The sequence below is a fragment of the Bacillus xiamenensis genome (genome assembly GCF_000300535.1).
GTDB classification, from domain to species: domain Bacteria; phylum Bacillota; class Bacilli; order Bacillales; family Bacillaceae; genus Bacillus; species Bacillus xiamenensis.
Window position 1 is genome coordinate 1 of sequence record NZ_AMSH01000007.1, and the last position, 57671, is coordinate 57671.

Consider the following 57671-nt stretch of genomic DNA (forward strand, 5'->3'; position numbering starts at 1 on the left):
AAACTTTAAGTAAAGTAGAACCAGGAGCTATTATTGAACTCCCGTTAGAAGAAGTTGGAAAATTGAGCTATGCTTTAATCATTTCAGGTGAGGGAAAAAATCAATATGATGATATTTTAATCCAATACTATGATTTGTTTGTTGATGACAGAATAGAAAAAAGTGAGTTAAAACAATTGATAAAAAAAGAGAATGGACTATTTGTTGCAAGTACAGGATTGACAGGATTTTTAAGTGGTTCATGGAAAGTCATTACAAAAATAAAGCAAGATTTTATAAAAGAAGAGGATCTTCAAAATCTGAAATTCGTGGAATACCGAGATGGAAATTATTATGTAAGCAAGGGTAAAGAAGGTCACGATGCACCTGTTAGGTCCTTAGAGGTTGCTGATCCAAAAACCGCTAAAATGATATTTAACCCGATTGGTATGTATGGCGAATACATTATTAAACGTATTCTTACTTTATATTTTAAAGGTATGTCAATGGAAGATATTATTAAATACGAAATATAGGCATCTATCATGAGGGTCAGCTGATAAAGATGATTTGTTTTAAAAGCCTTATGGAATAGTAGTATTTCAAAAAGTAAGCAATATAGCTTTCTATCGTTTAGCAAACAAACCTCCACTTTATCAGTAGGAGGTTTGTTTGCTTTAAAGATCATTTGAGTTTCTACAGTAATTGAGGTGAAAAAATTGAAGAAAGTTAAATTAAACACAATGACCAGAGAATCTATCGCAGATATCGAAAAAGAAATAACAAATATCGCACTGAATCTAGTGAAAGAAAAACAAGCAAAATTTAAAGATTTAGGTTTAACGATCAATGCTGAATTTGGACGATTCGTATATGGAAAAAAATATAGAGGGAGAGAAATTCAAGTCTCAGATTGTTTTACAGCAGGATATCATTCATCCATATATTTTTCAGTAGATTATCTAAATGGCGAAGAGTTTCATGATGGTGAAGAAGGTGGTCAAGGTTATTGTATAGACCATCTCGATATTTGGATTTGTGTATCGAATAATCTCGTGAGCAAAAAAGGATATTTAATAGCATTTGAAAATGAATCAGATTTGCGGGGAATGATTATACCATTAATTGATGAATTGTATAAAGAAGCAACAGAAATTCTTCAAATCCTACGCAGCTAGGATTTTTTCAACCGGTCTAAAAGGGAGAGAAAAGGTGCTTCGATGGGAACAAGATAAAGTAGAGCATTTGCAGTAAAGAAAGCAAGTAAAGGAAAAAGAATGAGCAAACCATTCAAAGCCATGATGAATAAAATCTTATTAGGAGGCTTATAAGCAGTGTATTTGAAAAATATACAATTAATGTCAGATGGTGATCGTGGGAACTTAGCCAGCCAATCCCTTTGTATGACTGAAATGTTTTTATACGAATTAGAAAAGAAATTTCAAACAAAAGATTGTGAGGCTATTGTTTTAATATGTGGCTCTTTTAAAGACTACAAATTAATTAGTACTTCAAAAGATGAACCAGACATCTTATTTTTAAAAAATACGTATGAGCTGGAAGTACCCTTCCGTTACAGTGAATTTGAACATGCAATAAATAAGAAAAAGATCTTAGCTGACACTTTGGAAAAAGCGATGCTCTATCTGTGTGAACTGAAAAATTGGGACAGTCAGCAAGTCAAAGCGGCATTTCAAAAAATGAAAGAAAAGGAATATAAAGCAGAGATAAAAGGAAAACAAAGAAAATTAAGTCCTGATAAAACAAAGAAAGCATATCCTCTGATTGAATTAGATTTAAAGCAGTTTACTCTTTATCTTGTAGTTGAAGACAATAAAAGAAATATCTTAAATAAAAAATTAATTGCTAAAACCGATACCTATTTAGAAGACATTTCGTATCACATGAGAGAGCTAAAGTGGCTAACTGATCATGAAGTGGCACTTTTCAAACGTGCAAATAAAACAGTTTATACAAGTATACATTTATCGTGATAAATCAAAATGAGAAAATAAAGAACCCAATATATAAGGAGGGTATTCCAAATGGGCTTTTGGGAAGAAGAACATAAGAAAAAGACCATCATGATCGGTGATGACGGATTAGATATTTTTGAAGAAGCGATCGAACAATTTTATGAAATGACTGAGGAACATTTGGAGAGAAAGCCAACGATTGATGAGATGCTTTTAACAATTATGATGGCTTTAAACAATGGAGGGAGTCACTATTTTGATGATTTAAACGACAAAGAAGTAACGGATATTAAAATAACAACTAAAAAAGTAAAAACTTTAAGTAAAGTAGAACCAGGAGCTATATTTGAACTCCCATTAAAAGAAGTTGGGAAATTGAGCTATGCTTTGATCATTGCGGGTGAGGGGAAAAATCAATATGATGATATTTTAATCCAATAACATGATTTGTTTGTTGATGATTGATCATATCAAAGTTGGGAAATTGAGCTATGCTTTGATCATTGCGGGTGAGGGGAAAAATCAATATGATGATATTTTAATCCAATACTATGATTTGTTTGTTGATGAAAGAATAGAAAAAAATGAATTAAAACAATTGATGAAAAAAGAGAATGAACTATTTGTTGCAAATACAGGTCTGACAGGCTTTTTAAATGGTTCATGGAATGTCATCACAAAAATAAATCAAGATTTTATAAAAGAAGAGAATCTTCAAAATCTGAAATTCGTGGAATACCGAGATGGAAATTATTACGTAAGCAAGGGGAAAGAAGGTCACAATGCACCTGTTATGGACTTAGAGGTTGCTGACCCAAAAACGGCTAAAATGATATTTAACCCGATTGGTATGCTTGGCGAATACACTATTATAAGCATTCTTTCATTATATTTTAAAGGTATGTCAATGGAGGATATTATTAAATATGAAATATAGGCAGTTTACAGCGCAAAATAAGTTTTGAAAAAGGAATGGTGTAATAAATGGCTGAACCAAAAATGCTAGACTGTTTAAATAAAATACGAAATGTCTTAAAGGGGACGATCACAAGAGAACAAGTGTCTGATTGGGCTGAAATTTACGTTTCTGCAGACGATCCAAAAATAGACGATGATCAAGTTTGGGATATGCTGATTCTTTTAAGTGGAATTGATTTGAAAGATTCACCTAATTCTTACTTACATCCTGTAGAGGATTTGAATGACTGGTTAGAAGAATACAAATAGTTCCTATATACGAGCTTGCTAAATTCTTATGGTTAAGCCCATTTATAAATAAAAGGAGTGACGCAATATCCATGCATCCGAAAGAATTAGAAACCACCGTCCAATTACCTGCGAAAAAGCGTTATGACTATTTCATCAAAAAGATTGTTGATTTTGAAGAGGTTTGGTCATTAAGAAACGAGAAGGGGTGGGTGATGTCAGAGGATGAACATCGTGTACCGCAGCTTCATTTTTGGCCGACAGAGGAACATGCCGCTTATTGTGCGATCGACCAATGGGGAAAAACAGTGCCAGAAATGATTGATTTAGACGATTTCATAGAAGAGTGGCTGCCGGGAATGATAGCAGATGGAATCAATCCGTCCATTTTCTATAATCGAAATAATTCGGTGTCAATTGAAATTCAAACATTAAAAGAAGATATAGAGGAAGAATTAAAAAACTACTAGTTCGACAAGAGTGGAGGTAGTTGTTTGAAACGGCTTGAAGACTTATTTATTCGTTCAGAAAAAGAATTCAAATTCTATCAGAATTTAGTAGACCATGTGTTTGACACAAATAAAGAGCTGCCACAACAAGTCTTCCGAAAGACATTTGAGTGTTGTTTGTTTCAAGAGTTTGATTGGGCATTGAGTAATGATATTTTACCAACCATTAAAGAGTTATCAACTGTTACACAAGATAGAGAATTTTTAACTGCAGTACTTCAACCAGATCCAACTCAATATTATTTAAAGGAATTTGGTTATTTTAATTGGGTCAAAGCGAGTGTGAACATTTCAAGTGAGGATTATGTAAACGCACTATGGATGCACCCAAAAGGTTCCATAGCGGATAATATAATCACGAATTCGAATATAGTTGTCTGGTTAGCTCATTCTTTGCAGTGGGCGATTTGGGCAGATAGGGATATGGGAATTTGTGTAATAGGGATGATATCAACAAAAGATTCTGTGAAAAATAGGTTATTAAAAGAAGGGTGGAAACGAATGGATCACCCTGTTTTAGCAAATTGGTTTGAAGGATTATTGAAGGATCAAAAAACATTCAATGACTATTACACTCAAATGCTTTCTCATTATGCGTCATGTTACAAGCGGTGAGATGGAGTATCAACGACTAATGATAGACTTACCCGAAGATATGAAAGGAGCATAAAGTGAAACATTTGTTTATATCCGATCCAAAAGAACTTGAACATGTTCTATCGTTTGTTCATTCGCTCATTCACAGTACGAAGACATTCCCTGATCAAGTGTTGAAAACGAAAACCCCTCATTATTTATTCGAAGAATTCCATTGGTTGTTATCAGATGATGGTTGGGAAATATTAAAAGGTTTAGCTTTGAATCATCATGATGACTATATACTCATGGCTGTATTAGATGAGCAGAAGAGCATGGATGATTATTATCATGATTTTGGTTATTATCCTTGGGTGAAAGTATCGTTAAACCTCACACCAAGTGATTACCTCGATCTTTTAACGGATTATCCGATAGAGAGTGTAAATGATAGCATAATGGATATTGCTTCACGTGTGATATGGGTTTCCCCTTCTGCGAAATGGATCATTTATGGCGACAGAGGTTATGAGATAGGAGTACTAGCGATTCTTCAATTAGAACAAATGAATAAACAATTGTTAAAAACGTGGAGAATTTTAGATGAGATTGTATTAGGCTGGATTTCAGTTGTATTTCCGAATCAAAAACTTCCTGATGATTTTAAAAAAGAACTGATTCGAAATTATACAAACGTAGAATGAAATAACTTCATAAGGAGGAAGACATGAATCAAATAGACAATGTGTTATCTATACTAGATGAGTCTTTTCTAAATAAAGAGTTTCCATTATTAGATAATGTAAACTTTGATTTTGCCAAAGGGAAGCTTTCTCTATTTACTAGAGAGGAAAATTGGCTGATCACGATTCAATTATTCGGTTTATCGAAGGTAGGACCGTCTATTGATTTTTATGCGATTGGTCATGATTTGAAGAATGGATCAATCAATTTTCTACTGGATGAGCTTTTTGATTTCGTGGATCATCATCATGAAATAATAGATGATGATGAGATAGAACATGGGTTCACAAAGCATCCTTTACGAATTAGATTAAATGGAGACTATTTTCATGTTCAAATACCAGAGTCATGCCAAGCTGATGTAACAGAGGAAAATGAATGGATTACTTTGTTAAGAGAAATGGCCAAACATCGAGATTTGCTGGATAGTTTATGGATGACAGATCAAGAACAATTTGACATCGTTCAGCATGTATATGCTAAACCGCTCTATACAACTGAATCATGGTTTCATCCAGAAACGCATAGCCAACTCCCTAGTCAATCTCCTTTTTTTCAATCGGTTGCGAAGAGTTTGATCTATCAAGATCCAACATGCATTGTAAATATAAATACGAACACTGACTGGAGATTATGGTCAGATTTTGATACTGTGGAATATTTTTAGTTTCGTCTGATGTTTTAAATCGGTGAGGTGGAGCAAGTAATGAGAATCGTATTAGCAAAAGAGAAAAATCTATTCGAAGTAAATGAATTAATAAAGAAAATCAATTTAAACTTAGAAGAGTATAACTGGGTCATAAGTGATGTGACCCTCACAATGCTTCACGATCGAAAAAATCAATCTCATTCAGAAGTCATGCCGAATTATACGGATTTTTTATTTCTAAAGGGTGAACATTTCAAAAAATTCTTACACGACTATTCTTATTCTTTTATTTTCGCTGTTTTGACCGCATTGCCTCGTCATGTAGAGCATTTGAATATCAGTTCAATACCTCAAATTGAAGAGAATGAACGATATTGGAACGTGAATTATACACCCGTTATCCCTCAAGCCGTGTTTGAAATCGGATTTTTTGATTCGACAGATGTTATTTTTACAGGAGATCAGAATATCTTAAGCGAATTTCGAAAAAAAGCGGACTTTATTTCATTTGAAGAATATTTACAAACTCCGTGACACGATAAGAATAGAGTTCATTCTGAAAAAATAGGGGAATACGTTAGGGGAGTGAATGAGATGTTTAGCAGTATAGAGAAATGGATCGATTATTTAGATGGTGTCTGTGATGTACTGGCATTCTCATTTGATTTTTTTCGTAAAGAACTAGTCATAAACATTAGTATAAGTGAAATAAATGATGCTCGGTATCATGAATTGCGATTTATGAATGTGGCGAGTCTTTATTATAATGGGGGTGAAGGTAATGATAGATTTGAAGAATTGATTCAAGAAGAGATGAATTGGCAAATTTTTGAATGTAGTTACCATCCTAATGGGATAGGGAACCTTAAAAATGTACTTCTTGAAGAATTTGATTCAAATGCAAATTTTCTATTTAACATCAATGGGATGTTACTCGCAATAGAATCGAAAAACGTATGTTTCGATTCACAAGAATTTATTTGCAGTGTATAGAAAGATCTCATTAGCGTCTAAATAAGAATTAAAAACAATGAGAGATTGGGGAAAAATCCATGAGAATCAGCCGTGATAAACAAGGTTTATTCAATGATTTAAAACAACGTTATCAATACTTATTAGATTCATCTTATCCAGATGAAATCGTCTCTTTTGAAGAGGAAACTGGTATGTGGTCCGATGATTTTTATGAATTTTTCACACTTGTGACAGGCAGCTTGAGTCTTGTGATCGATCATAAACGAATACCGAAAAAACAGTTAAACGTGCTACGTCAGTCATTTGAAGAGCAATATCCCCAAATCAAATCATGTCAACAGATCCTTGAATCGTATCCTTTATTGCATTCCTATGTTCAATACCATGAAGAAACAAGAAAACGAATCATTGCACTTATACAATAACCTCTTGGAGGCCAAACAATGACATGGTTTTTAAATGAAAAAATCCAGAAACAAATCCCTGATTTCAATATCAACCATCTAAAGCAAATCAATGAATTTCACTACTTTAAAGAGTATAATGAACATTACGACTTGATCAACTGTATTGTAATACACATCCCATATGATTCCCCGAATCTGCAAGCAGACATTCATCTGAAATTTACCAACGTCTCTTCTGTTCAAATCAAAGATTTGGAGTTAACAAACGATTCCTATCTTTTTTTGAACATTCAACTTTTGGATAGAGGCTGGGAATATTTGAATTACTTTGTCGAAGATTATGAAGAACAGTATTTTTCTTTTTACTGTCAAACGGTTCAAGTCATACAAGTCGTATCAAATGAATCGGGCTAGTCGCTCTACATATGTGCGAATCATACTTCCCCATCCCAACACAGAAAGGTGCAATGACATTGAATCGAATCATGAAAGGGCTCTTATTTGTAGCTGTCATCACAGGCTTATTGGTTAGTGCGTTTTTTGTGTTCCGTTTCAACCAGCCTAAACCGACGACAAACATCCATTACGCAGACACACAAAACAAACAGCAAACACTCGATATGTATATGCCAAAGGGAAAAGATGAAGACAAAAAGAAGAAGCATCCAGTGATGATCTATCTCCATGGCGGCGGCTGGACAGGCGGCGATAAGAATAGAGTCGCTTCAAAGGCTGATTATTTTACGGGTCAAGGGTATGTGTTTGTTTCAATGAATTACAGGCTTCACCCTGATGCCACCTATGAGCAGATGGCGGATGATACGGCGAATGCTATTAAGTGGGTCAAGGATCATGCAGATGAATATCAAATCGATCCATCAAAAATCAATGTGATGGGCCATTCGGCAGGTGGTCATTTAACGGCATTGGTTGCTACAGATTCGACCTACTTAAAACGTGTGGGGCTGTCGCCAAAAACGATCAAATCCATCGTTATTTTAGATGGACCGTTAAACATGAATCAATTTATACAAGCCATTCCATCGTATAAAAAAGTGTTTGGCCAACAGGAGAAGACCTGGACAAAGGCTTCGCCTGTCACTTATATGAACGGAGCCAACCTGCCGCCTGTTTATTTAGTTACAAGATGGGAAAATCCTGAAGGATATCGATTTGCCGAAAAGCTCAATCATGATAAAGGCTCTCGGTATGTTTTTCGGGTTCATACGCTGAGCCACAGTGACCTAAATAAATGGTTTGGATCAGACCGGGCGCCAAAAGAAGCGCAAGAGATGACAAAGGCTGTCATGGCTTTTGTGAAAAAACAAAATCAATAATGAAAACCGTATGCTCAGGTAATCCATTTTGCCGCGGTATATGATAATCTGTAAATGGTTTGAGATCAAAGGAGTGTATGTTATTGTCATCACGAATGGAAAATAAAGTGTTCAATTGCGAAAAAGAGCTGACGCTGAATATTATCGGCGGTAAGTGGAAAATGCTGATTTTATGGCACCTTGGCAGAGAAGGGACAAAACGGTTTGGTGAGTTAAAGTCGTTAATGCCTGGGATTACGCAAAGAATGCTTGTCAATCAGCTAAGAGAATTAGAGGAAGATCACATTGTGCACCGGGAGGTTTATCCCGTCGTTCCGCCAAAGGTTGAGTATTCTCTCACAGAACTGGGAGAAAGCTTAATGCCGATTTTAGAGGCGATGTATGATTGGGGCAAACAATATCTCGACAGCAATTTCTTAAAAGATGATAAATAGAAATACCTACATGAGATACTGGTCGAAAGACAGTATCTTTTTTGTGACCATATGCGAAAAAGTATAGTATGTAAAAAAAAAGTGCGTACTAGGATTGCGCCATTCCTGTTGTTATACTCGTTTCATGCAAGAAAGATTCAAGATGCATCATCCGCGGAGCTCTTGAAGATGAAATAAATGCACAGGAGTGAAAGTTGATGAAATTACAATTAGCATTAGATTTAGTGAATATACCAGAAGCAATTGAGCTGATCAAAGAAGTAGAAGAATTTATTGATGTGGTCGAGATTGGGACCCCCGTTGTGATCAACGAAGGGCTGCGTGCTGTGAAAGAAGTCAAACAGGCGTTTCCGAATTTATGTGTGCTGGCCGATCTGAAAATTATGGATGCTGCCGGTTATGAAGTGCAGCAGGCATCCGAAGCTGGAGCGGATATTGTGACCATTCTTGCGGCGGCAGAAGATATGTCCATTCAAGGAGCGGTGAAGGAAGCAAAAGCAAGAGGGAAAGAAATTTTAGTCGATATGATTGGTATTAAAGATATCGCTGGTCGTGCGAAAGAGCTGGATGAGCTTGGAGTCGATTATATTTGTGTGCACACAGGCTATGACCTGCAAGCAGTTGGTCAAAACTCATTTGCTGACCTTATGACCATTAAACAAGTGGTCAAACAGGCGAAAACAGCGATTGCAGGCGGTATTAAGCTTGATACGTTACCTGAAGTTGTGAAATTAAACCCAGATTTAATTATTGTCGGCGGCGGTATTGCGAGCCAAGACAATAAAGCAGAAGTGGCGGCGCAAATGAAGCAGTTGATCACACAATCATGAAAACAAGCGACTATGTGAAAGCCATTTTAAGTGAGCTATCTGAGCACTCCTTAGCTACTCAAGATGAACAAACAGAAAAGCTTGTCTCAAGTATTTTAAACGCAAGGAAGGTCTTTGTGGCTGGTGCAGGCAGATCTGGTTTGATGGGAAAAGCGTTTGCCATGAGGCTCACGCATATCGGCATCAAGGCTTATGTGATCGGCGAAACGAATACGCCTGCTTTTACAAAAGAGGATCTATTCATTGTCGGAAGCGGTTCTGGTCGCACAGAGACCTTGCTTGTGCTCGTGAAAAAGGCAAAGGCGATTGGTGGAAGAGTGGCAACGTTTACTCTTTCAGCTGATTCACCTATAGCTGATCTATCGGATGAAGTCATCTTACTGTCAGGTGCGCCAAAGGATCAACATGAGGGAAAGCATCATACGATTCAGCCGATGGGCTCATTATTTGAGCAATCTTTGCTCCTTATGTATGATGCGGTCGTCTTGAGATTGATGGAGATGAAAGAGCTCGACACACATAACATGTACGGTCACCATGCGAACTTAGAATAGCCATGGTTAAAACCTTTCCTTTTTTAGGGAAAGGTTTTTTTAATAAAATGGAACTCAAAAAGGAGGATCACTTGACATAAAGGATTGGATGTAACTATAATAGTTACATCTTTAAAGGAAAAAACGTAAGCCTCGGAAGGAAGATGAAGATGAAAGTACAAATCTGGTCAGATATCGCCTGTCCTTTTTGTTATATAGGAAAAAAACAGCTAGAAACAGCGCTTGATCAATTCCCTCATAAGGAACAGGTAGAAGTAGAGTTTAAAAGCTTTGAGCTTGATCCGCATGCACCTGTTGAAGTAGATTATGATGTGCATGATATGCTCGTCAAAAAATATGGCATGAGCCGCAGCAGAGCCATCGCAATGAATGAACAAGTAAAGCAGGCTGGCAAGGAGAAAGGAATCGATTTTCAATTCGATCCACTTATTTTAACAAACACCTTTGATGCCCACCAGCTCGCACAATATGCTGGAAAAATGGGAAAAGGCGATCTTGTCATGGGAGAGCTGTTTCAAGCGTATTTTACAGATGGCAAGCATGTTGGTGATCGTCAAACCCTTTTAGAAATTGCTGAAAAAGCAGGTCTTGATCAGAACGAAGTACAGAAGGTTCTAGACGGAGAAGAATTTGCAGATGAAGTGCGAAAAGATGAAAGAGAAGCTAGACAGCTCGGAATTTCTGCCGTGCCTTTTTTCTTGATCAATGACAAATATTCGGTTGCTGGTGCACAGCCAGCAGATACGTTCCTTCGTGCGCTTGAAACGGCTTGGACAGAAGAAGCAGTGCAAACGAAGAAAGCTGCTGATGCTTCATTTGAAGCAGCATGTGCAGATGGCGTATGTGCAGTGCCATCAAATAAAGAAGAAGCATAATAGATATTCTCCCTATCTTGATAAAAGATGGGGATTTTTTTATTCATGAATCATGAAGACACCTTTATGACAATATCTTAGACCCTAAAGAACAAGGCAAAGAGGTTCCCCCGTCATATGATTTGATGAGCATGCTAAAAAGATCAACAGCAAAATGAGCCACCTGTAAAGAGGGCTCATTTTTTTCGTGCATTCAGTTGTTTAATCGTTTCACCTGGAATCAGTTCGGGCTCGTAAAACGTTTGATCAGGCAGGTTCTTTTTTCCTTGAATGTTCTTAATCATCCAGTCTGTTGCATCTGGTCCCATTTGCTCCTGAGGATGTGTCAGTGTTGTCAGCTTCACAGGGGCATTTTTTTGGACAATATACGAGTTATCCTGTCCAATAATCGACAGATCATCTTGAATGGATAGCCCAGCCCCATTTCACTGCATACATTTGCCACTTCTAACCCCACCTCATCGTTATAGCAAACGAGGGCGGTCAGCTCATGCTGGTGTGCACGTGAAAATGTTTGAATATGATCCCCTAAATGCTGTTTTGATCCCTGTCTCAAAAACGGGGGTCAGTCCCGTCCCGTGGATAGATGGTTTTTTTTACTCAAGCGTCTGTTTCAGCTCATGTGGCAGTAAATCAATCAATTGATCATATGAAGACAAATCCAGTACTTCAAGAAGTGCATAATATTTTGCATAAATTTCACTGAGCTGATCAGGATGTTTCGTTTCATAACGATTCAAATGCAATTGAGTGAGTTCAAGTGCAATGTCCAATTTGTTTCGTTCCATGGTTTGTGATGTTGTGTTAAACATATCGTTCACCTCTTTTTTCAAGGTCATTGGAAAGATTATGGTGCAGTTCCGCAGCTGACCTTATATTCTTTTTCTTGTATCTTTTTTGAATAGCAGACGTAAGGTGTCATCCCCGTTTCGCTTTTCCAAGCCTGCCAATACACATCATAAAGCTGGCCATATTGAGGGTCTACATCATCTTTTTTTTGCAAAATAGCAAAATAGCTTTGGTAAGGGTAGCCTTCTTGATAAATGGCATGCCGAATGGCTCCTCTTTCAGTCGCATTTGTAAAAACCATAGGCGACAGCAGTGGGAGGGTGATGATCACAACGAGCAGGATGAACAATGAAAAGAGCTTATGTTTTGTTTTCATCAATGAATGTCCTTTCTTTCACAAAAGATCATTTGTATAATATGTTAAAATTGTCCTTTTGTAAAGAAAGAGAAAAATAGATTGCAAGCGAATTTTATCCAAAATAGACAAGCATCTAATCACAAATCGCGTCTCTTACATACGATAGAGTGTAAGTGAAAGACAACTTGAAGGGGTGTTGAGATGAGCCGGAATCGATTAGACAATTTTTTCTTTGGGCCTCGCAGGGGGAATCTTGGAGAAGTTGAAACGGTTGTATCCCCTACACGTCAAATTGTCAACACGACAACAAACGAACAAACGATCAGAAAGATTCATCCAACTCATATCACAAACGTGAATAAAAACATCAAAAGAATTGAAAACTACTATCCTGTGACGCAATCTACTCGAAACGAGTATATTGTAGAAGAGTACGATTGTGGCAGTGATATCAAGAACCCTTGCTGCCGCCGGGTGAAACGCTGTAAGTGGTAGTGTGATCGTGAGGAAAAAGAGAGGCATCCTGTGTGGGATGCCTTTTGTGTGTTTAATGTTTCTTTTCATTTAATTATCCGTGATCAAGCTGAAAAAAACGATTTCCGAGTTATGAATAGCTGATGGAAGGAATCCGTGCAAAGCGGCCAACATTCTTTAATCTCCTTTCAAGATAAAATTGGAAACTACAAGATGCCTTTTGCTACACCACAATCAATGTGGACATTTTAAGCCTTGCATTAAAATCAGCTGGTGGAGACGGTTACACTCATACAAGAAAACCTGCAAAAATGAAAGAATCGAGCACATGTGGCAGCGAATGGGCGCAGACAGGGTATAGGGAAGTCGCTAATGACAAAAGTTCTTTCGTTTGCGAAGGAAAGAAAAGACTAAACACACGTTATCCAGACATGACGGCATCACGAGAGGAGAGGTGACGGTGCTGGAGCTTGAGGAGTGGAAGGAAGAAGAGCCAAGAAAAACAAACATAATAATTGATGAAAAAATGGTGCGAACACTAGATGAACATAAATATCTAGAAGATTCGCACCATTTTTAAAAATAATACCCATAAGTTTATATTTTGCTCGCTATCCCGTTAGAAATCGAAAATTCCAAAGAAATAACATTTAAAATAATGTATAAAATGGTATAATTTACTTTCTACATGAGTGCGTGGATTGAAATGATGACATGAGAGATAGAGTGTCTATTAGTTTAGTCCCATTTTAAAGGTCAACAGGAGTTGTGAACTTTTACATATAGACAAAAGTAGAAGCCTAAAAATCAATCAAGGAGCTTAATATGAACTATATCGCACATGTGAGAAAACAAGACGGTGCTATTCAAACCGTTTCCGATCATTTATTAGAAGTGAAGGCATTATGTGAAATGTTTGGAGATAAGCTTGGCATTCGCCATATAGCTGGATTGGCAGGAGTTCTTCATGATTTGGGTAAATATTCTAAAGAGTTCCAGCATTATATTCGAGAAGCAATTGCTTCTCCTGATCAACCTCCGCAGAGAGGAAGTGTTGATCATTCAACGGCAGGGGGACGGATGCTGTATCAGATGTTTCATGGTCCTCCAAACGACCGGTATTATTCTCTTTTAGTAGAAATTGTTGCTAATGCAGTTATTTCTCATCATTCGGATTTGCAAGATTTTTTAAATCAAAAAGCAGACTCACCTTTTTTGACAAGAGTCAGAGATAAAGAAACACCAGAATTAAAAGAGTTACCTTTTATTCAAAAACGATTTTTTGAAGAGGTGATGAATGAAACTACATTTCGTTCATATGTTCAACAGGCGGTACATGAACTAAAAGAATATATTGGTTCTCCACCAAAGTCTGTATATGACCAATCCTTTTATTTAACTAAATTTGTTTTTAGTGCATTGATTGATGCGGATCGTACCAACTCTCGCCTTTTTGAAGAGAAACAGCAAACGGTTGAATCTGTTCAAGTAGACCAATTATTTAAAACGTTTCATCAACGATTGTTATCCCATTTGGATACGTTTCATTTAACAAGTCATCCCATCAATCAATTGAGAAACGATATGTCCATACAGTGCGCTCAACATGCAAAATACCCTTCAGACATTTATACACTGTCTATTCCTACTGGTGGTGGGAAGACGCTGGCTAGTCTTCGGTATGGACTGGAACATGCGCTTTACAATGATAAAAAGAAGATTATTTATGTTGTGCCATACACAACAATTATCGAACAAAATGCAGATGAGTTAAGAAAGGTGTTACAGGACGATCGCCACATTTTAGAACATCATTCTAATGTCATTGAGAGCGCAGATCATGTAGCAGAAGATCAAGAAGAGTTGGATGAATCTGCTTTTAATCGAAGCTACCAGTTGAAATTAGCGAGAGATAACTGGGATTCGCCAATTATTTTAACGACAATGGTACAGTTTTTAAATATCTTTTATGCAAAAGGTAACCGCAATACGAGAAGACTACATCAAATCGCTGAATCGATCGTGATATTTGATGAAGTACAAAAGGTACCGACCTCTTGTGTGTCTATATTTAATGAAACTGTAAATTTTCTCAAAGAAAAAGCAAGATGTAGTGTGGTTCTTTGTACAGCTACGCAGCCAGCATTGCACGTTGTGAGAAAAAAACTAGCATTGAACCAAGATGCTGAAATGATTCAGTCTATCGATGAGATAATCGAAGCCTTTCGCCGGGTGGAAATGATCGATTGTGCGACTCAAGAATCATTTCATCTTGATCAATTGCAAATGTTTGTTCAAAAACAATTCCAACGTGTAAACAGTGTGTTGGTTATTTTAAACACAAAATCAGTTGTCAAAAGCTTGTTTGAATGTTTACACCAACTGAACTTACCTGTCTATCATTTAAGTACATCGATGTGTGCTGCACATCGCCAAGATATTTTAAAAAAAGTCAATACTCACTTAAGAAACCAAGAACCAGTCATCTGCATCAGTACTCAGTTAATTGAAGCTGGTGTGGATATAAGCTTTCAATGCGTTATACGATCTTTAGCAGGTCTTGATTCCATTGCACAAGCAGCGGGGCGCTGTAATCGCCATGGAGAAAAGGAAAAAGGGCTTGTCTATATCATTGATTATCAAGAAGAAAAGCTGACGCATCTGTGTGAAATAAAGGAAGGTGGTCAAATTGTTAAGCGCATGTTAGAAGATGTAAAAAGGGATCCCTCTGCTTATGGCGGGCACCTGCTTTCTAGGGAGGCCATGAACTACTATTTTCAACATTTTTATTTGAAGTTTGAGACGAGGTTAGACTACCCAATGAAAGCTCTTGAGAAAAGCATGCTTGAATTAATCACTGGAAAAAATGGTTACCATGCTGCCTATACATTTAAACACGATCAAAAGCTGCCTCTTTGTCTATATGGCAGTTATAAAACTGCAAGTGATCATTTTAAAGTAATTGATCAATCAACGACAAGTGTCATTGTTCCATATCAGGAAAAAGGAAAAGCTATCATCGCTGAACTTAACGGTGCACATCAGGTCAACATCACTCAGTTACTAAAAGATGCCCAGCGATACTCAATTAATATCTTATCTTATCAAAAGGAAGAATTGATCAGACAGGGAGCTCTTCAAAGCTATTGGGACGGTCAAATTTTTTGTTTAACAGAAGGTGCATATGATCAGACGAATTTCGGTTTGAATTTAGAGAATGATAGTTCTATGGAAATAGCTATATTTTAAAAGTTAAAAATTTACATTAATGTGATGGTATGTTATGTTATTTTCATATAAAGGAAGCTGGGATAGGAGGTGTTGGGATGAGAAATTCAATTTCATTCCGCTTGTATGGGAATTATGCGCTATTTACTGATCCTTTGACAAAAATGGGTGGTGAGAAGTACTCATATCATATTCCTACATATCAGGCGCTAAAGGGAATTGTCGAATCAATTTATTGGAAACCTACCTTATTGATGGTTGTTGATAAAATAAGGGTCATGAAACCGATCAAAATGGAATCAAAAGGAGTACGGCCAATTGAGTATGGCAGGGACAAAAATACACTGGCATACTATACATATTTACAAGATGTAGAATATCAGGTACAAGCTCATTTTGAATTTAATTTACATCGATCTGACTTGGCGTTTGATCGTAATGAACATAAGCACCATAACATCTTGAAGCGTGCGCTCAATGTGGGTGGCAGGCGAGATATTTTTCTTGGTACAAGGGAATGCCAGGGCTACGTGGAACCGTGTGAATTTGGAGAAGGGAAGGGCTACTATGACGATTATGGTGATATTCACTTCGGTACGATGGTCCATGGACTGAACTATCCTGATGAAACAGGTGGTCAACATTTAGAGGTGAGATTATGGAATCCTGTGATGACAGATGGATATATTCAATTTATACGACCAGAAGAATGCCAGCTCGTGAGGCGGGTAAAACAAATGGGTGTCAAACAGTTCGATCGGGATCATATCGAAAGCGTAGAAGAGTTGCTTACTCATATTAAAGGGGAAATGGGCTCATGAGTTGGCTTTTGAACTTGTATAAAACGTATCAAGAGAATCTAGACAGGATTGGAAAGATAGAAGAAAGATTTTATGGAGATAAATCTAAAACGTTTACACTTCTACCAATTTCACACACAACACAAACCGCACATATTGAAGTTCTTGTAACAAAGGACGGGTCATTCCATTCTGCTAAGGTGACAGATAAGGAAGATGCAGTGACTGTTATCCCTTGCACAGAAGCCTCTTCTAGTCGTGCAGGTAGTGTTGTTGCCCCATATCCGTTGCATGATAAGCTGATGTATGTCGCAGGAGATTATGAGGCGTATGGTGGACAAAGGAAAGAGCATTTCCAACGATATATCGAAAATTTGGAATTATGGGCCAATTCATCTCATGCACATCCTAAATTGAGTCGTATTTTAGCTTATCTAAAACAAAAAACGCTGATTCGAAATTTGGTGGATGAAGGTATTCTTCACGTTGATGAAAATCAACATTTGATAGAGAAGTGGGATAAAAAATATGGTGAAAACAAGCCTGATATTTTTTCAGTCTTAGCGGGTGATCAATTTAGTGCTTTTGTAAGATTTGATGTCCATTCTTATCCTGAAGTAAGTCGTAAGGTGTGGAATGATGGAGAAATGTATGATTCATTCGTTCAGTTTTATAACACTTTATTAAATGATGAAGATATTTGCTTTGTAAAAGGAGAAGTGATTCCTCAAACTGAAAGACATGCTAATAAAATACGGCATTCAGGGGATAAGGCGAAGTTGATATCGTCAAACGATACAAGTGGATTTACTTTTAGAGGTCGTTTTGATAAAAGTCAGCAAGTTGCAAGTGTTGGCTATGAGGTATCACAAAAGGCACACAATGCGTTGAAATGGCTAATTCAATATCAAGGGAGATCAATAGATCAAAGGGTATTTCTAGTTTGGCAATATGACCAATTACAGACTCCTTCGCCTTTTGACGATCCGTATTCATTTGAAGATTTTCCTGAAAAAAAAGAAAGTTTTACTGCAAGAGAATATGCACAAGAAATCAGTAAAGCACTAGCTGGATACGAACATGATCTTCGACTGAAAAAAAGAGATATTCATATTTTAATTTTAGATGCAGCTACAACGGGCAGGCTTGCAGTACTCTACTATATTAATATGGACAAGCATTTATATTTGAACAGGTTAAATCATTGGTATGTGTCATGTTGTTGGAGGCAGCGTTATGCTGAGGGGAAAACCTCTATTGGGACACCAACACCAAAGGATATCGCCTTTGCCATGTATGGTCCTCAAGTGAAGGAACAATTGATAAAAGAGGTGGCAAGTCGTCTAGTGCCTTATATTGTTGGAAATCAAATGAATCAGAACATACCAAAGGATATTGTTAACCTTGCTTTTCAACGTGCCTCTAATCCTGTTGCAATGAAAAGCTGGGAATGGGAAAAAACATTAGGTATTGCATGTGCATTAGTGAATATAAAGGAGGGAATGGAAGTGGCTTTAGATCAGTCAAATACAGACCGAAGTTATCTATTTGGTCGATTGCTTGCCATTGCAGATGTGCTGGAGAGACGTGCTCTTGGAAGTGATGAACAAAGATCAACGAATGCGATACGTTATATGAATGCATTTTCAAGACACCCAGAACGAACATGGACAACAATATATGCAGCATTACAGCCATACCGCATAAAACTTGGAGCAAGAGGCATGTATCTAGAAAAATTGATGGATGGCATTCTTTCTTCTTTTGCAGTAGATGATTATACAAATAAACCATTATCGGGGAAATATATCTTAGGTTTTTCAAGTCAACGACATGAACTTTATCAAAAAAGAGATCAGACAAAAATGAATGGGACTGACGAAAAAGGGGAGTAAAACATGAATACTTTAAACAAAAAAATTGATTTTGCAGTTGTGCTATCTGTCCATAAAGCGAACCCAAATGGAGATCCGCTCAACGGAAACCGTCCAAGACAAACTCATGAAGGATATGGAGAAATTTCTGATGTAGCCATTAAAAGAAAAATCAGAAATCGTTTATTAGATATGGGAGAATCTATTTTTGTTCAATCTAACGATCGGAAGATAGATGGATTTGGCAGCTTAAAAGAGCGGGCAGAAGCAGATCCTGATGTTGGAAAACGTCTGAAAGATAAGAAAGCGACTATGGATGAGATTGCCAGATTGGCATGTGAAAAATGGACTGATGTACGTAGTTTTGGTCAAGTCTTTGCTTTTAAGGGGACAGGTGGAGGTGTTTCTGTAGGAGTGAGGGGACCAGTATCCATCCATGCCGCAACGAGTATTACTCCCATAGACTTGACGAGTATGCAGATCACAAAGAGTGTAAACAGTGAGCCTGGTGAGAAAAAAGGTTCTGATACGATGGGAATGAAACATCGAGTAGAACATGGGGTTTATATCTTTTATGGAAGTATCAACACGCAACTAGCTGAGAAAACAGGTTTTACAGAACAAGATGCAGAGAATATAAAAGAAGCACTTCGTACATTATTTGAAAATGATGCTTCATCTGCACGTCCCGAAGGCAGTATGGAAGTAAACAAAGTGATTTGGTGGGAGCATCAATCGAAAATGGGACAATATTCATCTGCTAAAGTTCATCGATTGTTGAATATAAAGCCATTACATGGTGAACCAAAAACGTTTGAGGAGGACTATCACTTCAGTGTATCAGAGTTAGAAGGTCTACAATATCAGGTGTTGGATGGCAAATAATAGAGAAGAAGAATACTTCATGCTGTCTGGTATTCAACATTTTCAGTTCTGTAAAAGGCAATGGGCACTCATTCATATCGAACAACAATGGGCAGAGAATGTAAAAACCATTGAAGGACAGCACCTTCATCAAAAAGCCGATAACCCATTTGTGAGAGAGAAAAGAAAAGACAAATTGGTTGTTAGGGGAATGCCAATTGTATCTCACCAGCTCAAAATAAGCGGGGTTTGTGACGTCGTTGAATTTATTTCACATAAAAAAGGAGTCTACATCCCTAGTTTAGAAGGGAATTACCTTGTTTTCCCTGTCGAGTATAAAAGAGGGAAGCCAAAAATGAATGATGCTGACATTCTTCAATTGACCGCACAAGCTGTCTGTTTAGAAGAAATGCTTCTTTGTGATATTCAGTCTGGATATATTTATTATCATGAAATCAAACAAAGGGTGGAAGTACCAATTACGACAGAAAATAGAATTAAAGCAAAAGTTGTGATGACAGAGATGCTGGATCTTTTTGAGAGGCGTCATACACCAAAAGTGAAAACAGGAACCTTTTGCAAAAATTGCTCGCTTCAACATATTTGTTTACCCAGTTTGATGAATAAAAGAACGGTCAAGCAGTATATTGAAAGGGCGATGGATGAATGAGGAAGTTATTAAATACAATATTTATTACCCAGCCTGAAGTCTATTTAGCTTTGGATGGAGAGAATATTGTTTTACTGAAGGAACAAGAAAAAGCAGGTCGTCTTCCTCTTCATAATATTGAGGGAATTGTTTCTTTTGGATATAGGGGAATGAGTCCCGCTTTAATGAGTTATTGTGCCGAAAAACATATTTCGATAGTGTTTTTATCAATGAGTGGACGCTTCTTGGCGAGAGTTTCCGGAAAAAGCAGAGGAAATGTCACTTTGAGAAAAAAACAATATCGAATGTCAGATCGTCAAGATATATCAGTTGAAGTCGCTAGGAATTTTATATTTGGCAAGATATATAACCATAAATGGATGCTTGAGCGAATGACAAGAGACTACCCATTGAGAATAAATGTAGCGTTATTTAAGCAAACGACTCAACATCTTTCAGATATTTTAGCTGATGTGAGGATCGAGTCTGATTTAGATAGGTTAAGGGGCTTAGAAGGACAAGCAGCTTCCGCATACTATCGAGTATTCGATGAAATGATTCTTCAACAAAAAGAAGCGTTCTCTTTCCATTCCCGTTCCAGAAGACCACCTCTTGATCCGATCAATGCCATGCTTTCATTTGCTTATACATTACTAGCTAATGATGTAGCAGCAGCATTAGAAGGAGTTGGACTAGACGCTTATTTAGGATTTCTTCATAGAGACCGCCCAGGGCGTATATCACTTGCTTTAGATGTGATGGAAGAACTTAGAGGGGTATATGCTGATAAATTTGTCTTAACAATGGTGAATAAGAAAATGATCTCTCCATCTGACTTTGTAAAAAAAGAAAATGGTGCAGTCATCATGACAGACAAAGGTCGAAGAACTTTTTTAACTGCATGGCAAAATCGCAAACAAGAGAAAATCAAACATCCTTTTTTAGGTGAAAAAATTGCATGGGGATTAGTACCCCACACTCAAGCACTCCTTCTCGCAAGATTTTTGCGAAATGATTTAGATGAATACCCACCATTTCTTTGGAAGTAGGGGATGTTTGATATGATGGTTGTGGTTACATATGATATCAGCACAATTGATAGAGCTGGGCAACGAAGACTTAGGAAAATATCGAAAATTTGTCAAAATTATGGCCAAAGAGTACAACATTCTGTTTTTGAATGTATTATAGATTCAACGGAGTTTGCTACAATGAAGCATCAGTTGTTGCAAGCTATCAACGAAGAAAAAGATAGCATTCGTTTTTACCAAATAGGTAACCAATATCGAAAAAAAGTAGAACAAGTTGGGGTAAAAGAAACAATTTTTGTAGAAGATCCTTTTATTTTTTAGGTGCGAATGTGGGGTGCACATAAATTCCCTGAAGCATTCGCACCTAAAAAGAAAGATTTTTCGACAAAATCTATCTCCTTATGTCTCATTAATTGATACTTTGTACAAATAGATGTGTCTTTTTTAACTGATTTACTTAAAAAGAAGCTGTTTTATTTTGTTTTTTTATTGAAAATCGCCGTCGCACTCTACATGAGTGCGCGGATTGAAATAAATAATTTAAGTAATAATTAGGAATATTTCATTGTCGAACTCTAAATCACTGCGTGGATTGAAATAAATCATTGCAGTAATCATTAGGAATATTTGCTTGTCGCACTCTACATGAGTGCGTGGATTGAAATAAATCATTTAAGTCCTCATTAGGAATATTTCCTTGTCGCACTCTACATGAGTGCGTGGATTTAAATAAATCATTTAAGTCCTCATTAGGAATAGTTCCTTGTCGCACTCTACATGAGTGCGTGGATTTAAATAAATCATTTAAGTCCTCATTAGGAATAGTTCCTTGTCGCACTCTACATGAGTGCGTGGATTGAAATATTTGAGCATCAATACCTTGTATATTGAAAACGCTTGTCGCACTCTACATGAGTGCGTGGATTGGAATAAATCATTTAAGTCCTCATTAGTAATATTTCCTTGTCGCACTCTACATGAGTGCGTGGATTGGAATAAATCATTTAAGTCCTCATTAGGAATAGTTCCTTGTCGCACTCTACATGAGTGCGTGCATTGAAATATTTGAGCATCAATCCCTTGTATATTGAAAACGCTTGTCGCACTCTACATGAGTGCGTGGATTGAAATGATTCGCCACTGAATACAATCCGTGTTTGATTTGTCGCACTCTACATGAGTGCGTGGATTGAAATTTTAGCTTTGGAGAAAGCGAAGGCAGTAGGCACTGTCGCACTCTACATGAGTGTGTGGATTGAAATACTCTCCTTTTTTGGCAAAAATAAAAAGACCCTAGTCGCACTCTACATGAGTGCGTGGATTGAAATACTCTCCTTTTTTGGCAAAAATAAAAAGACCCTAGTCGCACTCTACATGAGTGCGTGGATTGACATTAAAGCAGATTATTGCAGTCGTTAGTTCCTTTCGTCGCGCTCTACATGAGTGCGTGGAGTGAAATTTTAGCTTTGGAGCAAGCGAAGGCAGTAGGCAATGTCGCACTCTACATGAGTGCGTGGATTGAAATTTTAGCTTTGGAGAAAGCGAAGGCAGTAGGCAATGTCGCACTCTACATGAGTGCGTGGATTGAAATTAAAGCAGATTATCGCAGTCGTTAGTTCCTTTCGTCGCGCTCTACATGAGTGCGTGGAGTGAAATTTTAGCTTTGGAGCAAGCGAAGGCAGTAGGCAATGTCGCACTCTACATGAGTGCGTGGATTGAAATTAAAGCAGATTATTGCAGTCGTTAGTTCCTTTCGTCGCACTCTACATGAGTGCGTGGATTGAAATTAAAGCAGATTATTGCAGTCGTTAGTTCCTTTCGTCGCACTCTACATGAGGGCGTGGATTGAAATTGTGATGAGTATAGCCAGCAAAGAAACAGTCTTCGGTCGCACTCTACATGAGTGCGTGGATTGAAATTGTGATGAGTATAGCCAGCAAAGAAACAGTCTTCGGTCGCACTCTACATGAGTGCGTGGATTGAAATGTAAGTGCTCCTTACTTGGAGGCTGACCAAAATACGGTAGACATCTACATGAGTGCGTGGATTTAAATTGTGATGAGTATAGCCAGCAAAGAAACAGTCTTCGGTCGCACTCTACATGAGTGCGTGGATTGAAATGTAAGTCCTCCTTACTTGGAGGCTGACCAAAATACGGTCGCACTCTACATGAGTGCGTGGATTGAAATGTAAGTCCTCCTTGCTTGGAGGCTGACCAAAATACGGTCGCACTCTACATGATTGCGTGGATTGAAATTGTCATGACCACGCCTTTATATTCAAGTCTAGTCTCTTCGCACTCTACATGAGTGCGTGGATTGAAATTGTCATGACCACGCCTTTATATTCAAGGCTAGTCGCGTCGCACTCTACATGAGTGCGTGGATTGAAATCTTTTTAGTAATAGTACCTTTGACATAATCATGATGTCGCACTATAAATGAGTGCGTGGATTGAAATTGTCATGACCACGCCTTTATATTCAAGGCTAGTCGCGTCGCACTCTACATGAGTGCGTGGATTGAAATCTTTTTAGTAATAGTACCTTTGACATAATACTGATGTCGCACTCTACATGAGTGCGTGGATTGAAATCTTTTTAGTAATAGTACCTATGACATAATACTGATGTCGCACTCTACATGAGTGCGTGGATTGAAATTTTCAGCATCCACCTTTGGTGTTATGTTTGATGCGTCGCACTCTACATGAGTGTAGGATCGAAAGTCTAACTTACTATTTATGTTGAATTTTTAATTTGATGCTAAATTATCAACCTATGTAAAAAAATAGTAAGTTTGCAATGGGAAAGAAAAGAGGTAATTGAATACTTATTGAATATTTGCTGGAATAAATGTATGTAAAGGAAAGGAGTGTTTCAGTGGTATTGATGAGGTTGATCAGCCTATATATGTTGACAGCGGTTGGTTTGGGATGGGTGATAAACTATTTTCCAGGTTTGATGCTGCCCATCTATATTCTTGCGATAATTGGGCTTTTGTTCTGTCTCGGTCATATTGCGCTCCATTATATTCAGAGAATCAGCATGTTGCTTGATAAAAAATAGTTGAAATGGAAGTCATAAAGATTGTATCTCTCGAATCTAATACCCCCACTATATGAAGGAGGTTTGTTTATTTTTTGATGATCTAGGTGCTGGATGATTTTCTTATTTGATTCTTTAATTTGTCTCAAAAGGGAGACGATATTGCCCGTAAACCCTATGAGCCTGACGACCAAACGATGCCTGATGTTGTTGAATAGGTGGGGTTGAGGAATATTGATTTTCAAACAGGGTCTATAAAGCTAGAGGGGGGTTTTACGGGTGAAGCAGATGGAACGTGTAAAGGAGGAAAAAATGCATATTTTAGATGATACCATGCACGTTCATGTTGGGTATTATGAACGAGGTTTTGATGTTGAAGGGGTGTTCTTTAAGAATTTAGAAACGGGAAAATGGCTATTGTTTTTTGATCATAAAAGTTATGGGATTACATTTTTAAAGCCATATGAAACATACGTGGATTTAGGGCTATTGATAGGGGAGTATTCCATTGAAGAGGACAGAATTGAGAATGAAGGTAATAAGCTGTTTGAGCGTTTTTTAAAAGAAAATGGGATAGTCAAGTAAATAGGCTGTGCGGGCATCGACTTTAACAAAGATCGGTTTTCTTTCTATTACAGAAGAAAGAATGGACAAAATAAAAACAGACCCATATTAGATCTGTTTTTAAATACAGAAAAAAGTTATTTTGAAGTCTGTCTTCATTTCCCCTTCTCCCGCTTCCGTTTCTCCTTCTCCGCCCTGTAAAACTCATGAAACATCTTCATCAGCGCCCGTTTCTCAATTCGGGACACATAGCTTCGCGATATTCCGAGCTCTTTTGCTATTTCGCGCTGCGTTTTCTCTTTCTTTAAATCAAGACCGAACCGGCCGACGATGACTTCTTTCTCTCGGCCATCGAGAATGTCGATATACTCCTTGACTTTTTCAAGCTCCATGTTGAGCTGAATGGTATCAATCACATCTTCATTTTCTGATTTTAAAACATCAATTAATGAAATTTCATTGCCTTCTTTATCCTGACCAATAGGATCATGCAGAGAGACGTCTTTTTTTGTTTTTTTGAGTGCACGTAAATGCATGAGGATTTCGTTCTCAATACACCGCGCAGCATATGTTGCCAGCTTTGTTCCTTTTCCAGAGGAATAGCTTTCAATGGCTTTAATCAGTCCGATCGTCCCGATGGAGATGAGGTCTTCAGCGTCTTCCCCGGTATTTTCAAATTTCTTGACAATATGGGCGACGAGCCGAAGGTTATGTTCAATCAGCATGTTTCTTGCATGTTCATCGCCCTGCGCCATAAGGGCTAAGTATTTTTTTTCATCATCTCCCGAAAGGGGCTGTGGAAAGGCATTGTTTTTGACATAGGACACTAAAAACACCAATTCTTTGACCATCAATCCCATCGCTGTAAATACTCCTGCCACGATTTTCACCTCCACCATGTTTAGGCCACTGCCTATATCCTCAAATGTATGTGAAGGGAGGATTGTCTGTGTCTGTACGAGGAAAAAATCATCTTTTTCGAAAATAATGTGTTTGGGTCCGAATGTTTTTGCTGCCATTCTCATATGTTTGCGGTTTCTTTGCGGTGCTTGGCGGTTAAGAAGCGTGCTAAAATATGTAATATTAGACCGAAAAGGAAGGGGTTTTTTCGGAACATGGGGAAGGTTCTTTCTTCACATGTAGGCATGAAAATTAATGAATGGTATCGAATGATACGGCAGTTCAGTGTTCCAGATGCGGAAATCTTGAAAGCGGAAGTAGAAGCGGAAATTGAACGTATGGAAGAGGACCAGCATTTACTGATTTATTATCAGCTCATGTGTTTTCGGCACCAAATTATGCTCGACTATATACACCCTTCAAAATATAAACCTTTCTCAGTATCTAACCTTGTCGATAAAATCGAAAATTCCAATCATGAGTTATCTGATATGCTGCATTATTACCACGCATTTTTTCGTGGCATGCATGAGTTTAGTCAAAAAGAATATTTAGAGGCCGTCAAATATTATCGAATGGCAGAAAAGCAGCTGTCCATGGTATTTGATGATATTGAGCAGGCTGAGTTTCATTTTAAAGTAGCAGAAGCCTACTATATTATGAAACAAACGCATGTCTCCATGCACCATATTTTAAAAGCACTTGAAATCTACGATCAGCATGCTGCATATTCCATTCGCATTATTCAGTGCCTCTTTGTCATTTCAGGTAATTACCAAGATTTAAAACGTAAAGATCGGGCGCTGCCTCATTTGAAAAAGGCAAAACAGCTCGCATCTCAAATTGACCATCCGCGCATTTATAGCTCGGCGCTCTATAATTTAGGGAAATGTTATGGAGAGCTAGGCTATAGAGAGGAAGCAGAACGATATTTAACCCAATCGGCTGACCTCGCCCGCAAAGAGATGCTTCCTACACTTCCTCATACACTCTATACATTGGCCAAATTGCTTTTTAGACAAAATGAGCAGCCAGAGGCAATGCGCATATTAGAGGATGGGAAATTGGCCGCAAAGAAGCATGAAGACCAGCTGTTCTGTCATATGTTTGAGTATCTGGATGCTTTATATGTTCAGGGAATCAATGAAGAACAACTGCAAAAAACCATTGATTATTTGGAAAAACTTAGCCTATACTCTTATATAGAGGATATCTCACTAGAAATTGCGACAGCCTTAGAAGCCTCTCAACAGTACCAGAAGTCCAACCAGTATTATCGAAAATTACTATGGGCTCAAAATCAAATCCAAGAAGGAGAGTGTCTGTATGAATTCTAAGCAACGTTCGACAGTTGAAGAGAGAAACCAAACGTGAAACAAAAAGCGGGCCTGATGGGCCGGCTTTTTTTATGCGGAAAAGAAGCAGACATGATCATGAATCTTGAATGAATTCATCAGAAAGCGGGCAATTTAATGTGTAATCATGTTCTGTGGAGGCGGTCTGATGAAAGGGTTGCATATCTTAATGTGTGTATGCGTATTATGTGCTTTTGTTCCTAATAAAATAGAGGCGCGGACATTAAAAAGAATCGACCTAGAAAAAACAGGGCGAGCCTTTTGGGACATGAGAGAGGAACGGAAAAAGATTGCGTTAACCTTTGATGATGGCCCTCATCCGGAATACACAAATCAAATACTAGATGTGCTGAGAGAGCATGAAGTGAATGCCAGCTTTTTTGTTATAGGGAGCCGTATGCATGCATACCCACAAATAGCAGAGCGGATTGTAGGCGAAGGAAATGAGCTCGGCAATCATACGATGAACCATTCGTATTTTGACCTTTTGTCATCGAAGGAAATCAAGCAGGAACTAAAAGAATCAGCAGCTCATATCGCATCCCTCCAGCCAGGCGGCCCTTTATTATTTCGTCCTCCTGGCGGACGCTTGAGCATGAAATCATTCCGCATTCTTTCAAAGCAAGGATATGATGTGGTCATGTGGTCCTTTACGCAAGACCCAAAGGACTGGTCAAGGCCTGGTGCACACAAAATAGCCAGCCGTATTATCGAAAATATTCAGGGCGGCGATATCATCCTTTTACATGATGGCGGAGGAAATCGTAAGCAGACGGTAGAAGCGCTGAAACAGGTGGTCCCTGAATTAAAGAATAGAGGCTATGAGTTTGTGAAAGTCAGCGAACTGCTCCATCATGATAGAGCTTATGTGCCGGTTCAGTTACAATAGAAAGCATTCGTCAAAAACAGTCATTCATTGAAACCAAAAGTCTTGTCGTTTACTATATGAAGAGGGCTTTTGGAGGTGAATGTTGTGAAGAAATTTGTTTTCCTTTTCATCCTCTTATGTGTCGCTGCTGGGTGCTCAAAACCAGCGCAGGAAAGCGTCATTGCATTCGGTGACAGTAACACAAGAGGATCAAACTGGGATTTTCGAGATTATCCAACATCTGAAAAATGGGTGAATCTCATGAAAAACGTCGAGCGCGGCCAAATTCAAGTGAAGAATGCAGGCATTGGCGGGCAGACAACAGAAGATGCGAAGCTTCGCTTTGAGCAAGATATTTTAAAACAAAAACCAACTTACGTCCTCATCATGTTCGGCACAAATGATGCGGCGATTCTAGACGGGAAACACCCTCGCGTGACCAAAAAACGATTTAAAGAAAACTTAACCTACTTCATTTCTGAAAGTAGAAAAGAAGGGATTACCCCGATTCTCATGACCTGTGTGCCTGTTGTAGAAGGTGGGAAAAAGGGCTTGTATTATTACTCTCGGTATAAGTCATCTTATTTTGCTGAGAGAGGCGGGGCAAGAGCTTGGCAAAACTCATATAATGACATCACAAGAGAAGTAGCAAAAAAACAGCAAGTGCCGCTTGTCGACAATTGGAAAGCTTTCATCCGAGAAGCTGGTGAAGACAGTGACAATGCCCTGATTCAGTCAGGTCTCATTGACCCTTCTGGCAATCATATGACACCAAAAGGGGCGAGAATCATTTATAACGAAATCAAAGAGCGTGATGTCATTAAACATTTTTAAATGCAGGCCATCTGCCTAAACAAGACCATCCATCTAGCATAGTCTAACAGTATATCTTCCTAGAAGGAGGTAACTGATATGTGGGGATGTCCTTATCCTTACCCTGCGTGTTCGCCTTATCCAGCTCAAGGAGCAGGAATCGGTTACGCTTTTCTTGTTGTATTCCTTGTTGTCATTTTGGTCGTAGGCGGAGGGTTATGGTTTTGGAATGAACAGCCTTGCAAATAAGACACCTCTTCTTTGATTAGAAGGGGTGTTTTTTACGGAAAATAGTAGTAAGCATATAGCGCAAGTGATATAATATCAGTCACCTGAGTTTAAAAAGGAGAGTGCTCGGGAGGCATGGTTCCTGGTGATATGGAATTAAGAGGAAACAGAGAGCATATGCCCGAGCGAACGTCTTTTCATTTCTGTCTCAATTAATTCAATGAAGTCACGATTTAAGTTCATTTCATTTGCTTTATAATACGATTCTATAAGTAAATCATCTGACAGCTTTTTCATACTAGAAACCCATATGATGGGAAAAACACCTCCCCTGAAAAAGTTGGCATAAAACTTGAGGAAAAGACATATCATCATAGGTTGATCGAATGTCTTTGAAGTACCTTTAATCTACCATGAATGGGAAACAAGAACAATCGTTCTGTTATCCACATGGGTAAGTGGATAACTTGTGGGTAGAGTGTTTATAATTGAATGAAAGCGTGATGAAATATAGGTGGATAATGTGTGTAAAATTATCCACACCTGTTGAAGGTCCTCATCATATGTCGAAAACTTTTTCATTGTATTCGATAGACAGACAAATTATGATTTGATTCGACACGATCGCTGAAAAACCAAAGGAAGAAAGGGTGCAAACTGTGCTAAAGAAGTATTTCTTACCAGATGAATTTGTGAAAAGTATTTTCCACATTTCACCGCAAAAACTAAAAGAACGAAATGTGAAAGGCATTATTACCGATTTAGATAACACACTAGTCGAATGGGACCGCCCAAGTGCGACCCCGCGTTTAATTGAATGGTTTCAAGAGATGAAAGATCACGGGATACAAGTGACGATTGTATCGAACAATAACGAAAAAAGGGTCAAGCTTTTTTCTGAGCCGGTGCACATTCCGTTTATTTATAAAGCGAGAAAGCCTATGGGACGAGCTTTTAATAAGGCAGTTGCTGATATGCAATTGAAAAAAGAAGATGTGGTTGTCATTGGGGATCAGCTTATGACAGATGTGCTTGGCGGGAACAGACATGGCTTCCATACGATTTTGGTTGTTCCTGTTGCGGCGTCGGACGGATTTTTCACGAAGTTTAACAGGCAGATTGAACGCAGAATTTTAGGAGCCTTAAAGCGTAAGGGCCACATTCAGTGGGAGGAAGAGTAATAATGGAAAAGGTTGTTTGTATTGGCTGCGGTGTAGCCATTCAGACGGAAAATAAAGATCAATTAGGATATGCGCCGGCAGCATCTCTATTGAAAGAAGATGTGATCTGCCAGCGCTGTTTTAGGTTAAAGAACTACAATGAAATTCAGGATGTGTCATTAACCGAAGACGACTTTTTAAATATTTTACACAGCATTGGCGAGACCGATTCTTTAATTGTGAAGGTCGTTGATATTTTTGACTTTAACGGAAGCTGGATCAATGGGCTGAGCCGTATTGTCGGTGGTAATCCGATTTTGCTTGTCGGCAACAAAGTAGATATATTACCGAAATCCGTGAAAAAGGACCGTCTTGTTCAATGGATGAAGCGGGAAGCAAAAGAAAACGGATTAAACCCAATTGATGTATTCTTAATCAGTGCAAGCAGAGGACAAGGTGTGCCTGAGGTGATGGAAGCAATCGACCATTACCGCGACGGGAGAAATGTCTATGTTGTCGGCTGTACGAACGTCGGAAAATCAACATTTATTAATCGAATCATTAAAGAGGTGTCTGGGGAAGAGAATGTGATCACCACATCCCAATACCCGGGGACAACACTTGATGCCATTGAGATTCCGCTTGATGACGGGTCAGCGTTATTTGATACGCCGGGCATCATCAATCGTCATCAAATGGCGCATTATGTGGACAAAAACGATTTGAAAATTTTAACGCCGAAAAAAGAATTAAAGCCGAGAACGTTCCAGTTAAATGAAGCTCAAACGCTTTACTTTGGCGGGCTCGCTCGATTTGATTATGTAAAAGGCGGCAGAACCTCATTTGTCTGCTACATGCCAAACGAGCTCAACATTCACCGGACAAAGCTGGAGAACGCAGATGACTTATATGAAAAGCATGCAGGAGAGCTGCTTTCACCGCCGTCAAAAGAGGGAATGGAAGATTTTCCGCCGCTCGTTCCGCACACCTTTACCATTGATCAGCCGAAAACGGACATTGTCTTTTCAGGACTAGGCTGGGTGACAGCGAATGATGCAGGAAAGCAAATCAAAGTCTATGCGCCAAAAGGCGTTCATGTGTTTATGAGACGTTCGTTAATTTAAAAGTTCAAAGGGGGAGAGACCTTGAAACCTTTATACGGATTAATCGGTTACCCTGTTGGCCATTCAATGTCTCCAGATATTCATAACGCAGCATTAAAGGATGCTGGAATTGATGGGCATTATCATGGCTTTCAAGTAGAAGAACACGATCTTGCAGATGCCGTCAGCGGCATGAAAGCCTTAGGAATCAGCGGTTTTAATGTCACTGTCCCGCACAAGGTGGAGATCATGCAGTACCTTGACAAAATTGATGTAACAGCTGAACGCCTGCGTGCAGTCAATACTGTGCGTCTCGAAAAAGGTCAGCTTGTTGGATACAATACAGATGGAGAAGGCTTTCTTCATTCATTGCTTGAAGCTTTAGATCAGCCGTTATCAGAGCTGTCATTTCTTATGATCGGTGCTGGCGGAGCGGCAAGAGCGATTTATATGACAATGGCTGAATATGCTCCGAAAAGCTTTGACATCACCAACCGCACCATTGAAAAAGCTGAGTCATTAATTGAAAGTGCTGAAGGGAAAATCACATCAAGTGCTATCCCATTAAATCAAGCAGAAGAACGGCTCGGGAATTATGATGTCATCATCCACACAACCTCAATCGGGATGTACCCGAATGTTGAAGAAACCCCAATTTCTTTAACAAAAGCAAAGAAAACAGCGGTCGTTTGTGATATTGTGTATAATCCAATAGAAACAAAGCTGCTTAGTGAAGCAGCCGGGTTAGGTTTGAAAACAGTAGATGGGGTTGGTATGTTTGTCGGTCAAGCGGCAAGAGCCTTTGAACTGTGGACGGGCATCACGCCTGACGCCAGAAAAATGAAGTCAATTGTCATAGAGAAACTAGGAGGAACACCATGTTAAAAGGTAAGCAAAAACGTTTTTTACGTGCACAAGCACATCATTTATCCCCTATTTTTCAAGTGGGAAAAGGCGGGGTAAATGACAATATGGTCAAGCAAATTTCCGAGGCGCTTGAAGCAAGAGAACTTTTGAAAGTGAGCGTATTGCAAAACTGCGACGAGGACAAAACAGAGGTCGCAAAAGCACTTGTAAAAGGCGCAAAGGCTGAACTCGTTCAAACGATCGGAAATGTGATTGTCCTGTACAAAGAATCTAAGGAAAATAAACAAATTAAGCTGCCGTAAAGGTGGATATGATATGAAAAAAATAGGGTTGTTCGGCGGTACGTTTGATCCCCCGCATAACGGGCATCTGCTGATGGCAAGTGAGGTGCGTTTCCAAGTAGGTCTTGATGAAATTTGGTTTATCCCAAATCACAAGCCTCCGCATAAAACGGGCAAAAAACGAGCAGATAGTCATCATCGCGTGAAAATGGTGGAAAAAGCGATTCAGTCAAATCCACATTTTCGAATCGAGCTTATTGAAATGGAGCGAGAGGGCCCTTCTTATACAGTAGATACCGTGGAGCTGTTAAAGAAGCATCATCCTGAAGAGGAGTTCTTTTTTATGATTGGAGCGGACATGGTCGATAATTTGCCGAAATGGCACCGAATTGATGAGTTGCTTCAGATGATCACCTTCATTGGGATGAAAAGACCAGGTTATGTAGGAAGTACGACGTATCCTCTTTTGTTTGCAGATGTTCCAGCATTTGATGTATCATCGACATTGATTAGGCAGCGAATGAAGCAGGGGAAACCTGTCGATTATTTGATCCCGAAAGCTGTTGAGCGTTATATAAAGGAGCATCATTTATATGAATCGTGAAGAAGCATTAAACTGTGTCAAAGAACAGTTAACTGAGCATAGGTATACACATACACTTGGGGTCATGGATACAGCCATTTCATTAGCGGAACGATTTGGTGCAGATGTGAAAAAAGCAGAGATGGCCGCTATTTTTCATGATTATGCCAAATTCAGACCAAAGGAAGAAATGAAGGGCATCATCCAGCAGGAGCAGATGAACCCTTTATTGCTTGATTATTCCCCCGAGCTTTGGCATGCCCCCGTCGGTGCATATTTGGTCAAAAAAGAAGCTGGAATTGACGACCAGGACATCTTAACTGCGATTGAATTTCATACGTCCGGCAGACCAAACATGACATTGCTTGAAAAAGTCATTTATGTTGCTGACTATATAGAGCCAGGACGTCATTTTCCTGGTGTAGAAGAAGTAAGAGAGTTAGCAGAGCATGATTTGGATCTTGCCCTGATTCAAGCATTAAAAAACACAATCAGCTTTTTAATGAAAAAGAATCAGCCAATCTTTCCAGATACACTTGCTACTTATAACTCGCTTGTGCATAAGAACAACTAAGGAGGAATTTTGATGGATGCATCATCAATTTTAAACATCGCAGCAGGAGCATGCGATGATAAGCGGGCAGAGGACATTATTGCCCTGAATATGCAAGGAATCTCACTTGTTGCAGATTATTTTCTCATTTGTCACGGGAATTCTGACAAACAAGTCCAGGCCATTGCAAGAGAAGTAAAACATCTTGCAGAAGAAGGCGGCATCGAAGTCAAAAAGATGGAAGGCTTTGATGAGGCAAGATGGGTATTGATTGATTTAGGAGATGTCATTGCTCATGTGTTCCACAAGGAAGAAAGAGGATACTATAACCTAGAAAAGTTATGGGGAGATGCGCCGAGAGAAACGCTTTCACTTGGCATTAATTCATGATTTATCAAGGGTTTGCAGGTGTGTATGATGAGCTCATGACACATGCACCTTATGATGAATGGGTTCAGTGGATACAGCAGTATATCAAGCCGAATAGTACCATCATTGATGTAGGCTGTGGAACTGGAGAGATATCTCTGCGGTTAGCTGAAAAAGGCCACATGGTTACAGGAATTGACTTAAGCGAAGAGATGCTGGCATTTGCGCAGCAAAAAGCACAGGCTCACAAGCAGTCGATTCAATTTTTACATCAGGATATGAGAGAGCTTACGGGCTTTGAACAAGCCTTTCAAGCAGCGGTTATTTGCTGTGATTCATTGAACTACTTAAAAAACGAAAATGACGTCAAAAAAACCTTTAAAAACATGTTTCAGCTTTTAGAGGCAGGTGGGGTTTTACTCTTTGACGTTCATACCCCTTATAAAATGGAAGAGGTATTCCCTGGCTCTACCTTCGCAGATCAAGATGAAGAGATCAGCTACATTTGGCAGAGTGATAAAGGGGATGCCATGTATTCGGTCATTCATGATTTAAGTTTTTTTGTAAAGGACGGAGACGTGTATCAGCGTTATGATGAGACGCATGAACAGCGTACATTTCCATTTGAGACTTATGCAGCGTTTCTTGAGTCAGCTGGCTTTGAAAAGATTGAAGTGACTGCTGATTTTACAAATGAAGCACCTCAGGAATTCGCCGAAAGATATTTTATTTCGGCTAAGAAACCAAAAACCATCGTTTAGTGGAACGATGGTTTTTTAAAACCCTTTTTTCGTTTGTTGCAAAGGTCACTAATTTCTGCGATCATCAGTAAACACACTTGGCGGGTATTGATGCGCAACCGCTTCAAGATCTTCATCGAACTTTTCATGGGTGTTTTGAAAAAGCCGGTGAAACATATCTTGAACACCTGCTTCAAGTGCTTTAATGCCCTCACCTGTGACGCCGCCTTTCACACACACTTTGTCCTGCAGGGCCGGAAGGGTATACACTCTTTTTTCAATCAAACGGCCAAGTCCTACAAGCATGTCTTCTGATAAGGTGGTGGCTTCCTCTTTTGAAATATCCGTTTCTTCAACAGCGGCTTCAATCATTTTCTGAACAAGAAAGCTAATAAAGGCAGGACCGCAGCTGACAATATCTGAGGCTGCCCGTGTGATTGAATGATGAATTTCGATTGGTGTTGAAATGCGGCAAGCGAGTTGTCTGAGCGCTGCTTTTGTCGTGACATTGCATGATGAACCAAATGTTAAAAGTGATGCGCCTGATAACGCGCGGTTGGTGATGCTTGGGATCAGTCTGGCTGTTTGACAAGGAACAATGTCTTGAAGCTGTTCAGGATGAACCGGACTTGTAATGATGACAATGGTTTGCTGTTCTTTTAAAAGTGGGCTCAGTTCTTTTAAAAGCGGATAAATATCAAGTGGTTTGACACAAACAAAGATGAAATCTTTATCTGTTACAGCTCCTGAAAGCTGTTTCGTCACTTCGACCTCTGGGTGATTCTTTTTTATATTGAACGCTTTTTCGATGGTCCGATTTGTAATGGTGATGGATGAGGGATTGACTGCCTTCGATTCAATAAATGCCTCAGTAAGTATGGTACCCATGTTTCCTGTACCGATTAACCCGATATTCAAACGTTCTCCCTCCTTAGACGCATAGGATCTGTTATCTTCTAAACAGTATGTGAAGCAGTAGGAAAATATGATTGAAAGAAGCGTGAGCAAGTGAAAGGACTCATTCTATTGAAAAAATACAGACTCTATGTCGCAGCGGCAATTATTATCGCTGCCATCATCAGCTTTTTATTTTTAGCAGGAAAAAAAGAAAACAGCGCTGAGCCGAGTGTGTTGAAGGAAACAAAAGACATGTCAATCACATTAGAAGACAAGCAGGAGAGTGCAGAAAATGAGTCATCATCCATTGTAGTGGAGGTGAAAGGAGCTGTAAGAAAACCGGGTGTATATTCGTTTCGACCTGAGGATCGGGTTGAAGATGCGATTAAAAGAGCAGAAGGCTTTACTCGTAAGGCGGATACGTTTGACATCAATCAAGCCGCAAAATTACAGGACAGTATGATGATTTATGTACGAAAGCAGGGAGAAGAAGGCAGGCAAATGCAGCCGGCAGCAGCAGACACTTCATCAGGAAATTCATCAAAAAATGAAATGAGTCAAGTTGTGAATGTGAATCAAGCTGATGCAGCGGAGTTGCAGACCATTAATGGGATAGGTCCAGCCAAAGCAGAAGCCATCATTGCGTATAGAGAAGAACATGGAGAATTTCAACAAATTGAAGATTTGCGGAACATTTCGGGTTTTGGCGAGAAGACCATCGAACGGCTGAAAAATCAACTGACGGTCAAGTAGAATTGACGGTATAGAAGAAAGGCATGTACACTTAATACCATACATCATTCTGGAGGGATCAGCTCGTGGAGAGAATTTCATGGAATCAATATTTTATGGCGCAAAGCCATTTGCTTGCTTTGCGAAGCACCTGTGAGCGGTTAGCTGTCGGGGCCACCATCGTAAGAGATAAGCGCATCATTGCAGGAGGATACAATGGCTCCATTGCCGGTGATGTGCACTGTGCAGATGTAGGATGCTATGTGATAGATCATCACTGCGTTCGCACAATTCATGCGGAGATGAACGCCATTTTGCAATGTGCCAAATTTGGTGCACCAACGGCAGATGCTGAAATCTATGTGACGCACTTTCCTTGTTTGCAGTGCTGTAAAGCGATTATTCAAGCAGGTATTCGAACAGTGTATTATGCGAAGGATTATAAAAATCATCCTTATGCTGTCGATTTATTCGAGCAGGCCGGAGTTCAAACGGAACAGGTTGAACTAGATGAAATGATCATTGACTTAAAAAACCAAGAAAAATTAGCCTTTGTTGCGGATTTAATTGGCAAACTAAGTGAATCAGGACTTAGTGAAACAGAAATTCGACAAATGCATGAAAAGGCGAATCAATTATTTACTTCCTATGTTTAAGTATTTGCCGTTCGGGGCGATTTCAGCAGCTGCTGGAATTGCTCTGGCCGCATGTCATCTTCATGTGTATTTTTTTCTTTTTCTTCTTGTTTTTCTCCTAATCAGCTTGCTCAAAAAAACACCCCAGCTTTTTCTAATCGTTAGCTTGTGTGGAACGATTTATACACTCATGTTTATGGTTCATCAGTCTCTTGAAGCGAATCATACCGCACAAGAAAAATCATTTTCTGGTTCAGTAGTGATTGAAAGCATTCCGAAAATAGATGGCAATCGTTTTTCAGCAACTGTTTCAACAGAAGATGAGCGATTAGCCGCTTTTTATACAATTCAAACGGAGTATGAAAAAGATGCGCTAAATAGCGTGGTGCCGGGAATGAGCTGTCATATGTCAGGTGATGTTCGATTACCTAAACACGCCACCATACCTAACGGGTTTCAATATGATCAATTTCTAAAAACAAAAGGCATTGATGCTGTTTTCTTGCCAAAGTCTATTAAAAGCTGCACAAAACATGACAGCCCTTCACATGTGCTCTCGGTCTTAAGACAGAAAGGGCTAAGATTTCTTGAAAACCTTGTTCCTAACAGCTCTGTAGGAATTGTACAGGCGCTCATTTTTGGAGACCGTGAATTGATTGATCCTGACACATTAAGAGATTATCAAATGCTTGGCATCATTCACTTATTAGCCATCTCAGGACTTCATGTTCAAACGCTGCTCGCCTGCCTGTTTTGGTGTTTGCTCCGCGTTGGCGTGACAAGAGAGACAGCGCGTATTCTGTTATTATGCTTTCTTCCGGTTTATGCTTGTTTGACAGGTGCTGCGCCGTCCGTTTTGAGAGCTTGTCTCATGGCAGGGATCTATTTGGTCATCACAAGCCTGCCAAAAGAAATGAAACAGCCTTCTGCGGTGGTCTTAAGCGTGCCATTTTTGCTTTTATTGGCTATTCAGCCACTTTATTTATTTGATGTCGGTTTTCAGCTTTCATTTGTGGTGACATTTTTCATTTTATTATCCACAAGAATTTTATCAAAAGCGAAAAGTTCGGTGATGCAGTTATTCCTCATTTCCTTTATTGCACAGCTTGCCTCACTTCCTGTTCTTTTATATTACTTTCAGCAATTTTCCTTGCTGAGTGTTCCTTTGAATATGATTTTTGTGCCTTTTTATACAATCGTTGTCATGCCTCTGTCTTTACTCTTTTTCCTTTTGTCTTTGATTTATCTTCCGCTTGGTCAAACTTTGTTTCAGCTGCTTGATTCGGTGATCCGGTTTAGTCATCAGCTGTCAGCGCATATGGCTTCTTATGATGGTCTCACCCTGATCTTTATGAAATCTACTTGGTGGCACGTTCTCCTAGAGGTTTCCTCTATTATTTTTCTATTATTTGTGCTTGAATGTAAAACTTCCATCAAATCTTATGCTGTGCCGCTTCTTTTTCTCATTGGTGCACTCGGTGTACACTATTTCACTCCAAACTTTCTTCAAAAAGGAGAGGTCACGATGCTGGATGTAGGGCAAGGGGATAGTTTGTTTATTCAGCTCCCTTATCGAGCGGGGCATATATTAATAGACACAGGAGGCAGACTTTCTTTTAAAGAAGAGCCGTGGAAAAAAAGACGAAAAGTATCTACGATCGGTGATCAAACGCTTATCCCGTTCTTGCATGCAAAAGGAATAGCAAAACTTGATCTTCTCATTCTCACACATGCCGATCAAGACCATATGGGAGAAGCGATGCGGTTAATGAAGCGAAATAAAGTAAAGCGGCTTGCAGTTCCAAAAGGCTTTGCCCGAAGTCCGGAAGATGCAAAGCTGTTAGCGGAAGCGGCTGATCAAGGGATACCTGTTGATGAATTAGAGAGAGGAGATCAGCTGAGGATTGGAGGACAAGTAATGGAGGTTCTTCATCCGGCAAATGATCGGGTGACGAGTAAAAATAATGATTCACTTGTTCTCGCCCTTACTCTTGGCGGAAAGCGTTTTATATTCACGGGTGATCTTGAACAAGAAGGGGAACGAGAAATCATAAAAGCGTATCCCCAGCTGCGAGCAGATGTCTTGAAGGTTGCCCATCACGGGAGTAAAGGCTCAACAAGTGAAGAATGGCTTCAGCAATTGAAGCCGTCATTTGCACTGATTTCAGCAGGTGAACGAAATCGGTATCAGCATCCTCATCAAGAAGTCTTGAAAAAACTCAACGATCATCAAACAAAGGTGTATCGTACAGATATCGCTGGAAGTGTGACCTATGAATTTCTTGAAGAGGATGGAACATTTTACGCTCATCCTCCATATGATATCTTACAAAATCAATAAAAAAACTGCCAAAACGGCAGTCATCTTGCATTCATGTAGTTAAGATCCAACAAGGTGTATAACTGTTGCCAAAATAAACATTGAGGCGAAAAATCCGAATGTGACGATAAAACCAACAGCTGAGTCGGTCACATCATTCCGCTTGCTTTGAACATTCTTTTCAAATTCATTCATTTTCATCCCTCCTGGCTAATTTTAGTATACTTGAACTCATTTGGAATTGCTAGAAGGCAAAGTAACCGTTTTCCATTTTCATGATCATTTTGTGAATATCGTCTGACTGTGAGCTGACCCGGGAGCTTACGTGAGACGTTTACTATAAATGAGGAGGCGGCACTTTCAGCTTCCTCTTTACTAATGTCTCCACACACTTTAGGATAGAGGAGGAAGTGAAAGAGAGGGATTCGAGCGAATGGTCTTTGAGATATGGAACAATTTTAAAAAAGGGGATATCCATCCCGTTTATTGCTTATATGGAAAAGAAACATACTTATTGCAAGAGACAGCTGCTAAATTGAGACAAGCTGTGGTCGACGAAGAAACGAAGGATTTTAACTACTCGGTTTTTGATATGGAAGAGGTGCCGCTTGAGCAGGCTGTGACGGACGCCGAAACATTTCCGTTTATGGGAGAACGACGTCTTGTGGTGATCAAGAATCCTTATTTTCTGACAGCAGAAAAGAAAAAGGAAAAAATAGAGCATCAGCTTTCTGTATTAGAAGCTTATTTAGAAAAGCCAGCTCCTTACACCATTCTTGTCTTATTAGCACCTTATGAAAAACTGGATGAACGTAAGAAAATCACGAAATTACTGAAAAAGAAAGCAGCTGTGGTCGAGGCGAAAGAGTTAAATCCTAAAGAAACGACTGATTTTACCATCACATTGGTGAAAACAGAAGGAAAAACAATCACAGCCGAAGCGGCAGAACAGCTTGTGATGTTATGTGGTGGAAGTCTGTCCTCCCTTTTCCAAGAGGTCCGGAAGCTCAGTACATATATTGGAGAGCGGGAGGAAATTGAGCTGGCTGATGTCAATCAGCTCGTTGCACGAAGTCTGGAGCAGAATATTTTCGAACTGATCAACCAAATCGTGAACAGGCGCCGTTCTGAAGCTATGCAAATGTTTTATGACCTCCTAAAGCAAAATGAGGAACCCATCAAAATATTGGCACTCATTTCAAATCAATTTCGATTAATTCTGCAAACGAAGTACTTTGCTCAGCAGGGATATGGGCAAAAACAAATTGCGTCAAACCTGAAAGTCCATCCATTCCGGGTCAAACTCGCTATGGATCAAGCGAGTTTGTTTTCAGAAGAAGAGCTCAAGCGCATCGTCAAAGAGCTTTCCACGATTGATTATGAAATGAAAACGGGCAAAAAGGACAAGCAGCTGTTATTAGAATTGTTCCTGCTTCGCTTATTAGGGGCATGAGAATATAAAAAAACGACCTTCTGAAAAGAGGGTCGTTTTTGTTTAGATGTATAATTGCCAGTCTGTCCTTATGGCTAAGCCGGTCAGGACGGACGTACAGTTAAACAGGTGCCTCATGACTGAGGCGTTGCAATTATTATGCAGAAAGTCCGTTTACTTGTTTAGCAAGTCTTGATTTATAACGCGCAGCTGCGTTTTTGTGTACAAGACCAGTTTTAACGGCTTTGTCAATGCGTTTTGCAGCAGAAGAAAGAGCAGCTTTTGCTTGCTCAGCATCGTTCTTAGCGACAGAAGCTTCAACTTGTTTAATCGCAGTACGCATCGCAGACTTGATCGTTGCGTTGTGTGCACGGCGTTCGTTATTCGTTTTTGTACGTTTGATCGCTGATTTAATATTTGGCATGTGTTTCACCTCCTAAGATACAACCTAAACACAATTGTCTTAAGGTTAAATCTTCACAATAGAACAAATTGTATTCTATCAAACACACCTTTAGAATGCAATATAAATGTAAAGTATTTTTCATTGATGAAGCGCTCGAATGTTTCTTGAAAGAGATGGAAAGACTACAGTTAATGACTTGGTGGAAGGAGCTTTTTCATGAAGAAACAGAAACTCGATTTAAGCGCATATCAAATCCGGACCGATTTGGCCGTTGAAACAAAAGAGATACTAGAACAAGAGAACGATCCGAATGTCGTCAAAAAGGACGGTATTCAAGGAATTGTCGAGAAGGAAAAGGAAGAGCATGGCATCCGCATACGTACTGTGGAAATCACGAAAGAAGGAGAGGAACTGACAGGGAAAAAGGCGGGTACATACTTAACGCTTGAAGCGCAGGGAATTCGCGAGAAGGATTCTGAGATGCAAGAAAAAGTGGTCGAAGTCTTTGCCCATCATTTTGCTCAGTTTTTAAAAGACCGCGGCATTCAGGCAGATGCGAGCTGTCTTGTTGTGGGACTCGGAAACTGGAATGTCACGCCTGATGCTTTAGGGCCGCTCACAGTTGAAAACTTGCTGGTGACGCGGCATTTATTTGAATTACAGCCTGAAAATGTGCAGGAAGGCTATCGACCTGTGTCTTCTTTATCACCTGGCGTCATGGGACTGACGGGTATAGAAACAAGTGACATTATACAAGGTGTGATTGAACGATCCAAACCGGATTTTGTGATCGCCATAGATGCACTGGCTGCCCGTGCGGTGGAACGGGTGAATACGACGATTCAAATCTCTGATACAGGTATACATCCAGGATCGGGTGTAGGGAATAAGCGCAAGGAATTAAGCAAAGACACATTGGGCATTCCAGTCATTGCGATTGGTGTTCCGACCGTGGTTGATGCAGTAACGATCGCAAGTGACACGATTGATTATGTCTTAAAGCATTTTGGTAGAGAACTGAAAGATGATAGACCTTCCCGATCTTTAGTACCAGCTGGTTTGACATTTGGGAAGAAAAAAGTGCTGAATGAAGAAGACTTACCAGACGAAGAAACGCGTCAATCCTTTTTAGGCATAGTAGGAACGCTGCCTGAAGAAGAAAAAAGACAGTTGATCCATGAAGTGCTTGCACCGCTTGGACAAAATCTAATGGTCACACCGAAGGAAGTCGATACATTCATTGATGACATGGCGAACGTACTCGCCAATGGATTAAATACAGCGCTTCATCAAAAAATCTCTCAAGATAACATGGGTTCTTATAATCATTAAACGGTTCTACTTTCTCTAGCTCGCTCATAGTGTAATTACTAGAAAGCGTGCTGGAGGGAGTAAATCATGAAAAAAAGACCCCGCCGTCCTCGACAGTTGGTTGTTGCGATTAATGGAACGAAAGTAGTGAAGAGTATTTTCTTGTTTATTGCCTCTCTTGTGGTTGTGTTTGTCATGTCAGGGTCTTTGACGTCTTTAAAACCTGAGCTTAGACCTCAAGCGTCATTATATGGTGTGGCAGATGAGCTGTCAGGGGCATTCTTTGCGACCCTAATGGGCATGGAAAACCAATATTTCGCCTCAGCGGTCCCAGAAGATCAGAAAGGATTCAATTTCTCTGGGCTGTCACTCAAGCTTGCCACAAGTATCAATTTAGAAGATCCTCGCAGTTTTCTAGGAAGAGAGCTGCCGGGCTTTGAACATTTTGATACAAAAATCATTTTAGCGGGTGAAGGGACAGACTATACGAATATGCCAATGGAATCGCCGCCGCCAAGTGAAGTCATCAAAGATGAAAAAGAGGCAAATTTGGCTGAGCTGGACAAGCTTGATGAGGATGAGCCGAAAAAGCCTGCGAAAGAGCCGGACCGATCTACAGGAAAACGAAAAGCTGTGTACATTTATCACACACATAATACGGAATCATATTTACCATTTCTAAAAGGAGAGACAAATCCAAACAATGCGCGGCACTCAAAAGTGAACGTCACCCTTGTCGGCGACATGTTTGGTAAAGCGCTCGACCAGCAAGGAATCGGCAACACAGTCGATAAAACGGAAATTGAAAAAAGACTGCTGCAAAAAGGGTTAAAGTATCCGCAATCGTATAATGAATCGAGACTGGTTGTAAAAGAAGCCCTCGCTAAAAATGAGGACCTCAACTATTTAATAGATATTCACCGTGATTCAAGAAGAAAGAAAGATACCACAGTAGAGATCAAAGGCAAGAAATATGCACGGATAGCGTTTGTTGTTGGGAAGAAGAATCAAAGCTATGAGAAAAACTTAAAGCTGGCGACGGAGTTCCACCATTTGATGGAGAAAAAATATAAAGGTCTCAGCGTCGGAGTGTTTGCCAAAGGAGAAATTGGTGATAATGGAATCTATAATCAAGACTTATCTGACAAAGCCCTTCTTTTAGAATTTGGCGGTGTGGATAATAATATGGAAGAATTGAAAAATGCATCTGACGCAGCAGCTGATGTGTTCAGTGAGATTTTCTGGGACGCAGAAAAGGTAAACGGCAAAGCAAAGGATGAGAAAAAACGGTCTTAAGGTGGTGCAGGGCATGGGCTCATTTATCGGAAAAACCATTATTTTAGGGTTGGTATTGCTGTTTGGCGTCTTTTTAGGAATGCAGCAAGCCAATAATGGCATGCTTCAAATGAAGGGCTACCATGATCCACAATTAAAAGGGGCCTTCACGATTCACATGAATGACGATCAAGAAAAAGAAGCCTCTATTTTAGGAACAGCTGTGACAGAAAAGGATTTAGCAGAAAAGCAAAAGCAGCTTGAAGAAATGGAGAGCTTTAATGCCTTCTCTAAGGCAGGGAAAGCTTTATCTGATGGCATGACCCATGCAGCCCGTTCTCTTTATGATTGGGTGAATGGGAAATAAACAGTGAATTTCATAAGATTACACACCTTTTCATGAAAGCCGCTAACCGATGAGCGGCTTTTCTTGATTTCGATTGAATCTTTACAGCCCTATTGATATAATCTAACCTAGCGCAACCCGCGTTTTATAGTAGGAGTGATAGATTGTGACAGATAAAGAAAAACGATTAGAACGGCAATCAAGAATTCGGAATTTCTCCATTATCGCCCATATTGACCATGGCAAATCCACATTGGCGGACCGTATTTTGGAAAAAACAGCGGCGATTACTCAACGAGAAATGAAAGAACAATTACTTGATTCCATGGACTTAGAGCGTGAACGCGGCATTACGATTAAATTAAACTCTGTCCAGCTGAAATATCAGGCCAAGGATGGAGAAGAATATATTATGCACCTGATTGATACACCAGGGCATGTCGACTTCACCTATGAAGTATCCCGAAGCCTGGCTGCTTGTGAAGGGGCAATTCTTGTTGTGGATGCAGCACAAGGCATCGAAGCACAAACACTTGCGAACGTTTATTTAGCTCTTGATAACAACTTAGAAATTCTACCGATTATCAATAAAATTGATCTGCCGAGTGCAGAGCCTGAGCGTGTAAGACAAGAAATTGAAGATGTCATCGGCTTGGATGCATCTGAAGCAGTTCTGGCCTCTGCTAAGGCGGGGATTGGGATCGAGGATATTTTAGAACAAATCGTCGAAAAGGTGCCCGCACCAACTGGAGACCCAGAAGCACCGCTTCAAGCCCTTATTTTTGATTCCCTCTACGATGCGTATCGCGGCGTCATTGCTTACATACGAATTGTCGAAGGGACGGTAAAACCCGGCCAGAAAATCAAGATGATGGCGACAGGCAAAGAATTTGAAGTGCTTGAGGTCGGCGTATTCACACCAAAAGCAATGCCAACAGACGAACTGACTGTTGGAGATGTTGGCTATTTGACAGCTGCCATTAAAAATGTCGGTGATACACGTGTAGGGGATACGATTACAAGTGCAGAAAACCCTGCAAAAGAAGCACTGCCTGGATACAGAAAGCTAAACCCAATGGTATACTGCGGACTTTATCCAATTGACACAGCGAAATACAATGACTTGCGTGAAGCGTTAGAAAAGCTTGAATTAAATGATTCTTCCCTTCAATATGAGGCAGAGACATCCCAAGCACTTGGCTTCGGTTTCCGCTGCGGTTTCCTCGGTATGCTTCATATGGAAATCATCCAAGAACGGATTGAGCGTGAATTTAAAATTGACCTCATTACGACGGCGCCAAGTGTTATTTACGATGTGTATATGACAGATGGAGAAAAAATCGTCGTAGATAACCCGTCTAATTTGCCTGATCCGCAAAAGATTGAGCGAATTGAAGAACCGTACGTGAAAGCGACGATGATGGTGCCGAATGATTATGTAGGTTCTGTTATGGAGCTTTGCCAAGGAAAGCGCGGTCATTTCATTGATATGCAATATCTTGATGCGAACCGCGTCAGCATTGTTTATGAAATTCCTTTGGCTGAGATCGTATACGAATTCTTTGATCAGCTAAAGTCTAATACAAAAGGGTATGCGTCCTTTGATTACGAGCTAATTGGCTATCGCCCATCCACTCTCGTGAAAATGGACATCATGCTCAATGGTGAAAAGATCGATGCGCTTTCCTTTATTGTTCACCGTGATTACGCGTATGAACGAGGAAAGATCATTGTAGAAAAGCTAAAAGAACTGATTCCGCGCCAGCACTTTGAAGTACCTGTTCAGGCAGCGATTGGTCAAAAAATTGTTGCTCGATCCACTATTAAAGCAATGCGTAAAAACGTACTTGCGAAGTGTTATGGTGGAGATATTTCCCGGAAAAGAAAGCTTCTTGAGAAGCAAAAAGAAGGGAAAAAGCGCATGAAGCAAGTGGGCTCTGTAGAAGTCCCGCAAGAAGCATTTATGGCCGTGCTGAAAATGGACGACAGCACACCGAAAAAATAACCGCCTCAAGGCAACCTACTTTACAATGTCTGCCTTGACGTTTATAGTCGAAAACAAACAAAGGTGCCGCAGCGATAAACTGCGGCTCTTTACCTGTAAAGAAGGTGTCATCAAATGAAAGCAGCTTACATTCACATTCCATTTTGTGAGCATATTTGTCACTATTGTGATTTCAATAAATTTTTCATTAAAACCCAGCCGGTCGATGAATACTTAGCCGCACTTGAAAAAGAGATGCAGCACACGATCGATCAAAAAGGAGAGCAAGAACTTAAAACGATCTTTATTGGCGGAGGAACTCCGACATCACTGACAATCAGCCAGCTAGATCAGCTTATGGACAGCATTCACCGCGTATTAAAACCGACTAAAAACCTGATCGAATTTGCAGTAGAAGCAAACCCAGACGAACTATCGCTTGAGAAACTGCATGTGCTAAAATCAGCAGGTGTCAATCGGTTGAGCTTTGGTGTACAAACATTTGAAGACGATCTGCTCAAAAAAATCGGACGGGTTCATCAAAAGAAAGATGTCCTCACGTCTTTCGAACGAGCAAGAGCGGTTGGATTTGACAACATTAGTCTCGACCTCATGTTCGGTTTGCCTCATCAAGAAAAACATCATGTCATGAATTCACTTGAGACGGCTTTTTCATTAGGTGCAGAGCACTATTCTGTCTATTCACTGATTGTCGAGCCGAAGACGGTTTTTTACAATCTGATGCAAAAAGGGAAACTGCATTTACCTCCGCAAGAACGTGAGGCTGAAATGTACGAGCTGGTCATGGATGAAATGGAGCGTCACGGGCTCAAACAATATGAAATTAGCAATTACGCCAAACCGGGCTTTGAAAGTCAGCATAACCTCACCTATTGGAGCAATGATGATTACTTCGGTTTTGGTGCAGGAGCGCACGGCTATGTAGATGGCGTCCGTAATGTGAACGCTGGACCAGTGAAACATTATTTGGAACTGATTGAACAAACAGGCTTCCCATATAAAGAAACACATCAAGTCACAAAAGCAGAACAGATCGAAGAAGAAATGTTTTTAGGTTTACGGAAAATTGAAGGCGTGAAAAGCGCTCATTTCCAAGCAAAATATGGAGACACTCCAGAAACGCTCTTTTCCTCTGTTCTTGAAGAATTAGCAGAAAAAGGGCTCATTGAACAGGATGAAATGGGCATTCGTTTAACAAGAAAAGGAAAATTATTAGGAAATGAAGTTTTTCAAGCGTTTCTCGGTGAGTTATAATTGACATTTTAATTTGAGTTTGGTAATTTTGTTTATACAATTAGCACTCGTTGAAAGAGAGTGCTAACAGGGGTGATGATGATGTTAACAAATCGTCAGCTTTTGATTCTGCAAGTCATCATTAATGACTTTATTCGTTCGGCGCAGCCAGTTGGATCAAGAACGCTTTCTAAAAAGGAAGACATCACATTCAGCTCTGCGACGATTAGAAACGAAATGGCTGATTTGGAGGAACTTGGTTTTATTGAAAAGACCCATTCTTCATCAGGAAGAATTCCTTCCGAAAAAGGATATCGTTATTATGTAGATCATTTGCTCTCTCCGCGAAAGCTGTCACCTAAAGAGCTTGTGCTCATCCAGTCAGTGTTTCAGGAGAAAATTTTTGAGCTGGAAAAAACAGTTCAAAAATCGGCGGAAATTTTATCAGATCTCACAAACTACACATCGATCGTGCTTGGTCCAAAGCTAAGTGAAAATCGATTAAAGCAAATTCAGCTTGTCCCCGTCCAGCCTAACAAAGCTGTGGCGATTATGATTACAGACAGCGGACATGTTGAAAACAAAACCATTACCTTCTCTGAGCATCTTGACGTCTCAGATATCGAGAAGCTGATGAATATTTTAAACAGCCGCCTAGCAGGGGTTCCGATGGATCAGCTGAAGGACAGGATGTATAAAGAAGTGGTGATGCTGCTTCGTACGCATTTAAAAAACTATGATCATATTTTAGATGCGCTTGAAAGCACATTTACTTCAACGCAAAATGAATCAAAACTATTCTTTGGCGGGAAGATTAATATGTTGAATCAGCCAGAATTTCATGACATTGACCGCATTCGTTCACTCATGATGCTGATTGAACAGAAGAATGATGTCATGCAGCTGTTTCATCCAAATGAGCAAGGAATCACCATTAAAATCGGTTCAGAAAACAATTTGGAAGCAATGGAGAATTGCAGTTTAATCACGGCAACTTATTCAATCGATCAAAAACCACTTGGCTCCATTGCTGTCATCGGTCCTACCCGCATGGATTATGGCCGGGTCGTCAGTCTTTTGCATCATGTATCAAAAGACTTGTCAAACGCACTTTCCAATTTGTATGATGATTAGGGTGATAAAAGGCGGGGGCGCAGCCCCTTCGTATTCTTGAATCTTTTGAGGGAGGTGAACACAATGTCAGAAGAAAAACAGACACCTGAGCAAGAAGCAGAAGTTGAAGCACAAGAAGAAGCAGTTCAAGCAGATACTGAGGAAGTAAAGCATGATGAACAGTCTGCCTTCCAAGAGAAAATTGATGAATTGCAGCAGCTTCTAGATGAAAAAGAAAACAAAATTCTGCGTGTTCAAGCAGATTTCGAAAACTATAAACGCCGTACTCGAACTGAAATGGAGACCGTGCAAAAATATCGATCTCAACATGTTGTCAGTGATCTTCTCCCGGCTCTTGACAACTTTGAAAGAGCGCTTGGAATTGATCCAGACAATGAGCAAACGAAAAGTTTGTTAGAAGGGATGAAAATGGTTTACCGCCAGCTGGTAGAAGCGCTGAAAAACGAAGGCGTTGAACCAATTGAAGCTGTCGGCAAAGAGTTCGATCCAAACCTTCATCAAGCCGTCATGCAAGTTGAAGATGAAAACTACGATTCAAATATCGTTGTAGAAGAATTGCAAAAGGGCTATAAACTCAAAGACCGAGTCATTCGTCCATCAATGGTAAAAGTAAATCAATAACTACATAATGGGAGGTCATTGAATATGAGTAAAATCATTGGGATTGACTTAGGAACAACAAACTCATGTGTTGCAGTACTTGAAGGCGGCGAGCCAAAAGTGATAGCAAACGCTGAAGGAGCACGTACAACACCATCTGTTGTCGCTTTTAAAAATGGAGAGCGCCAAGTAGGTGAAGTAGCAAAACGTCAATCAATTACAAACCCGAACACGATCATGTCTATTAAAAGACATATGGGTACAGATTATAAAGTAGAAGTTGAAGGCAAGAAATATACACCGCAGGAAATCTCTGCAATCATTCTTCAACACCTTAAATCTTACGCTGAAGCCTATCTTGGCGAAGAAGTAACAAAAGCTGTTATCACAGTTCCTGCTTACTTCAACGATGCAGAACGCCAAGCAACAAAAGATGCTGGTAAAATTGCGGGTCTTGAAGTAGAACGTATCATCAACGAGCCAACAGCAGCTGCACTTGCTTATGGATTAGATAAAACAGAAGAAGATCAAACGATTCTTGTATACGACCTTGGCGGCGGTACATTTGACGTGTCAATTCTTGAGCTTGGAGACGGCGTCTTTGAAGTACGCTCAACTGCTGGGGACAACCGTCTAGGTGGAGACGATTTTGACCAAGTCATCATTGATCACCTAGTCGCTGAATTCAAAAAAGAGAATGGCATTGACCTTTCTAAAGATAAAATGGCGCTTCAGCGTCTAAAAGATGCTGCTGAAAAAGCGAAAAAAGATCTTTCAGGTGTATCATCTACACAAATTTCACTGCCATTTATCACAGCAGGAGAAGCAGGGCCTCTTCACCTTGAATTAACGTTAACTCGTGCTAAATTCGAAGAGCTTTCTTCTGAACTAGTTGAACGTACAATGACACCTGTACGTCAAGCACTTAAAGATGCTGGTCTGTCTGCTAGCGAGATTGATAAAGTCATCCTTGTTGGTGGATCAACTCGTATCCCGGCAGTACAAGAAGCGATCAAAAAAGAAACAGGCAAAGAGCCTCATAAAGGCGTAAACCCTGATGAAGTGGTTGCACTTGGTGCGGCAATTCAAGGTGGAGTCATCACAGGAGATGTCAAAGACGTTGTCCTTCTTGACGTAACACCACTTTCTCTAGGAATTGAAACAATGGGTGGCGTCTTCACGAAGCTGATTGAACGGAATACAACCATTCCAACAAGTAAATCTCAGGTGTTCTCAACTGCTGCTGACAACCAAACAGCTGTAGACATTCACGTCCTGCAAGGTGAGCGTCCAATGGCAGCTGATAACAAAACATTAGGTCGTTTCCAATTGACTGATATTCCGCCAGCACCACGCGGCGTACCACAAATCGAAGTATCATTTGATATCGACAAAAACGGTATCGTAAACGTACGTGCAAAAGATATGGGTACTGGAAAAGAACAAAACATTACCATCAAATCTTCTTCAGGTCTTTCTGATGAAGAGATCGAAAAAATGATCAAAGAAGCAGAAGAAAATGCTGAAGCAGATGCAAAGAAAAAAGAAGAAATCGAAGTGCGCAATGAAGCAGATCAATTAGTGTTTACGACAGAAAAAACATTAAAAGATCTTGAAGGCAAAATCGATGAAGAGCAAGTCAAAAAAGCAAATGATGCAAAAGATGCGCTGAAAGCTGCGATTGAAAAAGGCGAGCTAGAAGACATCAAAGCGAAGAAAGATGAGCTGCAAACAATCGTTCAAGAATTAACGACAAAGCTCTATGAAGAAGCTGCAAAACAAGCACAAGCTCAGCAAGAAGGCGCTGAAGGTGCTAAAAAAGCAGATGACAATGTAGTGGATGCAGAATACGAAGAAGTAAACGACGATCAAGAGAAAAAATAATCACCTTTACTTTTGAATAAGACTGCTGAAACGTACTCGTCAGAAAGTCAAAGTCAGGATCTCTTGGCTTTGACTTTTTTCTTTTCAACGATGAAAATGAATTGAAAAAGGTCAAATCAAAATGATACAATCGTATTTATGTGAGAAAATCGGGAGTGTGAAGAGATGAGTAAGCGTGATTACTATGAAGTGCTTGGCGTGAGTAAGAGCGCCTCAAAGGACGAAATCAAAAAGGCATACCGCAAGCTTTCAAAAAAGTATCACCCTGATATTAATAAAGAAGCTGGCTCAGATGAGAAATTCAAAGAAGTAAAAGAAGCCTATGAAACCCTTTCTGACGACCAAAAACGTGCGCAATATGACCAGTTCGGTCATACCGATCCAAACCAAGGCTTTGGAGGCGGCGGCTTTGGAGGCGGTGGAGACTTTGGCGGCTTCGGTGGTTTTGATGATATCTTCTCTAGTATTTTTGGCGGCGGAGCCAGAAGAAGAGATCCGAATGCACCGCGTCAAGGAGCGGATCTTCAATATACAATGACCCTTTCATTTGAAGAAGCGGCATTTGGAAAAGAAGCAACGATCGAAATTCCTCGTGAAGAAACGTGTGAAACCTGTCATGGATCAGGTGCAAAACATGGAACAGAGGCGAAGACATGCTCACATTGCGGCGGATCAGGTCAACTAAATGTTGAGCAATCCACTCCATTTGGTAAAGTAGTCAACCGCAGAGTATGTAACTACTGTAGCGGAACTGGAAAACAAATTGATCATAAGTGTTCAACATGCGGCGGGTCAGGGAAAGTACGTAAGCGTAAGAAGATTAACGTGACAATCCCGGCAGGTGTTGATGATGGTCAGCAGCTTAGAGTATCTGGTCAAGGTGAACCAGGTGTAAATGGAGGACCTCCAGGCGATCTATTTGTTGTGTTCCATGTACGGACGCATGAATTCTTCGAGCGTGATGGAGACGACATCTACTGCGAAATGCCGCTCACCTTTGCGCAGGCCGCACTAGGTGACGAAATTGAAGTGCCGACATTACACGGAAAAGTAAAATTAAAAGTTCCTGCTGGTACTCAAACGGGTACAAAGTTTAGACTAAAAGGAAAAGGTGTAAAAAATGTACGCGGCTATGGTCAAGGTGATCAGCATATTGTTGTACGCGTCGTTACACCGACGAATTTAACTGAAAATCAAAAAGATATCTTGAGAAAATTTGCTGAAGTGAGCGGAAATAAACCCGACGAACAAGAAATGAGCTTCTTCGATAAGGTGAAACGCGCATTTAAAGGCGAGTAAGACGGATAAGGAGTTGGTAGTATTGAAGTGGTCAGAAATTAGCGTCCATACAACAAATGAAGCGGTGGAACCAATCACCAATATTTTGCATGAAGCAGGTGCAAGTGGTGTCGTGATTGAGGACCCGCTTGATTTAGTCAAGGAACGTGAAAATGTATACGGTGAGATCTACCAGCTCGATCCGAATGATTATCCTGACGAAGGAGTCATTGTGAAAGCCTATCTTCCGATGAATAGCTTTTTGATGGAAACGGTAGATGAGATCAAAGAAGCCATCAACAATCTTCTTTTATACGATATCGACCTTGGACGAAACACGCTGTCTACTTGTGAAGTAAACGAGGAAGATTGGGCGACTGCATGGAAGAAATACTATCATCCTGTGAAAATCTCTGAAAAGTTCACCATCGTTCCAACGTGGGAAGAGTATACACCCGTTCATTCTGATGAATTGATTATTGAAATGGACCCTGGTATGGCATTTGGAACAGGTACACATCCGACAACAGTCCTTTGCATTCAGGCGCTGGAACGCTATGTAAAGGAAAACGATACCGTGATTGATGTTGGAACAGGATCGGGCATTTTAAGTGTTGCCGCAGCGATGCTTGGTGCAAAGGACATTTATGCATTTGATCTCGACACCGTTGCAGTGGAAAGTGCAAAGCAAAACATTGCATTAAATGGTGTGAGTGAGCAAGTAACGGTGAAACAAAACAACTTACTTGATGGCATTTCAGGTGAACGTGATGTGATCGTTGCCAACATTCTTGCAGAAGTCATCTTGCGCTTTACAGATCAAGCGTACGACCTATTGAAGAAAGATGGTTACTTCATTACATCAGGTATCATCGGACAAAAGAAATTACAAGTCAAGACGGCTTTAGAAGAAGCAGGTTTTGAGATTGTTGAAGTGCTGTCCATGGAAGATTGGGTCAGCATCATTGCGAAAAAATAAAGCGAGTAGGTGTCAGGACACGTATGCAACGATATTTTATCGACCTCACGAAAGAAGAAGTGATGACAAAGGGAGCCATCGTCATAAAAGGTGAAGATGTACATCACCTTGCGAACGTCATGCGGATGAAAGCAGGAGAGGACATCCTTTGTTTAACGACAGACGGCTTTGAAGCGCTCAGTAAAATTGATACAATAACAAAGGAAGAAGTCATTTGTCACCTTGAAGACTGGACGAATCAGAATAGAGAACTTCCGGTCAGGGTGACGATTGCAAGTGGTCTCCCAAAAGGAGATAAGCTTGAGCTGATTATCCAAAAAGGTACAGAGCTTGGTGCAAGTGCTTTTATTCCATTCCAAGCAGCGCGTTCGATTACAAAGCTTGATCAAAAAAAGTCGCGTAAAAAACGAGAGCGCTGGGAGAAAATTGCGAAAGAAGCAGCCGAGCAGTCCTACCGAAATCTCATTCCTCATGTTCACCCAGTATCAACGTTTAAAGAGCTGATTCAACTGGCGGGTGAATTCGATAAATGTGTCGTTGCATACGAAGAATCATCGAAAGAAGGAGAGCAAAGCCGATTTCAATCTGTGCTCCAACAGATGAAAGGCGGACAAACCTTATTAGTGGTTTTTGGTCCAGAAGGCGGTTTAGCAGAAAAGGAGATTGAAGAACTTGAAGCGATTGGTGCAGTCATTTGCGGGCTCGGACCACGCATTTTAAGAACAGAAACAGCTCCTTTATATGCGCTTTCTGCTATATCTTATCAAACAGAGTTATTAAGAGGTGAATCATGATGGGAACAGTAGCGTTCCATACACTTGGCTGTAAGGTCAATCACTATGAAACAGAAGCCATCTGGCAGCTGTTTAAAGAAGCTGGCTATGAAAGAAAAGATTATGAATCAAAGGCAGACGTATATGTCATTAATACATGTACCGTCACGAATACAGGCGATAAGAAAAGCCGCCAAGTCATTAGAAGAGCCATCCGTCATAACCCAGATGGTGTCATTTGTGTCACAGGCTGTTATGCGCAAACATCTCCAGCAGAAATCATGGCGATTCCTGGTGTTGATATTGTGGTTGGAACACAAGACAGACATAAATTATTAGGGTATATTGAAGAATACCGTAGAGAAAGACAGCCGATTAATGGGGTTGGTAATATTATGAAAGCACGAGTGTTTGAAGAACTAGATGTTCCTGCCTTTACGGACAGAACGCGTGCTTCATTAAAAATCCAAGAAGGCTGCAACAATTTCTGTACATTCTGCATCATCCCTTGGGCGCGCGGACTTCTTCGTTCTCGTGATCCTGAAGAAGTCATCAATCAAGCGCAGCAACTTGTAGATGCCGGCTATAAAGAAATTGTGTTAACTGGCATTCATACTGGCGGATACGGAGAAGATCTAAAGGATTATAACTTTGCTAAGCTTCTAAAAGAATTAGACGAACGTGTCGCCGGTTTAAAACGAATCCGTATTTCGTCCATTGAAGCAAGTCAAATTACAGACGAAGTGATTGAAGTGCTAGATCAGTCAGATAAAATTGTCAGACACCTGCACATTCCACTTCAATCTGGCTCTAATACGGTCCTGAAAAGAATGCGCCGTAAATACACGATGGAATTCTTTGCAGAGCGTTTAACCAAGCTCAAAAAAGCACTGCCAGGTCTTGCTGTCACTTCAGATGTGATCGTTGGATTCCCTGGAGAAACAGAAGAAGAATTTATGGAAACATACAATTTTGTCAAAGACCATCAATTCTCTGAACTTCACGTGTTCCCTTACAGCAAACGTACAGGTACGCCAGCTGCAAGAATGGAAGATCAAGTGGATGAAAATGTGAAAAACGAACGCGTTCACCGCTTAATCGCGCTATCTGACCAGCTTGCAAAAGAGTATGCGTCGGCTTATGAAGGAGACGTCTTAGAAATCATTCCAGAAGAATCCTTCAAAGAACAAGACGGAAAGCACAATCTTTATGTAGGTTATACTGATAACTACATGAAGGTCGTATTTGAAGGCACAGAGGATATGATCGGCCGTTTGGTGAAAGTGAAAATTACGAAAGCGGGCTATCCTTATAACGAAGGACAATTCGTCCGCATCAGTGATGACGTGCAGACAGATCAAGTCAGAATGACCTCATAATAGATGAAAAACCGGCAGCCGTTAGGCAAGCCGGTTTCTTTTTTATGTTGACCGGGCAGGCAAAAGGAACAAAATCAGGGCGTAAAAAGGACGGATGAACGGGAAGAAAAGGAGAGAACTTGCGACATTAAACAGCAGACTAAAGTGTGCAATCTGCTGTGATGGAGAGCTCGCCAGAAGGGCAACGAACTCTGTGATAAGGGCGAGAAATGGGAGACATAATAGAACCCCAAGCACATTAAACACGACGTGGGCATAGGCAGTTTGGCGTGCCGCATAGCCGCCAGATATTGCAGCCATCACAGCGGTAATACATGTCCCAATATTCGACCCTAACACAAAGCTGATGCCTTCCTTTAGAGCTACAGTCCCTTCATTCATAAACCCCATCAAAATGCCAATGCAAACCGAGCTTGAATGAACAATGGCTGTGAACACCGTACCAGAAAGGAGCGCTGTCCAGTCAGAGTGCTGCATCATTTCAAGAAAACGCAATGTTTCTGGCTGGCTGGTCATCATACCTGCAATTTTTGAAAAGCCTTGAATGCAAAAGAAGATCATTCCAAGGCCAAATAGACTTTTTCCTGCATACTGAAAGGGTCTTCGGCCAAAAATAATACATACAAGACCGGCTGCAATCAAAACCCACATGAACACGTCCATCTTAATGGCGATAAACTCTGTTGTAAACGTTGATCCGATATTGGTTCCAAGAATCATTGGAATGGATTTTTTAAACGTGAGAATGCCTGTACTCACAAAGCCGATGACGATCACCATAAACGCCGAACTGCTTTGAAGAACCCCTGTAAACACAATACTAACCAAAAAAGCTTTCACTGGGTGATCTGTAAAGAGAAGAAGTGATTTCTCAATACGGGACGATGCGAGCGCCATTAACCCTTTTCTTAGCAAACCCATTGACCATAAAAAAATGAAAATAAGTGCACAAAAATAAATGATCGTCATCATAGAAAAGTCCTCCTCTTACGAATGAATATATGGACTTGTCTACCTGCTCATGACGAAAATATATTTCCAAATCACTTAGTTGACCTCACACTAGGCTTATATTATAATGTCTAGGTACATGTTTGCATGTATATCTTTTTTTAATGCAGTCGATTGGTGTATTCGGAGGGAGGGAAAGAGAATGTCAAAAACGGTCGTTAGAAAAAACGAATCGCTTGAAGATGCTCTTCGTCGCTTTAAACGCAGTGTATCCAAAACTGGAACATTGCAAGAAGCAAGAAAGCGTGAATTTTATGAAAAGCCTAGCGTAAAGCGTAAGAAAAAGTCTGAAGCTGCTAGAAAACGTAAATTCTAAAGAGGGTGGATTTTATGAGTCTTCTTGAGCAATTAAATTCTGATATGAAGCTTTTTATGAAAAACCGTGAGAAAGACAAGCTTGTTGTCATTCGTATGGTAAAGGCTTCGCTCCAAAATGAAGCAATTAAGCTTAAGAAAGACAGTTTGACCGGCGATGAGGAACTAACCGTCCTTTCCCGCGAGATTAAGCAACGTAAAGACTCCCTCCATGAATTTTCGAAAGCTAATCGCTTAGATTTAGTAGATAAAGTTCAAAAAGAGATTGACATTTTAGACGTTTATTTACCTGAACAGCTTTCTGAAGAAGAACTACAGGCGGTTGTGAAAGAAACAATTGCTGAAACAGGTGCTTCATCGAAAGCTGATATGGGTAAAGTCATGAGCGCTATTATGCCAAAGGTAAAAGGTAAAGCTGATGGTGCTGTCATTAACAGACTTGTCAGCGAGCAGCTGTCTCAATAAAAAAGTATCCTTCTAACACTAGAAGGGTACTTTTTTTATGCCCTCATCATTCTGTCATATAAAAATGAAACCTATGATACATTTGTAACGTATGTAAAGGAACGGTAAAATGGAAGAAAGAGAGGGGGGATCACCACATAGATGAAAAAAATAAAAATTTCTATTGCTCTCTTCAGTTGTTTTATAATATGCTTGTTATTAGGGGTTCAATTGACCGCGAAATCAGCAGAACAGAAAGTTCATGTCATCCCAATTGAAGATACAGTAGAAAAAGGACTTTCTAAATTCATTGAACGATCATTTGAGCAAGCAAAGTCGGAGCGGGCGAAACATATTATTCTTGACATCAATACGCCAGGTGGTGCAGTTGATGCGGCTCTTGAGATCGCAGATACCATTCGTGCGACCGATATCCCAGTGACAGCGTTTGTCAATCATAGAGCGCTTTCAGCCGGGGCTTTCCTTGCCCTAAATGCCGATCAAATTTATATGACCCCAAACGGAAAGATGGGGGCTGCTGCGATCATTGATGGAGAAGGCAATGCTGCCGATCAAAAGTCTGAATCTCTATGGCTTGCTGAAATGAGTGATGCTGCTGAGAAGCAGGGGCGTGATCCAAAATATGCTCTTGCGATGGCAGATGTAGATATAGACGCAAAAGAAGCCGGTGCACCTAAAGGAGAATTGCTCACCTTCAATACAGATCGAGCGCT

Annotated in this window: 68 protein-coding genes and 1 pseudogene (1 of these 69 running past the window's edge); 60 read left to right on the plus strand and 9 right to left on the minus strand. The window is 40.0% G+C overall.

From position 1 onward, the window contains the following. The 19 genes from BA1_RS19155 to BA1_RS04400 form a co-directional block, all read left to right on the plus strand. Window positions 1-515: hypothetical protein (locus tag BA1_RS19155; protein ID WP_008356124.1), on the plus strand; the 515-nt coding region annotated here is incomplete at its 5' end. A gap of 174 nt (window positions 516-689) precedes the next feature. Beyond that, a complete protein-coding gene (locus BA1_RS04315) occupies window positions 690-1157 on the plus strand; it encodes a hypothetical protein (protein WP_235620948.1) in 468 nt (155 codons plus the stop codon). A gap of 156 nt (window positions 1158-1313) precedes the next feature. Further along, complete coding sequence (locus BA1_RS04320; protein WP_008356127.1) at window positions 1314-1973, plus strand: hypothetical protein; 660 nt, start codon at window positions 1314-1316, stop codon at window positions 1971-1973. Between the two features lie 51 nt (window positions 1974-2024). After that, window positions 2025-2396 (plus strand): hypothetical protein, encoded by a 372-nt coding sequence (locus BA1_RS04325; RefSeq protein ID WP_034738381.1) that lies wholly within the window; start codon window positions 2025-2027, stop codon window positions 2394-2396. A gap of 16 nt (window positions 2397-2412) precedes the next feature. Beyond that, window positions 2413-2892: a hypothetical protein gene (locus BA1_RS04330; RefSeq protein ID WP_237739185.1), complete on the plus strand. Its 480-nt coding sequence runs from the start codon at window positions 2413-2415 to the stop codon at window positions 2890-2892. 47 nt (window positions 2893-2939) lie between these two features. Next, a complete protein-coding gene (locus BA1_RS04335; protein WP_008356129.1) occupies window positions 2940-3182 on the plus strand; it encodes a DNA-binding protein in 243 nt (80 codons plus the stop codon). A 71-nt stretch (window positions 3183-3253) separates the two neighbouring features. Further along, window positions 3254-3631, plus strand: coding sequence for a DUF2750 domain-containing protein (locus tag BA1_RS04340; RefSeq protein ID WP_008356132.1), 378 nt, complete (start codon window positions 3254-3256; stop codon window positions 3629-3631). A 24-nt stretch (window positions 3632-3655) separates the two neighbouring features. Next, a complete protein-coding gene (locus tag BA1_RS04345; RefSeq protein ID WP_008356134.1) occupies window positions 3656-4285 on the plus strand; it encodes a hypothetical protein in 630 nt (209 codons plus the stop codon). A 56-nt stretch (window positions 4286-4341) separates the two neighbouring features. Further along, on the plus strand, window positions 4342-4950 hold the full coding sequence (locus tag BA1_RS04350) for a hypothetical protein (RefSeq protein WP_008356136.1): 609 nt from the start codon (window positions 4342-4344) through the stop codon (window positions 4948-4950). Window positions 4951-4973: 23 nt separating this feature from the next. Further along, window positions 4974-5657, plus strand: coding sequence for a DUF7003 family protein (locus BA1_RS04355; protein WP_008356138.1), 684 nt, complete (start codon window positions 4974-4976; stop codon window positions 5655-5657). 39 nt (window positions 5658-5696) lie between these two features. Continuing rightward, the gene (locus BA1_RS04360; RefSeq protein WP_008356140.1) at window positions 5697-6173 is read left to right on the plus strand and encodes a hypothetical protein; all 477 of its coding nucleotides are present in this window, start codon (window positions 5697-5699) and stop codon (window positions 6171-6173) included. A gap of 60 nt (window positions 6174-6233) precedes the next feature. Further along, on the plus strand, window positions 6234-6632 hold the full coding sequence (locus tag BA1_RS04365; protein ID WP_008342588.1) for a YxiG family protein: 399 nt from the start codon (window positions 6234-6236) through the stop codon (window positions 6630-6632). A gap of 59 nt (window positions 6633-6691) precedes the next feature. Beyond that, window positions 6692-7039 (plus strand): YxiJ family protein, encoded by a 348-nt coding sequence (locus BA1_RS04370; RefSeq protein ID WP_008356142.1) that lies wholly within the window; start codon window positions 6692-6694, stop codon window positions 7037-7039. An 18-nt stretch (window positions 7040-7057) separates the two neighbouring features. Continuing rightward, complete coding sequence (locus BA1_RS04375) at window positions 7058-7435, plus strand: hypothetical protein (protein ID WP_008356143.1); 378 nt, start codon at window positions 7058-7060, stop codon at window positions 7433-7435. A gap of 53 nt (window positions 7436-7488) precedes the next feature. Further along, entirely contained in the window at window positions 7489-8358 is an 870-nt protein-coding gene (locus tag BA1_RS04380; RefSeq protein WP_034738364.1) for an alpha/beta hydrolase, read from the plus strand. Between the two features lie 77 nt (window positions 8359-8435). Beyond that, entirely contained in the window at window positions 8436-8792 is a 357-nt protein-coding gene (gene hxlR, locus BA1_RS04385; RefSeq protein ID WP_029708013.1) for a transcriptional activator HxlR, read from the plus strand. Between the two features lie 197 nt (window positions 8793-8989). Continuing rightward, window positions 8990-9622 carry a 3-hexulose-6-phosphate synthase gene (gene hxlA / locus BA1_RS04390; protein WP_008356149.1) on the plus strand — a complete coding sequence of 211 codons (633 nt, stop codon included), beginning with the start codon at window positions 8990-8992 and terminating at the stop codon, window positions 9620-9622. Further along, on the plus strand, window positions 9619-10176 hold the full coding sequence (gene hxlB / locus BA1_RS04395) for a 6-phospho-3-hexuloisomerase (protein ID WP_008356151.1): 558 nt from the start codon (window positions 9619-9621) through the stop codon (window positions 10174-10176). Before hxlA ends, hxlB begins: the two co-directional genes overlap by 4 nt. Window positions 10177-10325: 149 nt before the next feature. Continuing rightward, window positions 10326-11051, plus strand: a complete 726-nt coding sequence (locus BA1_RS04400; RefSeq protein ID WP_008356153.1) for a DsbA family oxidoreductase — start codon at window positions 10326-10328, stop codon at window positions 11049-11051. Between the two features lie 166 nt (window positions 11052-11217). On the opposite strand, the pseudogene BA1_RS18505 reads toward BA1_RS04400, so the two are convergent. The 3 genes and pseudogenes from BA1_RS18505 to BA1_RS04410 all read right to left on the minus strand — a co-directional run. Further along, window positions 11218-11610, minus strand: a pseudogene (locus BA1_RS18505) (substrate-binding domain-containing protein); the annotation flags it as partial. Window positions 11611-11647: 37 nt separating this feature from the next. Continuing rightward, window positions 11648-11863 carry a hypothetical protein gene (locus BA1_RS04405; protein WP_008356156.1) on the minus strand — a complete coding sequence of 72 codons (216 nt, stop codon included), beginning with the start codon at window positions 11861-11863 and terminating at the stop codon, window positions 11648-11650. Window positions 11864-11898: 35 nt separating this feature from the next. Further along, window positions 11899-12216, minus strand: coding sequence for a hypothetical protein (locus BA1_RS04410; RefSeq protein ID WP_008356159.1), 318 nt, complete (start codon window positions 12214-12216; stop codon window positions 11899-11901). A gap of 183 nt (window positions 12217-12399) precedes the next feature. On the opposite strand from BA1_RS04410, the gene BA1_RS04415 reads away from it, so the two are divergent. From BA1_RS04415 to BA1_RS04460, 10 genes are all read left to right on the plus strand, one after another. After that, on the plus strand, window positions 12400-12693 hold the full coding sequence (locus BA1_RS04415; RefSeq protein ID WP_008356161.1) for a spore coat protein: 294 nt from the start codon (window positions 12400-12402) through the stop codon (window positions 12691-12693). 804 nt (window positions 12694-13497) lie between these two features. After that, window positions 13498-15921: a CRISPR-associated helicase/endonuclease Cas3 gene (locus BA1_RS04420; RefSeq protein WP_008356162.1), complete on the plus strand. Its 2424-nt coding sequence runs from the start codon at window positions 13498-13500 to the stop codon at window positions 15919-15921. Between the two features lie 77 nt (window positions 15922-15998). Beyond that, entirely contained in the window at window positions 15999-16721 is a 723-nt protein-coding gene (cas5c, locus tag BA1_RS04425; protein ID WP_008356164.1) for a type I-C CRISPR-associated protein Cas5c, read from the plus strand. Then, window positions 16718-18595, plus strand: a complete 1878-nt coding sequence (gene cas8c / locus BA1_RS04430; RefSeq protein ID WP_008356166.1) for a type I-C CRISPR-associated protein Cas8c/Csd1 — start codon at window positions 16718-16720, stop codon at window positions 18593-18595. The genes cas5c and cas8c overlap by 4 nt, the downstream gene beginning before the upstream one ends. Window positions 18596-18598: 3 nt before the next feature. Further along, complete coding sequence (gene cas7c, locus BA1_RS04435) at window positions 18599-19459, plus strand: type I-C CRISPR-associated protein Cas7/Csd2 (protein WP_008356168.1); 861 nt, start codon at window positions 18599-18601, stop codon at window positions 19457-19459. Further along, window positions 19449-20108 (plus strand): CRISPR-associated protein Cas4, encoded by a 660-nt coding sequence (cas4, locus tag BA1_RS04440; protein WP_008356169.1) that lies wholly within the window; start codon window positions 19449-19451, stop codon window positions 20106-20108. Before cas7c ends, cas4 begins: the two co-directional genes overlap by 11 nt. Beyond that, window positions 20105-21136, plus strand: coding sequence for a type I-C CRISPR-associated endonuclease Cas1c (cas1c, locus tag BA1_RS04445; RefSeq protein WP_008356171.1), 1032 nt, complete (start codon window positions 20105-20107; stop codon window positions 21134-21136). The genes cas4 and cas1c overlap by 4 nt, the downstream gene beginning before the upstream one ends. A 12-nt stretch (window positions 21137-21148) precedes the next feature. Further along, window positions 21149-21439 (plus strand): CRISPR-associated endonuclease Cas2, encoded by a 291-nt coding sequence (cas2, locus tag BA1_RS04450; RefSeq protein WP_008356173.1) that lies wholly within the window; start codon window positions 21149-21151, stop codon window positions 21437-21439. Window positions 21440-22584: 1145 nt separating this feature from the next. Further along, window positions 22585-22734, plus strand: coding sequence for a hypothetical protein (locus tag BA1_RS19750; RefSeq protein WP_162130795.1), 150 nt, complete (start codon window positions 22585-22587; stop codon window positions 22732-22734). A 1742-nt stretch (window positions 22735-24476) separates the two neighbouring features. Then, window positions 24477-24749: a DUF3986 family protein gene (locus BA1_RS04460; protein WP_034738385.1), complete on the plus strand. Its 273-nt coding sequence runs from the start codon at window positions 24477-24479 to the stop codon at window positions 24747-24749. A gap of 134 nt (window positions 24750-24883) precedes the next feature. On the opposite strand, the gene sigK is transcribed toward BA1_RS04460, so the two are convergent. Next, on the minus strand, window positions 24884-25612 hold the full coding sequence (gene sigK, locus BA1_RS04465; RefSeq protein ID WP_034738387.1) for an RNA polymerase sporulation sigma factor SigK: 729 nt from the start codon (window positions 25610-25612) through the stop codon (window positions 24884-24886). Window positions 25613-25843: 231 nt separating this feature from the next. Here sigK and BA1_RS04470 point away from each other — a divergent pair, with 231 nt between their 5' ends. From BA1_RS04470 to BA1_RS19255, 4 genes are all read left to right on the plus strand, one after another. Beyond that, on the plus strand, window positions 25844-26965 hold the full coding sequence (locus BA1_RS04470; RefSeq protein ID WP_008356185.1) for a response regulator aspartate phosphatase: 1122 nt from the start codon (window positions 25844-25846) through the stop codon (window positions 26963-26965). A gap of 166 nt (window positions 26966-27131) precedes the next feature. After that, on the plus strand, window positions 27132-27872 hold the full coding sequence (locus BA1_RS04475; protein ID WP_008356187.1) for a polysaccharide deacetylase family protein: 741 nt from the start codon (window positions 27132-27134) through the stop codon (window positions 27870-27872). A gap of 84 nt (window positions 27873-27956) precedes the next feature. Beyond that, window positions 27957-28685: an SGNH/GDSL hydrolase family protein gene (locus tag BA1_RS04480; RefSeq protein ID WP_034738389.1), complete on the plus strand. Its 729-nt coding sequence runs from the start codon at window positions 27957-27959 to the stop codon at window positions 28683-28685. A 78-nt stretch (window positions 28686-28763) separates the two neighbouring features. Further along, window positions 28764-28913, plus strand: a complete 150-nt coding sequence (locus BA1_RS19255) for a hypothetical protein (protein WP_003217499.1) — start codon at window positions 28764-28766, stop codon at window positions 28911-28913. 135 nt (window positions 28914-29048) lie between these two features. Here BA1_RS19255 and BA1_RS04485 read toward each other — a convergent pair whose 3' ends face one another. Continuing rightward, complete coding sequence (locus tag BA1_RS04485) at window positions 29049-29189, minus strand: sporulation histidine kinase inhibitor Sda (RefSeq protein ID WP_003217327.1); 141 nt, start codon at window positions 29187-29189, stop codon at window positions 29049-29051. A gap of 362 nt (window positions 29190-29551) precedes the next feature. Here BA1_RS04485 and BA1_RS04490 point away from each other — a divergent pair, with 362 nt between their 5' ends. The 8 genes from BA1_RS04490 to BA1_RS04525 are packed head-to-tail and all read left to right on the plus strand — an operon-like array spanning window position 29552 to window position 34569. After that, a complete protein-coding gene (locus BA1_RS04490) occupies window positions 29552-30073 on the plus strand; it encodes a YqeG family HAD IIIA-type phosphatase (RefSeq protein WP_008356191.1) in 522 nt (173 codons plus the stop codon). A 2-nt stretch (window positions 30074-30075) separates the two neighbouring features. Further along, entirely contained in the window at window positions 30076-31176 is a 1101-nt protein-coding gene (gene yqeH, locus BA1_RS04495) for a ribosome biogenesis GTPase YqeH (RefSeq protein ID WP_008356193.1), read from the plus strand. Between the two features lie 21 nt (window positions 31177-31197). After that, complete coding sequence (gene aroE, locus BA1_RS04500) at window positions 31198-32040, plus strand: shikimate dehydrogenase (RefSeq protein WP_008356196.1); 843 nt, start codon at window positions 31198-31200, stop codon at window positions 32038-32040. Next, the gene (gene yhbY / locus BA1_RS04505; protein ID WP_008342507.1) at window positions 32034-32324 is read left to right on the plus strand and encodes a ribosome assembly RNA-binding protein YhbY; all 291 of its coding nucleotides are present in this window, start codon (window positions 32034-32036) and stop codon (window positions 32322-32324) included. Before aroE ends, yhbY begins: the two co-directional genes overlap by 7 nt. A 13-nt stretch (window positions 32325-32337) precedes the next feature. Then, window positions 32338-32907: a nicotinate-nucleotide adenylyltransferase gene (locus BA1_RS04510; RefSeq protein ID WP_008356199.1), complete on the plus strand. Its 570-nt coding sequence runs from the start codon at window positions 32338-32340 to the stop codon at window positions 32905-32907. Then, window positions 32897-33460 carry a bis(5'-nucleosyl)-tetraphosphatase (symmetrical) YqeK gene (yqeK, locus tag BA1_RS04515; RefSeq protein WP_008356201.1) on the plus strand — a complete coding sequence of 188 codons (564 nt, stop codon included), beginning with the start codon at window positions 32897-32899 and terminating at the stop codon, window positions 33458-33460. The genes BA1_RS04510 and yqeK overlap by 11 nt, the downstream gene beginning before the upstream one ends. 12 nt (window positions 33461-33472) lie before the next feature. After that, window positions 33473-33829: a ribosome silencing factor gene (gene rsfS, locus BA1_RS04520; RefSeq protein ID WP_008342502.1), complete on the plus strand. Its 357-nt coding sequence runs from the start codon at window positions 33473-33475 to the stop codon at window positions 33827-33829. After that, a complete protein-coding gene (locus BA1_RS04525; RefSeq protein ID WP_008356204.1) occupies window positions 33826-34569 on the plus strand; it encodes a class I SAM-dependent DNA methyltransferase in 744 nt (247 codons plus the stop codon). Before rsfS ends, BA1_RS04525 begins: the two co-directional genes overlap by 4 nt. A gap of 48 nt (window positions 34570-34617) precedes the next feature. Here BA1_RS04525 and comER read toward each other — a convergent pair whose 3' ends face one another. Further along, window positions 34618-35466: a late competence protein ComER gene (gene comER, locus BA1_RS04530; protein ID WP_008356206.1), complete on the minus strand. Its 849-nt coding sequence runs from the start codon at window positions 35464-35466 to the stop codon at window positions 34618-34620. A 90-nt stretch (window positions 35467-35556) separates the two neighbouring features. On the opposite strand from comER, the gene BA1_RS04535 reads away from it, so the two are divergent. The 3 genes from BA1_RS04535 (at window position 35557) to BA1_RS04545 (ending at window position 39153) form a co-directional block, all read left to right on the plus strand. Further along, window positions 35557-36198, plus strand: coding sequence for a helix-hairpin-helix domain-containing protein (locus BA1_RS04535; protein ID WP_008356208.1), 642 nt, complete (start codon window positions 35557-35559; stop codon window positions 36196-36198). Between the two features lie 65 nt (window positions 36199-36263). Beyond that, window positions 36264-36833, plus strand: coding sequence for a ComE operon protein 2 (locus BA1_RS04540; RefSeq protein ID WP_008356210.1), 570 nt, complete (start codon window positions 36264-36266; stop codon window positions 36831-36833). Continuing rightward, window positions 36826-39153 (plus strand): DNA internalization-related competence protein ComEC/Rec2, encoded by a 2328-nt coding sequence (locus BA1_RS04545; protein WP_008356213.1) that lies wholly within the window; start codon window positions 36826-36828, stop codon window positions 39151-39153. The genes BA1_RS04540 and BA1_RS04545 overlap by 8 nt, the downstream gene beginning before the upstream one ends. Window positions 39154-39192: 39 nt before the next feature. Here BA1_RS04545 and BA1_RS18515 read toward each other — a convergent pair whose 3' ends face one another. Continuing rightward, a complete protein-coding gene (locus tag BA1_RS18515) occupies window positions 39193-39327 on the minus strand; it encodes a YqzM family protein (protein ID WP_008342491.1) in 135 nt (44 codons plus the stop codon). Window positions 39328-39565: 238 nt separating this feature from the next. Between BA1_RS18515 and holA the strand changes: the two genes are divergently transcribed. Next, window positions 39566-40585: a DNA polymerase III subunit delta gene (holA, locus tag BA1_RS04555; protein ID WP_008356215.1), complete on the plus strand. Its 1020-nt coding sequence runs from the start codon at window positions 39566-39568 to the stop codon at window positions 40583-40585. 136 nt (window positions 40586-40721) lie between these two features. Here holA and rpsT read toward each other — a convergent pair whose 3' ends face one another. Next, complete coding sequence (rpsT, locus tag BA1_RS04560) at window positions 40722-40988, minus strand: 30S ribosomal protein S20 (RefSeq protein ID WP_008356217.1); 267 nt, start codon at window positions 40986-40988, stop codon at window positions 40722-40724. Window positions 40989-41186: 198 nt separating this feature from the next. Here rpsT and gpr point away from each other — a divergent pair, with 198 nt between their 5' ends. The 12 genes from gpr to mtaB all read left to right on the plus strand — a co-directional run bounded on the left by gpr (window position 41187) and on the right by mtaB (window position 55167). Next, window positions 41187-42302: a GPR endopeptidase gene (gene gpr, locus BA1_RS04565; protein WP_008356219.1), complete on the plus strand. Its 1116-nt coding sequence runs from the start codon at window positions 41187-41189 to the stop codon at window positions 42300-42302. Between the two features lie 66 nt (window positions 42303-42368). Further along, a complete protein-coding gene (locus BA1_RS04570) occupies window positions 42369-43577 on the plus strand; it encodes a stage II sporulation protein P (RefSeq protein WP_008356221.1) in 1209 nt (402 codons plus the stop codon). 13 nt (window positions 43578-43590) lie between these two features. Beyond that, window positions 43591-43923, plus strand: coding sequence for a YqxA family protein (locus BA1_RS04575; RefSeq protein WP_008356223.1), 333 nt, complete (start codon window positions 43591-43593; stop codon window positions 43921-43923). Between the two features lie 145 nt (window positions 43924-44068). Further along, window positions 44069-45907, plus strand: a complete 1839-nt coding sequence (gene lepA, locus BA1_RS04580; RefSeq protein WP_008356225.1) for a translation elongation factor 4 — start codon at window positions 44069-44071, stop codon at window positions 45905-45907. A 114-nt stretch (window positions 45908-46021) separates the two neighbouring features. Further along, complete coding sequence (hemW, locus tag BA1_RS04585) at window positions 46022-47161, plus strand: radical SAM family heme chaperone HemW (protein ID WP_008356227.1); 1140 nt, start codon at window positions 46022-46024, stop codon at window positions 47159-47161. An 81-nt stretch (window positions 47162-47242) separates the two neighbouring features. Continuing rightward, window positions 47243-48274: a heat-inducible transcriptional repressor HrcA gene (gene hrcA, locus BA1_RS04590; RefSeq protein ID WP_008356229.1), complete on the plus strand. Its 1032-nt coding sequence runs from the start codon at window positions 47243-47245 to the stop codon at window positions 48272-48274. Window positions 48275-48337: 63 nt separating this feature from the next. Beyond that, window positions 48338-48895 (plus strand): nucleotide exchange factor GrpE, encoded by a 558-nt coding sequence (gene grpE / locus BA1_RS04595; RefSeq protein ID WP_008356231.1) that lies wholly within the window; start codon window positions 48338-48340, stop codon window positions 48893-48895. A 24-nt stretch (window positions 48896-48919) separates the two neighbouring features. Further along, on the plus strand, window positions 48920-50758 hold the full coding sequence (gene dnaK / locus BA1_RS04600) for a molecular chaperone DnaK (protein ID WP_008356233.1): 1839 nt from the start codon (window positions 48920-48922) through the stop codon (window positions 50756-50758). A 165-nt stretch (window positions 50759-50923) separates the two neighbouring features. Continuing rightward, window positions 50924-52057, plus strand: a complete 1134-nt coding sequence (gene dnaJ / locus BA1_RS04605; RefSeq protein WP_008356235.1) for a molecular chaperone DnaJ — start codon at window positions 50924-50926, stop codon at window positions 52055-52057. A gap of 22 nt (window positions 52058-52079) precedes the next feature. Then, a complete protein-coding gene (gene prmA / locus BA1_RS04610; RefSeq protein WP_008356237.1) occupies window positions 52080-53015 on the plus strand; it encodes a 50S ribosomal protein L11 methyltransferase in 936 nt (311 codons plus the stop codon). Between the two features lie 23 nt (window positions 53016-53038). Then, a complete protein-coding gene (locus BA1_RS04615) occupies window positions 53039-53809 on the plus strand; it encodes a 16S rRNA (uracil(1498)-N(3))-methyltransferase (RefSeq protein ID WP_008356238.1) in 771 nt (256 codons plus the stop codon). Then, window positions 53809-55167 carry a tRNA (N(6)-L-threonylcarbamoyladenosine(37)-C(2))-methylthiotransferase MtaB gene (gene mtaB / locus BA1_RS04620; RefSeq protein WP_008356240.1) on the plus strand — a complete coding sequence of 453 codons (1359 nt, stop codon included), beginning with the start codon at window positions 53809-53811 and terminating at the stop codon, window positions 55165-55167. Before BA1_RS04615 ends, mtaB begins: the two co-directional genes overlap by 1 nt. Before the next feature lie 42 nt (window positions 55168-55209). Here mtaB and BA1_RS04625 read toward each other — a convergent pair whose 3' ends face one another. Further along, window positions 55210-56139 (minus strand): Na/Pi symporter, encoded by a 930-nt coding sequence (locus BA1_RS04625; protein ID WP_008356241.1) that lies wholly within the window; start codon window positions 56137-56139, stop codon window positions 55210-55212. A 181-nt stretch (window positions 56140-56320) separates the two neighbouring features. Between BA1_RS04625 and rpsU the strand changes: the two genes are divergently transcribed. From rpsU to BA1_RS04640, 3 genes are all read left to right on the plus strand, one after another. After that, a complete protein-coding gene (gene rpsU, locus BA1_RS04630; protein ID WP_003152957.1) occupies window positions 56321-56494 on the plus strand; it encodes a 30S ribosomal protein S21 in 174 nt (57 codons plus the stop codon). A 14-nt stretch (window positions 56495-56508) separates the two neighbouring features. After that, window positions 56509-56958, plus strand: a complete 450-nt coding sequence (locus BA1_RS04635; RefSeq protein WP_008356243.1) for a GatB/YqeY domain-containing protein — start codon at window positions 56509-56511, stop codon at window positions 56956-56958. A 141-nt stretch (window positions 56959-57099) separates the two neighbouring features. Then, on the plus strand, window positions 57100-57671 hold the 5' end (the start) of the coding sequence (locus BA1_RS04640) for an NfeD family protein (RefSeq protein ID WP_008356245.1). It continues 742 nt past the right edge of the window; the window shows 572 of its 1314 coding nt (coding positions 1-572); the start codon lies at window positions 57100-57102; its stop codon lies beyond the right edge, outside the window.

Coding starts and splice junctions, on each gene's coding strand:
- BA1_RS04325 (WP_034738381.1), top strand. CDS start 2,025: ATGGGCTTTTGGGAAGAAGAACATAAGAAAAAGACCATCATGATCGGT.
- BA1_RS04330 (WP_237739185.1), top strand. CDS start 2,413: ATGATTGATCATATCAAAGTTGGGAAATTGAGCTATGCTTTGATCATT.
- BA1_RS04335 (WP_008356129.1), top strand. CDS start 2,940: ATGGCTGAACCAAAAATGCTAGACTGTTTAAATAAAATACGAAATGTC.
- BA1_RS04340 (WP_008356132.1), top strand. CDS start 3,254: ATGCATCCGAAAGAATTAGAAACCACCGTCCAATTACCTGCGAAAAAG.
- BA1_RS04355 (WP_008356138.1), top strand. CDS start 4,974: ATGAATCAAATAGACAATGTGTTATCTATACTAGATGAGTCTTTTCTA.
- BA1_RS04360 (WP_008356140.1), top strand. CDS start 5,697: ATGAGAATCGTATTAGCAAAAGAGAAAAATCTATTCGAAGTAAATGAA.
- BA1_RS04365 (WP_008342588.1), top strand. CDS start 6,234: ATGTTTAGCAGTATAGAGAAATGGATCGATTATTTAGATGGTGTCTGT.
- BA1_RS04370 (WP_008356142.1), top strand. CDS start 6,692: ATGAGAATCAGCCGTGATAAACAAGGTTTATTCAATGATTTAAAACAA.
- BA1_RS04375 (WP_008356143.1), top strand. CDS start 7,058: ATGACATGGTTTTTAAATGAAAAAATCCAGAAACAAATCCCTGATTTC.
- BA1_RS04380 (WP_034738364.1), top strand. CDS start 7,489: ATGACATTGAATCGAATCATGAAAGGGCTCTTATTTGTAGCTGTCATC.
- hxlR (WP_029708013.1), top strand. CDS start 8,436: ATGTTATTGTCATCACGAATGGAAAATAAAGTGTTCAATTGCGAAAAA.
- hxlA (WP_008356149.1), top strand. CDS start 8,990: ATGAAATTACAATTAGCATTAGATTTAGTGAATATACCAGAAGCAATT.
- hxlB (WP_008356151.1), top strand. CDS start 9,619: ATGAAAACAAGCGACTATGTGAAAGCCATTTTAAGTGAGCTATCTGAG.
- BA1_RS04400 (WP_008356153.1), top strand. CDS start 10,326: ATGAAAGTACAAATCTGGTCAGATATCGCCTGTCCTTTTTGTTATATA.
- BA1_RS04405 (WP_008356156.1), bottom strand. CDS start 11,863: ATGTTTAACACAACATCACAAACCATGGAACGAAACAAATTGGACATT.
- BA1_RS04410 (WP_008356159.1), bottom strand. CDS start 12,216: ATGAAAACAAAACATAAGCTCTTTTCATTGTTCATCCTGCTCGTTGTG.
- BA1_RS04415 (WP_008356161.1), top strand. CDS start 12,400: ATGAGCCGGAATCGATTAGACAATTTTTTCTTTGGGCCTCGCAGGGGG.
- BA1_RS04420 (WP_008356162.1), top strand. CDS start 13,498: ATGAACTATATCGCACATGTGAGAAAACAAGACGGTGCTATTCAAACC.
- cas5c (WP_008356164.1), top strand. CDS start 15,999: ATGAGAAATTCAATTTCATTCCGCTTGTATGGGAATTATGCGCTATTT.
- cas8c (WP_008356166.1), top strand. CDS start 16,718: ATGAGTTGGCTTTTGAACTTGTATAAAACGTATCAAGAGAATCTAGAC.
- cas7c (WP_008356168.1), top strand. CDS start 18,599: ATGAATACTTTAAACAAAAAAATTGATTTTGCAGTTGTGCTATCTGTC.
- cas4 (WP_008356169.1), top strand. CDS start 19,449: ATGGCAAATAATAGAGAAGAAGAATACTTCATGCTGTCTGGTATTCAA.
- cas1c (WP_008356171.1), top strand. CDS start 20,105: ATGAGGAAGTTATTAAATACAATATTTATTACCCAGCCTGAAGTCTAT.
- cas2 (WP_008356173.1), top strand. CDS start 21,149: ATGATGGTTGTGGTTACATATGATATCAGCACAATTGATAGAGCTGGG.
- BA1_RS04460 (WP_034738385.1), top strand. CDS start 24,477: ATGCATATTTTAGATGATACCATGCACGTTCATGTTGGGTATTATGAA.
- BA1_RS04470 (WP_008356185.1), top strand. CDS start 25,844: ATGGGGAAGGTTCTTTCTTCACATGTAGGCATGAAAATTAATGAATGG.
- BA1_RS04475 (WP_008356187.1), top strand. CDS start 27,132: ATGAAAGGGTTGCATATCTTAATGTGTGTATGCGTATTATGTGCTTTT.
- BA1_RS19255 (WP_003217499.1), top strand. CDS start 28,764: ATGTGGGGATGTCCTTATCCTTACCCTGCGTGTTCGCCTTATCCAGCT.
- BA1_RS04485 (WP_003217327.1), bottom strand. CDS start 29,189: ATGAAAAAGCTGTCAGATGATTTACTTATAGAATCGTATTATAAAGCA.
- yqeH (WP_008356193.1), top strand. CDS start 30,076: ATGGAAAAGGTTGTTTGTATTGGCTGCGGTGTAGCCATTCAGACGGAA.
- yhbY (WP_008342507.1), top strand. CDS start 32,034: ATGTTAAAAGGTAAGCAAAAACGTTTTTTACGTGCACAAGCACATCAT.
- BA1_RS04510 (WP_008356199.1), top strand. CDS start 32,338: ATGAAAAAAATAGGGTTGTTCGGCGGTACGTTTGATCCCCCGCATAAC.
- yqeK (WP_008356201.1), top strand. CDS start 32,897: ATGAATCGTGAAGAAGCATTAAACTGTGTCAAAGAACAGTTAACTGAG.
- rsfS (WP_008342502.1), top strand. CDS start 33,473: ATGGATGCATCATCAATTTTAAACATCGCAGCAGGAGCATGCGATGAT.
- BA1_RS04525 (WP_008356204.1), top strand. CDS start 33,826: ATGATTTATCAAGGGTTTGCAGGTGTGTATGATGAGCTCATGACACAT.
- BA1_RS04545 (WP_008356213.1), top strand. CDS start 36,826: ATGTTTAAGTATTTGCCGTTCGGGGCGATTTCAGCAGCTGCTGGAATT.
- BA1_RS18515 (WP_008342491.1), bottom strand. CDS start 39,327: ATGAATGAATTTGAAAAGAATGTTCAAAGCAAGCGGAATGATGTGACC.
- holA (WP_008356215.1), top strand. CDS start 39,566: ATGGTCTTTGAGATATGGAACAATTTTAAAAAAGGGGATATCCATCCC.
- rpsT (WP_008356217.1), bottom strand. CDS start 40,988: ATGCCAAATATTAAATCAGCGATCAAACGTACAAAAACGAATAACGAA.
- gpr (WP_008356219.1), top strand. CDS start 41,187: ATGAAGAAACAGAAACTCGATTTAAGCGCATATCAAATCCGGACCGAT.
- BA1_RS04570 (WP_008356221.1), top strand. CDS start 42,369: ATGAAAAAAAGACCCCGCCGTCCTCGACAGTTGGTTGTTGCGATTAAT.
- BA1_RS04575 (WP_008356223.1), top strand. CDS start 43,591: ATGGGCTCATTTATCGGAAAAACCATTATTTTAGGGTTGGTATTGCTG.
- hemW (WP_008356227.1), top strand. CDS start 46,022: ATGAAAGCAGCTTACATTCACATTCCATTTTGTGAGCATATTTGTCAC.
- hrcA (WP_008356229.1), top strand. CDS start 47,243: ATGTTAACAAATCGTCAGCTTTTGATTCTGCAAGTCATCATTAATGAC.
- grpE (WP_008356231.1), top strand. CDS start 48,338: ATGTCAGAAGAAAAACAGACACCTGAGCAAGAAGCAGAAGTTGAAGCA.
- dnaK (WP_008356233.1), top strand. CDS start 48,920: ATGAGTAAAATCATTGGGATTGACTTAGGAACAACAAACTCATGTGTT.
- dnaJ (WP_008356235.1), top strand. CDS start 50,924: ATGAGTAAGCGTGATTACTATGAAGTGCTTGGCGTGAGTAAGAGCGCC.
- BA1_RS04615 (WP_008356238.1), top strand. CDS start 53,039: ATGCAACGATATTTTATCGACCTCACGAAAGAAGAAGTGATGACAAAG.
- mtaB (WP_008356240.1), top strand. CDS start 53,809: ATGGGAACAGTAGCGTTCCATACACTTGGCTGTAAGGTCAATCACTAT.
- BA1_RS04625 (WP_008356241.1), bottom strand. CDS start 56,139: ATGATGACGATCATTTATTTTTGTGCACTTATTTTCATTTTTTTATGG.
- rpsU (WP_003152957.1), top strand. CDS start 56,321: ATGTCAAAAACGGTCGTTAGAAAAAACGAATCGCTTGAAGATGCTCTT.
- BA1_RS04635 (WP_008356243.1), top strand. CDS start 56,509: ATGAGTCTTCTTGAGCAATTAAATTCTGATATGAAGCTTTTTATGAAA.